Below are 56,352 nucleotides of genomic sequence, written 5' to 3' on the forward strand. Positions count from 1 at the left end.
GGGAACGGCGCGACGACATCCACGAAGCCTTCCTCGGTCTCGCGACCTGCCTCATCACCCACCGCCACGTCCAACGCCTTTGTTAGGACTTCTAAAGGCGCGCACCAGCCAGGCCGACAAGTGGGACACCTGGCGAGTGGGTACGGCCTCGGGCTGGGCCCCCGAATGCACCGCCAACCAGGTCTCGGTCACTGATTTCCCTGAACGGAGCGGGACTCTTTCCGAAACCTCCACGGCCTACTGCGCCGTGATCGACATGAGGCCCGGCCAGTCGTTCACGGTCTCTGGCAACACCTCCGACACGGGGGGCGCGAAGCCGGACCTGGACCTGCTGAGCAGCCCGGGATGGACTTCCACGACGAGCGGCTACGGGTGCAACAGTGGGGACCCCAGCCGGTTGTCCTTCGGCTGCCGTGCGAGCGCCGACGCAGCACCCGGCCAAGCGGTCCTGCTGTTGAGCCCCCGCGGGTCCCGCACTCCCGTCGATTTCCACCTGAGGGGGATCTGTGACTCCGGCTGCGTTGTGCCAACGCTGGACCCGGCCGGCATCAGCCCGTCGACCAGCGCGGCGGGCAGGCGTACCGAAGCCGTCGTGAGCGGTACCGGGCTCTCCTTCGGAACCAAGCTCAAGCTGATCCGCAACGGCTCGCAAGAGCGGACGCTGACGCCGATCAAGGTGAGCATCGACGGTAAGCAGTTGCACGTCACCGTCGATACGAACGGGCTGGAACCCGGGCAGTACGACCTGCTCCTTGACGGCGCCAGGTACACCAACGGGGTGCCCTCCCCGGGCTACCTGCCCAGGGCGTACACGGTCACCGCCCCCGCGCCCGTCCAGACGGGCAGCCGCTTCGTGCCGGCCGGGCCGTCCCGGTTCCTGGACACGCGTGACGGCACCGGTGCGATGAAGCAGCGCGTCGGACCGGGCGGGGTCGTCACACTCCAGGTCGCCGGGGGCAAGGGCATTCCGGCGACGGGGGTCACGGCCGTGGTCATGAACGTGACCGCCGTCCATCCCACCGAGGCCGGACACGTCATGGTCTACCCGAACGGGCAGGCCACGCTCAAGGTGTCGAACCTCAACTTCGCGCCCGGGCAGATCGTCCCCAACCTGGTGACCGTCCCGGCCGTCAACGGCAAGGTCGACCTGCGCAACAACGCCGGCTCCGTCGACCTCATCGCCGACGTCACCGGCTACTACACCGACCAGGCCGGGGCCGGCTCCGCGCTGAACCCGATCACCCCGGCCCGGTTCCTGGACACCCGTGACGGTACGGGTACGAAGATGCAGCGCGTGGGACCCGGCGGAGTCGTTACCCTCCAGGTCGCGGGCGTCAAGGGCGTCCCGGCCACCGGGGTGACCGCGGTCGTGATGAACGTGACGGCGGTGCAGCCAACCGAGGCCGGGCACGTCACCGTCTACCCGAACGGCCAGGCGGCGCCGGGCGTGTCGAACCTGAACTTCACGCCCGGACAGATCGTCCCCAACCTGGTGACCCTCCCGGCCGTCAACGGCAAGGTCGACCTGCGCAACAACTCCGGCTCCGTCGACCTCATCGTCGACGTCACCGGCTACTACGCAGCCACCGGCTCCGCCTTCTCCGCGGCCGGTGCGGTCCGCCTCCTGGACACCCGCGACGGCACCGGTGCCCGCGCCGGAGCCGTGGGTCCGGGCGATGTCGTCCACCTCCAGGTGACCGGCACCGCGGGAGTCCCCGCACAAGGAGTCACCGCCGTCGTCCTCAACGTCACGGTCACGAACCCGACCGAGGCCAGCCACCTGATCGTCCACCCGCACGGGATCGCACGGCCGGGCGTGTCGAACCTCAACTACACCCCCGGGCAGACCGTCGCCAACCTCGTCGTCGTCCCCGTCGTAGACGGCCGGGTCACGTTCTACAACAACTCCGGATCCGCCGACGTGATCGCCGACCTGAACGGCTACTTCACCTCCTGACACCAGGGAAGAACCAGCGAGGCCCCGCCCGATCATCAGATCGGGCGGGGCCTCCGTATCTGCCGGGCCCGAGCGTCTCGGCGTCGAACATGGGATCGGCGTACGGCGAGAGTCCACCTGCGTGCACACGGGAGAGTGCCGGATGGGCAGCCGGGCGCGAGCGTGTTCTGCCCGGGAGGCCGCCGAGGAGCTGCGCACGGTGCCCGGCGTCATCGCCTGCCCCCTGTGCCGGCTCCAGCTCGGGTCGGGTCGGCTCCTCGGCGAACCTCCCGTACACCTCGGCCGACACGGCAGCGGCCAGCGTATCGGTACGGTGCCGAGCCCAGGCGCCGTTGAGCTGTGCGGGGCCGTGGCCTCTCACTCGGATCGCGGACGGTGGGGCGGGGCCGTGGCCGGGCCCGGATGTCTGCCCTAGACCGGGAGCGGCCGCTAAAGGGTCAACCGCGACGGCGCTTGACGATCAGCGTGCTGGCGAGGCCGAGGCCCGCGGTGACGACGGCGCCGAGTGCCAGCCACTGCCAGGGCAGGCCCGCTTCCGCAGCCGCAGCTTCCGCTGGCGCAGCAGCAGCAGCTGTCTGGCTGGGGGCGGGGGCGGGGGTGTTCGTGGGGGCCGGGGCCAGGGGGTCGACGTCAGGTGCCCCCGGGTTGCCTGCCTTCTTCAGCAGCACCATGCTCGGGCGGGCCGTCCCGTAGCCGATCCAGTCGTTGCGCTTGGAGCCGTCGACGGGGCCGCCCGCGGTCTCGATGAGGACGCGGGCGACTTGATTTGCGGTCCAGTCGGGGTGGGCCGACCATACGAGCGCGGCGGAGGCGGAGGCCAGGGCAGTGGCGTACGAGGTGCCTCCGTCCTTCACACACCAGGCGGTGTTGTCCTTGCAGCGGATCGGGGCCTTGCTGCCGTATGCGGACAGGTCCGTGGTGTGCCCGTGGGAGGTCAGCTTCAGTGGCTCGCCGGTCAGGTCGATGGCTCCTATGCCGAGGACTCCCGGAACCTGTGTGATCAAGTTGATCGCGTTGTTGCCCTCCCCCTCATTTCCCATGCCAGCGACGACGAGTACCCCCTTGCTCTGGGCGTACTGGACAGCCTCCTTGAGCCTTGGGTAGGAGGAGTAGTCGCCCCAGCTCAAGTTGATGATCTTGGCCCCGTTGTCGGCCGCGTAACGGATTCCCTTGGCACCTTCGGCGCCTGCGGCAAAGGCCATGGGCGTGCCGAGGCTGGTGCGGACGGGCATGACTTTGGCGCCGGGAGCCAGGCCCTTCGGGCCGCCTCCTGTGCCGTCGCCGACGATCGCTGCGGTCATGGTGGTCCCGTGCCCGTCGACATCGTCGTGCGCCGGGTACGTCTTGTCCGGCTGCCCGGCCGGCGGTGACATGACCGAAACGCCTGGCAGGACGGACTCGCTTCGCACGCCCGGGACTTCCTTGAAGCCGCTGTCGACGACGGCCACCGTGATGCCGCTGCCGTCTGCGACTTTCCACATCTCCTGAGCCTTCATGGCCGTGAGGTAGTCCGGCCGGTCTGTGTCGGCGGCCGCAGGCATCACCGATCCTGCGCCAATCGCCAGCGCTGCGACGGTGACGCCCGCCGCCCTCCGCCACGACCCTCGTCGTACGGTGCCCTGCATCCCTGCCCCCTTGTGGTACGTGCGCTGCAATCTCGCGCGGACCTACCTCATCACACGGGACGCCGACCGCTGCAGGCGGCTGTGCTGTTCCGGGCCGGCCGTGGGCACCCCATCCGACCCCGAGGCCACACAAGCCCCGGCAGCTCCGGCGGCCGGGAAATCCCGACCCGGACGCGCCACGCGGCCGGACACAACCCCTCCGTCGCCAGTATCTACCGTGCGCTCGCACTTCAAGATCACCCCATGGCCCCTTTTGCGCTTACCTCGGCGATACCCGCGGCCGGCTCGATCCTCGCCTACGCCATGGGCATCAGCGACCTCGACCCGATCCCGCACGGCCTGATCTTCGAGCGCTTCGTCAACCCCGAGCGCGTCTCCATGCCCGATGTCGACATCGACTTCGACGAGCGTCGGCGCCTCGAGGTGATCCGGTACGTCACGGAGAAGTGTGGCCAGGACAAAGGTCGCCGTGATCGGCACTTAGCCGGCTGAGCTTGTACCCGGGCCGGACGGGGACGACATGGTCGAATCGCCGGGACCGCCAGAAGAGTACGAGGACATGAGGGAGCGCTTCGAAAGGTCCAGCGCAGCCAGTGATGCCCTCGAAGCTCTGGCGGCTGTCGAGCGTGCGCAGGATGCCGCAGCACGGGCGGGTCAGGCCCTTCTCACTGCTGGGTTCGGGGACATGCATGCCAGCTCGCTCGTGCTCACCGCACAGCTCGACCGGCTACGTGCTGCTGGCGTACTGCGGGTAGCCGCACTTCGGCGGTGGGGGCACGCCACTTCCCATGAAGGCATGTTCAGGGTGCGGATCCGGCTCGACCAACCTCACTCGCACCTTCACCACGCTCCTCCGCAATGCCGGCCTCCGCCGCATCCGCTTCCACGACCTCCGGCACTCCACCGCCACCCTGCTGCTGGAACAGGGCGTCGAACTCGTTGTCATCAAGGAACTCCTCGGCCACGCCCACATCGGCGTCACCGCCGGCGTCTACGCCCACGAAGGCTCCGCCTCCAGCGCGAGGAGGAACTGCGGGAGTCCCGCAACGGCATCACCCACATGGGGTGGGGCCAGCCCGTGACCGAGTGTCGCGCACTCCTGGCCGCGGGCATCGAGCACATCAACGCCCTGCTGAAGGCCCTGTCGGCAGAGCCCGATGGCTTCTGGGGCACGCACCTCGAAGCCTGCACCGCGCTGGTGGCCGAGGCCATGACCGAGATGGAGATCCGGTACCAGGCGAAAATCCGGCAGGCCCGCGAGCGGTACGCCGAGACCACCCGGCACCTGTCCGAAGCCGAGATCGCCGAACTCGTCAGCAGTCTCTCCGCGCTGCCGACCGCCGCTCCGTGGCCGATCGCAGTACCCGCAAAATGCCCCGCGTGCGGACACACCGGCTTCGCAAGCGGCCGGGACAAGCAGGACGGGGACTATCTGCAGGTCTGGTTCCTCCCCCGGCACTTCGGGTGCCGCCTGTGCGGTCTCACACTCACGACGTGGGAACTCGACCTCGCGGGAATCAAAGCCCAGATACTCAACGACGACGAAGAGCCCGACCCTGACTGGGAACCCGACTTTCGAGGCGTACTGAGCGCTCAGGCGGACGTTCCTCCGCTGACCGTGCCCCATCCGTCAAGGAACTCGGACATCCGCGGCGCTGCTGCTCCTCGCGGGCGATCTGCTGCGCGAGGACGTCGCGGTCGATGTAGGGGTCGACGGCGGCGAGGACCAGGCGCTGGAGTTCGTCCGGCTCCAGCGCCTCCACATCCCACTGGACCGGGAGGCGGGGGCGAAGCCGTAGCGCGGCGGCCGCCACGCTTGCCCTCGGTCGCCGGGAGCCCGGCGGGTACCTGCCTCTGTCCCGCTGTCAGTGATGCGTCGTACCGTGGAAACGCGGCCTTCTTCGCATTGCTACCGGGTGGGGGACATCTGTGGCGAATGGCGTTTGGCATTCCGGATTGGGCGAGATTCTCGAACTGGACAAGGACGACCTCGGCCTCGCGAGAGCGGGCGTCAGCCCGCCCGACGTGATCACGGAGCTCCTTCTGCCGGTTGCTGAGCGGGACCGGGAACTGCTCGTCTGTGTGGAGAGCAGCAAGGGGCAGCGCTGCAAGGCGGAGCTCAGCGGGGTGAAGAGCCCCTTCATGTACGTGCGCAAGCACCGCGGGCCCGATGGTGCTATTCGGCTGCGCGCGGCGCATCTTCCGACCGTTCATGAGATGACGGCGGAGGAGAGTGACCGGCACAAGGCCATGAAGGATTTCCTGGCCCGTACCGCGCAGGCGGCCGGGCTCGAATTCCGTGTGGAGAAGTCCACCAAGCTGCGGTCCTCGCGTCCCGACGTGACCATCGTTGGGGCCGGCGGTCTGGATTTGGGCTGTGAGGCGCAGTATTACAACGCCAGCGCCGGCAGTGTGCTGCGCCGGTCCAAGGCCCACGCCGCGGCCGGGCTAAGCCCGAACTGGATCACTCACGACGACACGTTCCACCTGGTCAACCGGTCCAACTGGATGCTGACCAACCAGGTGACCTGGCGGGAGATCAGCAACGCCGCCGACCTGGCCTTGGTCGGTGGATACCGCGTCCTTGCCGAATGGCACTGCGTCGCCGCCGCCCAGCGGCCCTGCCCGGACGGCAAGGTCAAGACCGGGTGCGGCAAGGTGCACCTGCAGTGGGACACCCCGCGCCGCATGGACGATGAAGCCTCAGGGTGGACCAGCTTCGACGGCGACGTCGCCAGCGTCACCGTCGGCCGCACGCTGATCGGCGCGGCCATCGGTCACATCGCACCGCTCTTCGTGCCCTCCCGCAAAGACGCCCGCGCGGGCAGCCACCTGTGGGTCCCCCTCAAGGACCGAAACAAGTGGGCCGACTACCGCAGCGTGGACAGCCCGGACCTCACCGAAGCAGACATGCTGGACGACGAGATCCACTACTCGGGCAGGGAAGCGGACACGACCTGCCGGTTCGGCGAGGACACCTGGAAACCCAGCGCCTCCCTGAAGCCGCGCGGCATCACCAGCGTGGAACTCGCCATCACGATCGACAAGCTGATCCCGGCACCCAGGACGGAGCCGACCCTTGACCCCCCGGAGCTGGACGAACCGACTGCGCCTGCGGCTCCTCAAGCACCGACGGCTTCTACCCTCCACCGAGGACGCTGCGAAACCGGCAACCCGACATGCGGCCAGCCCGCCCGCTTCTACGCAGCCGGATGGCGATGCGACCGGCACCGGCCCCGCAGCTTCTGGGGACCCCAGGCACTCCCGCACCCTCAAGCCGTCGATCCGAGTCAGTAGGCGCCGTTGGTGGGCATCTGCGACCGGCCCCAGCGTTGGGTGACTTCTATCCATGCCAGGGGCGGCAGGACCGGCGGCCCGCTCACTGATGAACGGGCAGCTCGGCCTGTTCGCCGCGCTGACCGTGGCCCGGGCTCACGAACAGACACGACGGACGAAATGTCGGAAAGATCCATGAGTGGCATTCTGATGAAGTCCTGCAGTCACCACCGTGAAGAGGTGAGTCTGATCGGCAAGCGCGACGACATTCAGAACCAGCCCGGCAACTCTCCGGGCAGCCAGCCAGTGGAGCGAGGAGGGACTGGCAAAGGCAACAAGCACGACCCTGCTGCATCACCCGGCCAGCCCATGGACCGAGGGACTGGCAAAGGCGGAAAGCGCGACCCGAAGGGGAGCTGAAGGGTCTCGGTCGCGGAGGAACAGCCTGCCCCGGAGCCTTGCGCCCCAACCCGGGTGGAACTCGGCCCGGATGGCGGCGGTCGGGCAGCTGGCGCAAGGGACGCCGCCCCCGGCTTCCTGACGAGGACAGGCAGAAGGGCCCGGCCGACCGGCCGGGCCCTCGTTGTCCCTACGCCCCGCGCTCGCGCGGACGCAGGGTCGGCGGCCGGTCGGTCGTGTTCGCGAGCATCCGCCGGACGGTCTCCGGATGCCCACGCTCCCCGCGAGGCGTCAAGCGCGGCCGCGACTGTCCGAAGCTGCCTGGCGCGGGCTCGCCCCGGCCTGCTCCATCTCCTCCTCGGTCAGCCTTCTTGTGCGCCTGCCACCCGTACGGCGGAGCGCGGTAGGCGTACTGGCCTTTCCCCCCTTGATGCGGCGGCCGCGGCGGAGTTCGGCCACGGTCACACCTGCGCCGTGATACAACGCTCCACACTGTCATGGGTCACCCGGAGCGCTTTTGGCCCGGTCGGCGGGAACAATTGCCCAGTCCACGCCGAGCGCGGTCAGGACCGCGAGGCGGGACGTCTGCCGACCACGACAAGTCCCGGCCTTGCGGTGACGAGGTGGACGCGCTCTGACGCCAGCGACATGGGCAAAGCGGTCGCAACCGGGGTGTCAGCGCTCTGCCGGAGCGCTGAGGCCGATGCGCTGCCCACCTTGCGGACAGAGGTCGACCGCGACCTTCGTCTCCGCCACCGCCACCGCCACCCTCACCCTCCGGGCCAAGGCCACCCAGGCCGGCCCCCTCACCAACACCGCCACCGCGGACGCCAACGAGACTGACCCCCGCCCCGGCAACAACACCGACACCGTCACCATCTGCGTCGAAAGCGCCTCCTCCTGCTGCGACCCCTGCTCCCGTCCGCCCTCCCCCGGTTCACCGTGCTGCGACCCGTGCGGAGGCGTGGACATCGACCCACCCCCTGCAACGCGCTGCGGTGCACCCCGTCCGGCCTGCTCGTGCCGCGCACCCGCGTCGCGGGAACATGCGGACCGGCGCCGACCCGCATCGCCGACAACCGGCAGTCGGTCGACATCGTCGTGGCGTCGCCCGCAGCGGGCGACTGCCCGCAGGACTACACGGTCCGCGCCTACCTGACGCCCGTGCGCGGCGAGGCCGCCACCCCGGTGCCCGACGTCGACCTGCGGCCCACCCGCGCCAACGACACCTGGGCCAACACCACCCTGCAGGCCACGCTCCCCCACCCCGGCGTCTACCTGGTGACCGGCGACATCGACACGAACATCTGCGCGACTATCGACGACGGCGGCGGCACGAATCTGTGGACCGAGGTCCGCCTGGTCCACGCGCAGTCCGGCGCCGTCGAGCTTGGCCCCGCCAGTCGGCGCAGCACCAGTTCCGCGCGGCGAGCGACACCCGCTTCCAGCACTGCACGCACGGCCCCACACCCCTGACCGGGCTGGTCACCGTGTCCGAGGCCGAAGGTTCCAAGACGGTCCGCGTGCAGGCCGTCCTCCACGGCGGCGGACCCGGCAACGGCCTGGACGACGCCACACTCGAAGCCTCCGCCTTCCAGGGCGACCGCTCCTACCTGACGTACGTGAAGATCGCAGACTGACACCTTCCACCAGCCCCGGAGCGGCACTCGCCGCTCCGAGGCCGCGGTGCCTTCCCTGCGCGACCGCTGCCGGACCTCTCCGGCCGCCCGACAGACGGCCTGCACACACGCCCCGCGACATGCGTGTGCTCGCCGGCGGTCAATCCGGCCGCCGGCGAGCACACGGACGATGCAGGTCACTGGAGCATGCGGATCGACCACCCCGCGCGCAGGGTGAGCGTCTGGCCGACCCGCAGGTAGTCGACCTGGTACACGTGGTCGCACCCGGGCTCGTAGTAGGTCCACGCCACCCCGTTGGTCCGGTTCGTGAAGGTGACGTCACCCTTCGCCGGGTCGCTGGAGACGCACAAGCCCTGCTTCGGGTTGGTGTACGTCGTGGTTTGCCCGGCCTGCGTCATGTACAGCGTGCCCATGGCCGCCTGCGCGGACGTGGTCAGCCCCACGGTGAGCATGCCGGCCGCGGATAGCGCGCCGAGCGACATGAGGATCTTGCGCATGCGTTTCCCCTTGGTGGTCACCGGCGTCTTGTGACGCCTGCCAGGACGGTAGAGGCGTCACCACTGCCTGGTGACGGATTGCCCCCTGCACGGCGGGCGGCGCCTTGAAGCATTGCCGGGGGCGCAGCCCGCGCCCCCGTTTGCACCTAAGCGCCCCGCCCTGTCGCCGGGCGGTAAATCGCCTACACCACCATGCGCCGCAGCTACGGCCGGGGCTGTGCGGCTCGGTGGCGTCCTCGTGGCCGGGAGACCTGGCCACGAGGACGGGCGGGCAATCGTTCCTGCGGTGAACTCGCCCCGCCAAACGGGTGACCCAGGTTGTGATGCCGCCGCGGGGTCGTGCGGGCGCCGGTACACCGAATCCACCAACCGAGCGGTCGCGAGGAGGCCCTCATGGCAACAACAAGGCGCCGGTTCCTCGGAATCGGCATCTCCGTCGCCGGTGCGGCGGTGACGGGCGGGACGCTGGGCGCCGAGCCCGCCGTGGCCCTCGCCACCGCGGCCGCCCCGGTCTCGCAGAACCCTGACAGCATCCGCGGGATCAAATGGCGCGGAGCGCACCGTACGCCGCAGCCTGGTGACACGAGCACGACGCTCACGACCCGCTTCGACACAGCCGGCCTGTCCTACGGCACGGCCGCCGGGTCGCTGAATAACAACAACTTCCGCACGGTCGTCCTGCGCGCCGCCAACCTGGGCGACCTGCCGCAGGGCACCACGCTCAAGCAGCGCGACGACGAGGTCATCAAGCTGCTGCGCGAGCTCAACCGCCGCGGCATGAAGGTCTACCTGTGGAAGCGCCAGTGGCTGCAGCGAAGCGACCGCTCCTGGGGTGCCTACAACAAGCACCCTGGCGCGGATGAGTTCATCACGGAGATCAGCGCGCTCATCCAGCGCGCCAGGCGCGAGGGTATCGCCGGTGCACTGCAGGGCGTGATGCCGGTGGAGACCAACCTCAACAACTGCGCCGAGGTCCGCAACCGTGCCCTGTACATCGCCAAGGGCATCAACGCCCGCACCGGGAACTGGCTCAAGACGCACACCCTGATGGTCCCCGGCGGCGGCATGGGTGCCTACTTCAAACGCATCCACAACGGCGGCGCCACCTGGCTGAACCAGATGAAGGCCCAGACCGGCCGCTTCGCGTTCCTGTACAAGCACATGCCCAGCCAGGCCGAAACGTTCTGCAAGCTCGGACGGCACAACCGGCGGTGGGACTTCTACGTCGGCTACGAGTCGAGAAGGAGCGTCCACCAGCAGATCCAGTACCTGCGCGAGGACATGGGCCTGGCCGACCTCGAGCGCTACATGCACGGCAACCGGTCCCGCTTCCCCAACCACACCCACGTCGTGTTCTGGGGCGACGTGAATGAGGGCATCTACGCCCTGTCCGCGCTCGACAACGAGCCCCGGTGGAACTACAACACCGCACGGGCTCTGCACACCCTGCTCGTCAAACGGAACCACTGGCACGGCTACTTCCTCGACCTGCCCTTCACGTATGAGGGGCGGGCCAAGCCCGAGGTGTACGGCTACGTGATCACCGTCGACAAGCAGAACGGCACGCGCGCCAGGAACCACACGTTCAACCGCTCCAAGACGCACACGGCCTGGTGGGAGTGGCACAACTGGGCCTACGAGAACGCCGCCTTCTGACGACCGCCCGACACCTCCCCCTGAAGCCAGGCAGTCTTCGGCCTGCGGCAGACGGGTGCCAGAGCCCGATTCCCACCCGTCGCGCATCGGCTCCAGCCATGCGCGGCGGGCGCTGCCGCTCAACTGGCAGCGCCACTACCGTGTCCTCGCGGACCTGGTCGACGCCGACGGCCACCTGCCCGACATCGCACCCGGCGTCCTCATGGACGGCGACGACATCGGATGGTGGCTACAGCAATAGAAACAGCCGACCACCTGGACGCGGCTCTTCCCCGAGCAGCAGGAACGGCTGACCGCGCTGGGCGTCCAGCCCGGCCAGGCCCCCTCCCCCGCCCCCGCCGCCGGTCACGCGGCGAAGGGGTCCGAGCAAGACGCAGTAGGCGTTCCAGCGCGGACTTGCGGCACTCGCGCAGTGGGTGGAGCGGGAAGGGCACCAGCCTGTACCGCGCGGCCACTCTGAGGAGATCGCGGTCGACGGCGAGACGGAGCCGGTCGTTGTGAAGCTGGGCGTATGGGTTTCCAACACCAAGAGCCGGCGCGACAAGCTCAGCGCCGACCAGCTCGCCGCCCTCGCTGAGCTCGGCATGGACTGGGCGTAATGCGGGGATGGGTCGGCGTCCAAGCCGATCCGAACCGACGCTGAGCCCTGGGCAAGGATCGCCAGGGCCGGCGTGGCCACGAGCGTCTCCGTGCTCCAGGGGAGCACCGCGCTCGGCATCGGCGCTTTTGCGCGCTGCCGGCAGCCCGGCGGTCGGGGTGTCCGTACACGCCACCGCGACCGCTGCATCGTGATCGGCGTGGTCGGCGCCTTGCCCGCCTGCGGCGGCTGGGGCGGCGGCCGTCCCCGGTGAGTTGGTGTTGTCAGTAGGTCAGGACCACACAGCCCGGGTTGCCGGGATTGCCGGCGTACCCGGTGAAGACGCCGCCGGCGGCGCCGTCCCCGCCTCGGCCGGTGTTGGCGGTGCAGGATGCCGGTACCGGCCCTCCTGCCGTTCCGCCGATGCCTCCGCTGTTGCTCTCGACGCCGCCGTTCCCGCCCTTCGTGCCGGGGTTGCCGGCACGGAGGGTGGCGGCGGTGCCGTTGCAGAGGACGGCGGCCCCGCCAGCACCCCCAACACCCCCGTACACCCCGGCAGGCCCTGCTCCTCCCGCGCCGCCACCGGCGGTGGCCCGCTGGGTACCGCCGATGGTGACGGAGGAGGTACCTCCGGCCCCGCCCCCGTAGTGGAGTGGACCTGGGGTGCCGGCTGCCCCGACGGTGATGGTCAGGCTGGAATTGGGGGTGACGGTCAGGGTGCAGCTGACCGTGGCGCCGCCGCCTGCACCGCCTCCGCCCTGGCCGGCAAAGGGAAAGGCACCGTACCTGCTCCCCCCGCCTCCGCCACCGGCCCCGGTTACCGAGGCGGTGATTTTGGTGACGCCGCCCGGCACGGTGAAGGTGTAGGTGCCGGAGGCGTTGTAGGTCGAGGCAGCGGCGTGAGCAGGCGCGGCCGCGACGAACGGCACCACGAGGCCTACTGCCGTCGCCGCGGCGGCCATGGCCCACTTTCGGCTGGTGCGCCGGCTGCCAGGGACAGTAACTGCGTGCATGAGCCCTCCTGAAGGGATGTGTTCGGCAGAGCGATCTTGTTGAAGTGGGCGATGGCCGCCGGAACTCTTTACGCCTTTCTCAGGGGGCAATGCGGTTGAAGCGCAGGGAGGTGTAGCCGCGGGTGTCGGAGTAGATCTGGGCGACGCCGGCGGTGCCGCGGGCGTCGAAGCGCTGGGCCTGCAGGCTGATGGTGGTTGGGCCGGTGACCTGGACGAGTTCGCTGATCGGCGTGGTCTGGTTGCCGCCGGCGTAGGCGTTGCCGGGGTTGCCGTCGATGATCTGGTAGATCAGCCGGGCGCTTTCGGGGACTTCGGTGCCTGTGGTGGCGTTCCACAGGCGGGCGGTGATGTAGGTGTTCACCGGGGGTGTGCCGGACAGGCGTCCGCGGACGTCGGCGTCGAGTTCGTAGGTGCCGGCCCGCGGCAGGCGGACCTGGACCGTGTCCCTCCAGGCCCCGGCCGGGAGGTCGACCTGGGTGTGGAGCTTCTCGATGCCCCGGGGAGCAGGAGGCGCAGAAGGTGCTGCGCTCACCGCGCTCGGCGCCGCCAGGATGGCGCTGGTGCCCACGACTAACGCGGCCGCGGCGGCGATCAGACCGGTACGGAACTTTGGCATGGTTCCTCCCTGAGCAGGCAACGGGATATGCCTTGTTCACGGTACGAACGCGCATGTGAGCGGCATATCACTCACTCGGGTGAGGACGGCTCACGCAGCGCACACCCGGACAGGGGCGTACGCCCCCACGGTGATGGCTGACGCGAGATCAAGAGCCAGGTTCAGCCGCTCGGTCCCGTCTTGCTGCAGGATGTCGAAGGCGATGAAGAACGCCGGCAGCGTCGCGGCGAGCGTCGGCGCGGCCCGGCTACGGGCGGCGGCCCGGCGCTGCAACGCCACGAACGACAACGGACCCGCCCCGGCATCCCACACCACCAGTTCGCCATCGACGATTAGGCCGTCAGGCAGCTGCTCCGCAGCGGCCGCGACGAGGTCGGGGAACCGGTCCTGGACCAGCGAACCGCGCCGGCTCTGCAACAACACCCGCCACACCAGGGCCCGGCACCGACTCCACAGCCTGCGCCAGTATCGGCTCAACCGGCGGTCTCAGCATCACCCTGCCCCTCGGGTACCCCTTCCAGGGTCCGCCGGACCGGACAGAACCCGCCCGTGCGCGCCCGGGGGCGTCATCCATCCGAGGGACGGGCGGGCGGCCGGGCGGGTCAACCCGTCTGGCCTGTTGTCAGTCTTGATCCATTAGGTGCCACGCGGTGATTTCAGTGACGGCGCGGTCGATGAGTTCGGGGTCGTCGTAGAACTGGATGTGGGCGTGAATTTGGCCCAGGTGGCGGATTTCGTGGGGGCCGGGCATGCCGTCGAGGAGGGCTTGCAGGTGGGCGGGCGGGGTGGCGGACTTGTCGCCGACTACGGCCAGCGTCGGTGTGCGGAGCTGGTTGACGGCCTGGTCCGCCCGGTGGCTCCACAGGGCTTCCTCGCTCATCTTGGTGACGCGGTTCTCCCACAGACCGTGGAATGCCCAGGCCGGACTGCGCTCTGCCCAGCGGATGTAGAACTGGTAGGTCGGCACGGCGGGCAGCAGCCGGTCTGCGTCCTGATCGGTTCCGACGATGGGGATGTACTCCACCGCGCCGGTGTTCTCGTATGCCTCCCGCGCCTTCCGTCCGCCAGTGATGCGCTCGTCGGCGCTGGTGCGGCCGGCCCACAGGACGGAGAAGAAGCCGTCGATCGCCGCCGGGTAGAGGTAATGCCCGGAGACCAGGGACAAGCGCTTGATGCGCGGGTCGGCGACGGTGGCGTCGATGGCCCAGTTGGCGCCCTGGCAGATGCCGAGAACGGAGAGTCGGCTGGTGTCGAGGTCCGGGTGCGCGCAAACGTAGTCGACGGCCGCGAGGAGGTCTTCGGCCTTGGCCGCGGGGTGCTCGAACTGCCGAGGCGCTCCGCCGCTCTCGCCGAAGTAGCGAGGGTCGAAGACGAGGGCCGCGATGCCGCGGGCGGCCAGGCGGGTCGCGTACTGCTTGGGCGACTGCTCCTTGACATAGCCGACGGGGCCGATCACCACCGCCACCGGCGGCTGCCCCTTGCCAGGGGGCAATGTGGCCGGGCGGTAGAGACGGCCCACGAGCGTGTCGCCCTGGCTGTCGAACTCCACGCGCTTGGTCGTGTACGCGCCGGGTACGGTGGCTGCTGAAGCGTTCATCGCGTGCTCCTCTCCCCCAGGGGTGGCGGCAACCGTCCGCACCCCGCCAGGGCAGGCCGGTCGCTGGTCTCACTGCTGCAGACAGGCAAAGGCCCGCTTTGGTGTCGGCGACGTCCCCGCGTCGAAGTGGGGCGCAGGACCCCACCACGCAAGAGTTTTTCAGACCAGCCTACGGATGGTTGTGGCCCAGGTGGCGGAGCGGTCCCTGTGTGCCGCATTGTGATCTCCACAGGCGGGTGCTGCTGAATCACAGATTGCCGCAGGGGAGCCGGCGGCTCGTTTGACCAGACCCCTCGCGGTGGCGCGGTGCCGCCTGGCAGCAGCGCAGGTACGCCTCAACGTGGCGGTCCGACGATCACCTGGCCGTAGAGGTCGGCGGCTTCGGCGAGCACGTCGTTCGAGATCTCAAAGCCCTCGGGCCGCTCAGTGGTGACGTCACGTCCCGCGTGGCGGAACATGCCCTCGATTCCCGACGGCGTAGTGATCATGAGGAGGTCCGCGGTGTCGGACGTGATGCGGTAGCCGTGGGGAACATTGCGGGGCAGGTAGACGATGCCTCCTTCAGAGAGCTCCATCTGCTCATCACCCACCCACAGCAGCGCGGAGCCCTGAATGAGCAGGAAGACCTCGTCCTCCCGGGTGTGCAGGTGGAACGGCGGGGCCTCCCCCTTCGTGACGCGGAAGCGGCCCACGGTGAGCTGACCGTCGGTTGCCTGGCCGTCGAGCAAAACCGAGAAAGTGCCGCCGTGAAGCCATTCAAGAGTCTCCTGCTGATCGGCTTGGGCGAGATAGGGCATGCTCATCGGTCGTCCTCTCGACAGAAGTTGGGTAGCCGTCGAACTTAGCCTCGAACGCCGGCTTGCCGGGCAGCACTCCCCGGGCGGGTACGTCTCGCGGGCCCGCGAGAACGGGCAGCCCCGGCGGATCCCGTGCTGTCTGACTCGACGCGGGCTGCCCTCTCTGTCTACGGCCCGGGTGTTCCGCGAGGCGGCGGCGAGCAGCATGCCTACGGCGATCACTCGGCCGGGTAGTCACTCGGCCGGGAGACCTCACCGCTCGTCCCCGCACGACCCGTCTCTCCTCCCCGGTGCTGGCATTGCGCTCGAGGCAGGACGGCCAACACTGTTCAGTGGCGGATGATGTTCTCCGCCTGCAGCCCCTTGTCCGACCGGGCGACGTCGAAAGTGACCGGCTCCCCCTCACGCAGCTCCCGGTAGCCGGCGCCGACAATGGCGGAGTAGTGGGCGAAGACATCCGGACCGCCATCGTCCTGGGCGATGAACCCGAACCCCTTCTCCGCGTTGAACCACTTCACCATGCCCCTCGCCATGCGCGTCACTCCACATCAGTCCGTGCCGCCCGGTGCCACCCCGTGCGGCACTCCTACCTCTACCGCAGGCTGGACCACCGAAACGGATCAGTGACGACGGCGCGCCGTACGGCCGAACGCGTTCACCGCAGGCAGCGCCCCCGCTTGCGGCCCCGACGTCGGGGTGGCGGAGTTACGGCGGCACGGTCCCTCATTCATCGCAGTACTGGCGATATGCCTCGCGCGTCCGTCTTCGAGGTGCTCCCGGGGCGGGGTGGAAGGGGCCAGCAGCCGTCAAGCTGGCCAAAGCAGGGCGCTGCGGCCAGGAGTAACGGGACAGCTCCTAGGTGGGGTCGAGGGGGTGGATACCAGTGCCCTCGTACGCCTCGGGGGTCAGGGATAGGACGGTGACGGGCTCACCGGTCTTTGCGGCCTGCCAGGCGATGGCCGCCGGGTGGGTGACCGCCCAGTCGCTGGCGGGCCAAGAGCTGGCGTCCAGCGCGTGGGCGGTCGTGAAGGGCACGGCTTCGGCGAATCGCAGCCGGGCGGCGTGAGAGCCGGCCCCGGGGATCGCGCGTTCGGCAGCGAGGACGGACAGCGCCGGGATCAGGACGCGGCCGGTGCCCCGGGAGGATTCGATGTAGAGGCCGGTGAAGAAGGGGTCGGCCCGATAGAGGGCGACCAGGGCGGTGTGGTCGAAGACGGCCGTCAGGCTCACGCGGCGGTGCCATCCTGATGGGTGCGGATCTTGTCCCAGGCTGACTGCCCGGCCTGCTGGAGGTCCTCGGTGTACTCCAGCCCGAGTTCCGCCGCGGCCAGGTGGGCTCGCTGCTCCTGCTCCGACCGGGTCAGCCTGCTCTGGGCGAGCTCCTCCAGGAGCTCGGTGATGGTCGTGCCGCGCTCTTGCGCGAGGAGGCGCAACCGGTCGCGGGTTGCCTCGGTCGCCTTGATGCTCGTTGGCTTGCTGCTGCTCATAGCCCAGATTCTACCGCCGGTAGAATCCGCTGTCAGGATGTCGCGGCGGTATCCAGGACTGGTATGAACTCGCTCCTCGGCGGCGGCGCATTCCCCGAAGACGGCTCGATCCGGGTACCGCAACGTGGGCATCACGCGAGCCCACGACACAAGCACCCCGGCGTACCTACCGTGCTCGCCATGGACATCCTGCTGAAGTACGGACCGGCCGCAGGTCGCGTCGTCACCACCGACCACCCCGCCGACACCGGCGACGAAGTCCACCGGCCCCGGTAACTATGCCTACCTGCTCACCGACGAGGAGGACCGGCAGGGCCGACGGATTGCCGTCATGTACTACGACTGACCCGGTCACCGATCAGCGCTCCGCAACCAGGCACGGCCCCACGACATCATGCGGCCCCCGGCTTCCAGCGGAATCCGGGGGCCGAGACGGTCCGGTCGTACTGCCCCAGAGCGCTCTGGGCACCGGCCCTGACCCACGCACCCATGTCGGCGCGGACTGGGACTGACCCTAGCCGCACGAGGCCCTCCCTCGCGTCAGCTTCCGGGCGCGCGGATGGAAGAGAGGCGCAAGTCAAGCAGCGGGGCTCGGCGGCGGGCGGCGGCCTGGGCGCGGCGGCTCCTGTGTGCGGCTATGCCGTGGTCGGCTGGAGCGCTGGCGAACAGGAGCGTGGCGAGGCGCTGGATCTTGCGGTCCAGGGTGAGGGCGAGGCGTGGGCGCTCGCGATTTCGAATCGCGGCCAGAGTTTGGGTGCTGGTCTGCAGTTGGCCGGCCAGGAAGCTCGTGGGCCATCCGCGTTCGGCAAGATCCTGTAGGCAGGTGGCGGCCCGGTCCGCTTCGGTGAGGCCGGGGATCAGCCGTTCGCGCCGGAAGACGGTGCTGAGTGGGATGCCGAGGATGGCCTCCGCGGTGGTGCGATGGATGCGGGCCGGCTGTGCTTCGGCCGGGCGGAGCAGGCGCCGGACGAGTGTGACGGCGACTCCGGATATCTCGGCGATGTCCGATGCCGACAGACCCGTCCCCTGTAGTTGGCGGGCCCTCGAGGCAGCCTCGGCTGAGGGGATGCGGGCGGGGCGGCCGGCCATGAGCTCGCTGGTGCGCCGGGCGCGGTCCCGGCGAGCTGCGGCTCTGCACTCCGGCCGCGGGCAGCCGTAGTCGGCGCAGGTGGGACTGCCGTGCTTGACCCGCGAGCGGAGCGGCTGCTTGCGGTCCCTGCTGACTATGTGGGTCTGCGCGGAGGTTGACGGTGTTGGTGAATTCATTCCAGGTTCGATTCTGCCTGCTCGCTCCTACCGTTCTTCGGCCGGCCAGAGTTATGCCACGGCCCGTCACCCGAGGAGCGGGCCAGGTTGTACGCGCGCCCGAGCATCGGGCCCAAGCTTGCCCGTCCGGTCGCCTTGTACGGCCGCGTCGCCGCTGTCAGCAACGACAGCCGTCGGGCGCCCGTCCTGCGCCTCGGGCTGGGCCGGGTGATTCTGCAGCGGCGTCCGCCGACCCGGCCGCAGGCCCGGAAGGAGGCGAACCCGTCGTTGGTGTCCCCACGAGCAGTTCGCCCTGGAGCGCGGCGAGCATGGACAGCACCTCGAACATCGGCCCGCCTTCCAAGGTGGAGGCGTTGATGCCATCCTCGATGACATGCAGCCCAACGCCGCGCTCGCGCAGGTCGGCGCCGAGGGTCACCAGGGGCAGCACCGAGCGGGAGACCCGGTCGAGCCATGTGACCTTCAGCTTGTTGCCTTCACGTCGCAACTGAAAGACGTGGTCCAGGTTCGGCGGGATTCCTGGGTCGGAGATGGTTGAGCCGCTTGTGGATGTCCTCCACCTGCTTGCGATGGCTGGCGTTGGTGGCCAGGCCCTCGGCGAGGGCGATCGCCTCTGCGAAGGGGTAGCAGGTATTGGGCGGATGTCTCGTAGACCTGAGGTTTCCAGCGACCTCGCAGACGGCGTCGTGGATCCCCCCGATGACAGCGACCCGGGTGCTTGCACGTCCATCAAGGCTGATCACCCGGTCGAATTGTTCGGTAACCGCGTACAGGGCGGCCAGCGTGCGCAGCGCGTTCTGAGTCGGCGTAGACGGATCGATCGCCGCCGCGACCCACTCGCGCAGGCTGTCGAAATCGTTGGTCCCGCGGCTGTAGGCGAGCAGCGCCCAGCGTGCACCGTCGGCCGGGGCGACCCGTTGGTAGCCGCGACCGCGCTCAGGGGAGGCCAGCTCGCTGATGATGGTGTCGAGGATCGGCGTGATGTCGGTGTGGCTGTGGATGTTGCGGGCCATGTGCATGGCGGCGTGACGAACGGCCAGTTCTTCCTGTCCGAGGCCGTCGAAGAGCGCGAGCAGGCATGGCACCGACAGTGAGAGGCGAAGATCGATGCGGTGGACCTCCGACGGCGCCACCTGCCGGAGGCGTCGAACAAGGTCCGGATCGCCGGTGCGGCACGCGTGGATCAGCAAGGCCTTGGTGATGTCGTGGCGGTTTCCCTCGCGCAGATGAGCGGGCTCGGTCGGTTCGTTGATGAATGCCTCTGCATCGCCGAGCAGGTCGACCAGTTTGTTGGTGTCATCCGGAGCGATCGTCGCTCCGGCGTGCACCGCCCTGACGACGCCGCGCGCTTGGTCTCGCACATAAAGCGCGCTCGGGCCGCCATATCCCTCGAGCAGCAACTCATCGGCAAACACGCGTTCGGAAGTAGGCAGGGAGCTGGTCACTGCATGACCCTATGGCATGTGAATCAAGCCGAACTTCGTGATCGCTACCGCACCCGAGTCCCGCTCCAGTGAGGCGAGCAGCGCGGTCCCTCCCGGACGGCCGGTTCTCCTCGGGGTGCTCGATGAGGATGCGCAGCCCGAGGAGATCCGCCATGCGGCCGGGGAGGTGCGCTTTCGTAGCGGCTCCCGGCTGGCCATGTCCCCGTAGTAGGGGCGTCTACTTGGCGTCGGCCGGGACGGTCTCATAGGTGACGGTGGCGTCGGGGCAGTCCTCGGCCAGTCCGAGAAGAGACTCGCGTTCGCGGTCGTCGGCGGCCAGGTCCCAGCGGAGCTTGGTCTCGACCCAACCGGTCACGTACGCGCAGTGGTAGGTGGCGGTCGGGGGCAGCCATTCGGCCGGGTCCTTGTCGGCCTTGGCCCGGTTGGACTTCGCCGTGACCGCGATCAGCGAGGTGGGCGTGGCCTGGTCGTTGGCGTAGGCCTCGCGGCGCTTCGCCGTCCACGCCGACGCCCCGGAGTCCCAGGATTCCGCGAGCGGGACCAGGTGGTCCACATCGAGGCCGGAGGCCGCGGTGACCCAGGTGTCGTCGTACGGGGAGAACCAGCGGCCGCCGGTGAGCTTGCAGCCGGGGGCTGAGATTTCGGGCTGCTCGACGGCTTCCTCGAGGAGGACCTCGGCGCGGGTCTTGCAGCCGTCGTCGGGCAGGCGGCCGGCGTTCCAGTGCCGGAACGCGGTGCGGGTGTATCCGTCGCGGGACTCCGCAGCTACGCCGCCCGGTTCAACAAGGCGGCCACGGCGGACCTCGTGCGCAGGCTGGCCGAGCCCGGCGCGGCCGCCGTCCCCGGACTGCTGGCCGTGCTGCACACGGTGGAGCGGCACGTGTTCTTCGGCATCCGGGACGCCCTGCGGCTGATCGGACCCCCCGCCTTCGACGCGGCGCTGGCCGCCCGGGAGCGGGCCGAGGACGTCCCCGACTGGTGGGAGCTGGGGCACGTCCTGCGGGCCTTCGACGAGCGGTGCCTCGACCGGTACACCGCCGCACTCCGGCATCCCATGCAGGACATCCGGGGGCAGGCGCTCGGGGGCCTGGAGAACCTCGGCCCCGCCGCCGCCCCGGCGGCCCTGGCGGTGATGCCGTTCCTCGCCGACCGGGACCGGTACGTCCGCTACACCGCCGCCAAGACCGTCCGGGCGATGGGCGCGGCAGCGGTGCCCGCGCTCAGAGCCGTCCGCCGCGACGGCCCGGGCCGGCTGCGCAGGCACGCGCTGACCGCCCTGGCCGTCATCGGCGGCGAGGCGGCGCTCGACGAGCGGGACGTACGGGCCTGGGAGCGGCTCGTCCGCGTCAAGGTCACCGAGCCGGACGGCGTCGTCCGCGGCGACCTGCCGAACCACTGCTGGCTGGCGGTCCCCGCCGAGACGTACGAGGAGGTGTTCCCGGCCATGGGACTCCACGACCGGCGGCCCTGCACCACCACGATGGGCCTGTCCGCCATGGACGACGACACGGCGACCGTGACGGGCGAGGACGGCGCGAAGCACACGGCCCACCGGGTGTTCGTGACCCCCGAACTGGACGGCTGGCGGCTGGTGTACGCCGACTCCCTCTTCCACGAGGAGGCGTGGGACCACCACGACCTGGTGTCCCGGATCAGCGCGCGGTGCGGGCAGGCCCAGTTCTTCTACCAGGACGACCACAGCGACTCGATGATCTGGACCCTCGCCCGGGGCGGCGAGGTGCACCGCGGGTACTGGCGCTACGGGGAGCCCGAGTGGACCGGTGAACCGATGGCCTGGGAGACACAGCTCACGGAGGGCTCCCCCGACGGTTCGGGCGAACCGGACGACGAGGAGCCCGGAGCCTCTCGGGAGTGCGACGTCGAAGGCGCGGCGCGGGCCCTCTCGCTCTTCCCAGGCGACGTGGGTGAAGAGACCCGGGTCCGCGGCCACGGCTGGCTCGCCGTTACGCGGCCCGGCATCGGCCACGGCCCGTTCACCGGCGCCCTGCGGGTCTGACACCGGGCACCGCATACCGGGCGGCGTGGCCGCCTCAGCCGGTGCCCCGCGCGGTCCGGCGGGCGACACGGTGACGCTTGAGGGCGCGCCGCTCCTCCTCGGTCGAAGCAGCTCCCGCGTCCGGCTGTGCGGATCCGCTGCGTCCGGAGTGGGCAGGGCCGTGTACTGGGCGGCGTACTCGGGCCAGAGCGTGCCCAGCACGAGGACGGGCCCGCGCTCCGGGCTGACCAACAGGCGGTGCACCGCCGCCGCGATCCGCTCTCCGACTGGCGGGTTACCGAGGTAGTGCTGGGCCTCGTTCAGCCAAACCACCGTACGGGGCCCGACATGATGCAGGTCCTCCAGCGCGGCCTCCGCACGGGTCGGATCGAAGGGATGCCACAACCGCCACCCCCGGGCCGCCAGAGGTTGGACAGCCTCCCAACACGCCCGGGTTTTCCCCGTCGACGAGGTGCCCACCAGGACCACCATCCGGCTCCTGCCTGCCGTCACATCCCGGACCGCTTCATCCAGCACCCGGTCATGATCGCGGGCCACGTACCCGGGCAATGACCAGCCTTCGAAGGCATCGCAGTGCGCTGCGGTTCTGCCGGGCCCGGCAGGGTGCACCTCTAGCTCGTGCGGCTCCCACTCTCCGATCGGGCGCCCGGGTCTGCCCGCGGGGTCAGCGTCCTCCTGTGCTGCGGTGCGCTGCAACGCCAGCAGTTCCTGCACCGGCAGTGGCAGCGCGCGGGCCAGCGCCGCCACCGTCTCCGGGGACGGGACCGGCTTGTTGGACGAGAGAGCCTCAGACACCGTGGTTCGCCCCAGACCTGCCCGGCGCGCGAGCTGCGTCTTGTCCAGCCGGGCAGTGGCCAGTCCGTCGGTCAGTCGCTGGCGTAGCTCGGCGAGCGCCTGCTCGCGGTCGTTCTGCCCGTCGCGCACGTAGTTCTCCCCCGGGGCCTCTGATGGCGTTCGCCGGTGTTCATCTTCGTCGCGGCGACCCCCGGCGAACACGGTTTCCACGACCTTCGACCACGTCAACACTCCACCGTCCGCAGGGAGCCTGCCGTGGCCATCGCCGTCGTTCTCTTGACCACCGCGCACGTCATCGTCGTCGCGCTGCTGGCCGCGGCCGGGGCAGGGAAACTCGCCCGCATGGCCGGCGCCACATACCCCGCCGCGCTCACCCGCGCCGCCACTGCCTTCGCTGCGGTCATCACCCTCGCCGCCACCGCTACCGCAGCCCTCGCCGCACTCCTCACCTGAACCAGCCTGCCCACCGGACTGCGTCGCTGACTGGAAGACCCGGAGCCGCGCGGCGGCGGCCCAACAGGTTCACCGTCACCAGGCCTATGTCGAGGGCCGCCACGGCACTCTTCGGACCGTCCGTTGAGGCAGCAGTGCGGGCCGGTCAGCGGTTGGTTGCCGCGATGCGTACGACTCTTCTTCGTGTGGCGACCGAGCTGGGTACCGCGGCAGGGCTGGCCGCCGTCGGCGCCGGCGCGGCCAGCGCCGACGGTGTGGGCAGCTCAGGCATCGGCAACTGAGACGCCCGCGGGACCTGCACGACCGAGACACGACGCGCCCGACCGCTTGCTGGGTGTGTCCACTTGAGCCGCGCCCTCATCAGTTGCGGACGCGGGCCCGGGAGCATGGCGTTGGGCAGCTAGCCCGCGAAGACGGCGAATCTCGCAAGCAGGTAGTGCGGCGGAGGGCACCGACAGGCCGAAAGTGCCCCTGCTGGAGTTCATCCCGAGGGCAGGGAGGCGGTGAGGGGGCAGGTATCGGCGCTGAATGCTGTCGGCCGGGGCGGTGACCGGCGACGTGTGACGGCAGCCGGGGTCCTGCCCACAGCCGACAGCGCCACGGGGCTGAGAGCAGCCCGTCCGAAGGCTGCTCCCCGCAGTTTCTATTGTTGACGCGCTGAAGCGAAGAGGTCCCCACCCGGACAGCGGGTTCGTGCCGTGCACGGGCCGGGTTCAGAAGGAGACGTCGAAGTAGTCGATGTCGGTGAACTCGACCCGGAGCTGGTCGGCTCGGGTTCCGCCGTCCTTGAAGTAGATCTCCTGCAGTCCCTCGGCGACGATCGCGCGCAGTTCGCGGTCGTCGGCTCCCTGGGCGCGGGCGTCGAAGAGGCGCTGCGCGTAGGCGGCGGGGAGGTGGACGGTGAGGCGGCGGACGCGTCCGTCGTCGGTGGTGCCGACGGGTGCGGTGTAGCCGAACCGGGCCCGGGTCTCGACGGTGATGCCGGTGCTGGTGGCGGCCTCCTTGCGGCGGCGGCCACGGACCATCGGCTGCCAGCGGGCGCGTACGGCTGTGTCGATGCGGTCCGCGACACGCTTGGGCGGGGTCTTGCGGTCGCCCTTGCGGTAGCGCTCCACCGACCGCTGGCTGACTCCGAGCTCGGCGGCGACGGCCTTGGTCGTCTTGAGCTGCTTCACCAGGAAGTTGATCCGGCCCTTCAGGGTCTTGGGCGGCTCTTTGGTGAAGGCCTCCTGGTCGGCGCGGACGATGGCGTCCTCGATCTCTCCCACAGCGGTTCAGCTCCTCAACAAGGGGGTCCAGGTCATGCGGCTTGAGCGGCCTGTCGGCCGTGGCCTCCGGCGCGTCTCGCCGGAGGCCGCAGCACGGTTCTATTCGCCGTCGTCGAGGACGGCGTCGCCGCCCTTGATGTGGCGGGCGGGGTTGAGGCCCTTCTCCATTAGGTCGACCGCCCACGCCATCTCCTGCACTCCTTCCAGCTTGGCCAGGCCGGGGGTGGGGCCGAGGCGGAAGCCGCCCATCAGCGGCTTGCCCGAGGCGGCGTACGGGAGGAAGTTCAGCGGCGACGGGCCGGGCGAGGGGTAGACGACGCAGTCGGAGAGCACCGCGAGGGGGTACAGACCGGTCAGCTTCACCATGTTGGTCAGCTTGCGGTGCATGTTGACCCGCGCCTTCGAGATGACGGCGGCCCGGATGTCCGGACGCCAGGTCGGACGCTGCATCGCGGGCCACGGATCGCCGTCCCGGTAGGTACGGCCCTGGGGGCGTTCGCGGAGCTTGCCAATACCGCCCTTGACCGTGGCCTTGATTGCCGAGAGAACGGCGGCCATCGCGGGGTCGGCCTGCTTGTGGGCCTCCATCGCCGTCAAGAATGCGGCGTCGGTGAGATCCGCCGTGACACCGAGGTCGGCGAGAGTGTCGACGTACGCCGTCTTCAACCGGTCGTGCCACGGGTCCAGGTAGGCGCCGGTCTCCCGGCGCAGGTAGGCCTCGACGGGGTGGACGTCGTGGCCGAGTTCCTGGGCGTAGGCCAGGGTGTGGGTCTGGTACCAGGCAGGTCCCGTCGGCCGGGTGCCGTCCGGGGTGAACGGTGAGGGCAGGCGGGGGTCGAGCTCCATGTGGGAGAGGTCGGCCAGCCAGGAGCCGGGGATCTTCTTGTTGAACACCGGCCGGTGAAAGTGGTCGGGGGCGGACAGGCCCACCGTCAGGCGGGCGGCAGCCGCGAGGAAGGCGGTGTTCAGGTCCAGGCCGACGGCGTACGGCAGCAGGCACTCCTCGTCGGAGACGAGAGCGGGGTCGCGGACCCACTGGTAGGCCTCCTCGTTCAGGAAGCCCCCGCTCCAGCCCGACCGGACGACGACGGGGTGTTCGACGATCGCCTCCGGCGGCGCCGGATCCACCGGCTCCGAACCGAGGCTGCCGGGGTTGTAGCCCGACACCCAGGACCCGGTCCCGTCCTCCTGCACGGCCCTGGTGGGCGGGCGCAGGGCGGTCATCAGTTCCAGCCCGGACACGGCGGTCGAGCCGCGCGGGGTGATGACCCGCTGTGCATAGACGCCCAGGACGCGCGCGATGTCGGCGGGGTCCATGGCAGCGACGCCGGGCCAGGAGCGGGTGTCGAGGGCGTCCCAGGACAGGACCGCGAGCTGCACGCACTGCCGCGCGCTCCCCTCGGCCTTGCGGTAGACGCGCGCCCAGGGGCCGAAACCGCGCTGGGTGAGCTGCCACTTCGCCTGCCCGATCTGCTTCACGACCGGGTGGTCCTCCGCAAGCCGCAGCGAACGGCGCTCCTCGCGGCCCTCAAGGTGCTCCGGGAGTCCGAGCTTCACGGCGGCGGAGGCGGTGAGCACGATCAGCGGGTCGGAGTCCTTGCCGTTGCGGTTCAGGCGCGCAGCGCCGAGCCCGGACTCCTTCAACGTCCACTCGACCAGTTCGACCACGGTGGTGGCGGGGCAGTCCAGCACGATCCCGTTCACGCCGTACGCGCTGCCGTCGCCGTCCAGGACAGCGAGCGGGCCGTGCGGGAACCGGGGGTCGGCGGGAGTAGTGGTGGCGGGCTTGGCGGCCTTCTTCGCGGGGCGTCGCGATGTCGCCGCCGGACGGACCACGGGCTCGGCAACGGGCGCGCTGCTGGACGCGACTGAGGGGGCAGCCGATGCAGGGGCGGCCGGTGTGGGCCTGCCGGACAGCGCTGCGGGCACGTCGGCCCCGTGCCGGAGGCCCCGGAATGGCGGGAGCGCTGGATCGAGCGCGCCGGTTCCGTCGCCGCGTACCGCGAGGCCCACCAGTACGAAAGCGAGCGCGACGCGATCGGCCAGCGGCCGGGCCGCGGCGCCGTCGACGTCCGCCAGGACTGGGACCGCGCATACCGCGCGCTGGGCGAGCCCGAGGACCGGATGGAGCTGGTCGGAGCGTCCGACGCCACCCTGCGCCGCATGGTCGAGCGGTACGAGCGCGAAACCGAGTGGGCACCGCCGCATGTCGCCGGCCAGCTGCGCGAGGCGAGCGAGTCCCTGGCCGACGCCGAGCGGGAGTCGCTGCAGAAGTACATCGAGGCGATGGAGGCCGAGACGGACGAGCAGCGGCAGGAGCTGGAAGAGACCGCTGAGGGCTACGAGGTGCTGACCGCCGCCCTGGCCGAGGACGTCGAGAAGCTGGAACAGGTCCACGCCGCCCGCAGCGCGTGGCACGAATACACCGACCCCGCGAGGGCGCAGGCGCAGGAGGCGCAGCGGCAGCTGGAACTCCGCGAGGCCGTCGAGGCACAGGTTCGGGAACAGCAGCAGGAACGGGAACTGCAGCAGGACGTGCAGCAGCCCACGCTGGAACAGCAGCAGGCCGACCCCGAGCAGCTGCGCCAGGCGCACGAGAGGGCCCACGAGTCCTGCCGGACGCTCACCGGCGAGGAACTGGCCGAGGCAGTCCGGACCGCCGGACGGGCGACGGAGATCCTGGCCGACCGCGAGGAGACCCGGCAGATGGAAGAGGCCGAGCGGACGCGCCGCGACGAACCCGAGGTGGTCCGGGCGCCGGAGATCCAGGCGCCGGCCGTGGAGGTCGGCGGCTACGAGGTCGAGATGTAGCCCACCGCGCACCCCGAAAGGGGCGGACTGCCAGCAGGCAGTCCGCCCCTTCCGCGTCCCAGTCGCCAATTGGCGACTGGGGGCTGAGGCCAGTGATTGCGGGGCTCTGCCCCACCCCCCGGCCACCCTGCGGAGGGTGGGGGAGGGCTTTTCGGGTGCGGGTTGAGTGTGGGGGGTGGGGTGGTGGGGGCGTGGTGCGGTTCCCTCGTCGGTCGGCTCCCGGAGGGCAGCACACCGCCCGCCGGCCATCCAGGACCTCCGGCGCCGCTACGCGGTCGGGCAAGCCCGATCCTGGACAGCCGACGAACGGCGCGCTGGACTGCGTCTGCCGCCCAACGAGGGAACCACCCCACTCCCGGAGACACCCACGGCGCAGGCCGAGGAACGGTCCTCTGGCTCCATGTCGGCCCCCGCGGCTACCGTCATTCCATGGCCAGCAACGCGTGGAACGAGCAGCCGCCCCGCCGCTCTGTGAGCGAGATCCTTGGAACTCCCGAGCAGCCGCAGATCCTCCCCGGCGCGACGCCGCAGTGGCCGGGCCACGAGTACGGGACCCCCCAGGCACCGCCGAAGCCGGAGGCGATTCCAGGCGTTCCAGGAGCCGTACGCCGCCAGCGCCAAGAGCTGGAATCCCTGCGCGATGACGCCGCCCGGCAATACCACGCCGGCGACGCCGCCCAGGTCGAGGTCTACGCGAACCACCGCAAGGAAGCCGCCGTGGCCCAAGGAGTATGGGCGGCCGCCGCCTGGCTGCTGGGCGAGCTGCAGTCGAGCCCCGTCAGCCGCGAGGCGTACACATACCCGTATACGGCCCGCGAGGTCGGACGGGAGAAGACCCGAGCCCTGGACTGCATCGAGCGGAACGCCTGGACGGACGTGGACGAGGACTACGGGGCCGGAGTCCTCCACGCGCTGGACTGGGCGACGAGCACCACGAAGAAGCGCCCAGTGCCGGCGGCCGCCTGACTCGGGGTACCGGTAAGAACCCTGTCGCCAGCCGCAAACGCCGGTGATCAGTCTTCTAACTCATCGGCACCTCCAGCGGCTGAGCCTGCCGCGCGAGGGAACGCCGTGCACGGTGGGGTCGGTACAGGTGCGTACCGACCCCACAAGCGCCCGCGGAACCGTGCGCCAACACGGAACCCGCTCATGCCCTCGAAACCCCTCTTGGATGCACCCAGTAGGTAAGGGCTACTCCCCACCTTCGTAGCACAGCCTCCGCCGGTAAAAATTCGATTGGTACAGGTACGAGCCAATCTCAAGCAGCGCTTTCCCGCGAGCAGGGACTTCCAGGTGCGGGGCAGGTCACAGACCTGGACCTGCTGGTACACCCCTGAGCCAATTCCAAGCGAGCGCGCGCCAGACTCGGCATTTCGCTTATATGCAGCATATCGGGCGAACGATGGGGGTTGCGCTGCCGCCCTGTTGTCCTGGAACACTGCGAATTACCCGCTGGTGGCGCAGCGCCAACTACGCCATTTCCGGAGCGGGCTGCACCCAGTAGAGGGCCGCTGGCACCTCGCCATTAGCGGTCCCTTGCCAGTGAGGGGCTCATCCGCATGTCAGAGAGCAACGGCTCGCGCGCCACGACCAAGAACGACACCACGAGTGCTGCAGTCGGCACCCCGTCAACCGACGGTCCCGGGCGACTGACCGTCGCTCAGATCCTGCCCGTCATCGTCTTCCCTCTGATCGGCTCTCTGCTCTACATCGTGGGCGGAATGCCCACGAGCGACATCATCTGGTTCCTCGCAGGCTGCGGGGGCACGGGAACCGCGGTCACCGTCACGGTGAGCGGAGGCCGCCGCGCCGCTGCTGCTCTCACGCGTGGCCTCGTGGCCGCCGCAGGGAAGTAAGGGGCGGTCATGGGGCGCCTGGAGAAGGCCCTCGACCTGTCCAGGCCATGCCGGGCAGCCATGGCCAACTCCTTGCGTGAGATGCGCAAGGACGCCGGTCTCACCTACTCCCAGATGGCAGAGAAGACAGGGGTCTCCGGGGCCACTCTCAAGCGTGCTGCCTCAGGCGCAAGTGTCCCCAGGTTTTCGACGCTGATCAGCTACATGCGAGGCTGCTTCGGTGGCGAATACAGTGCGGAGACGATCCGCCGTGTGCTCGCTGAGTGGGCGGAGGCGAGGAGAGAGGAACGGGGGACACTGCATCTGCGCAGGCCGAACCCCCTGCTTGTGGAAGACCACCATGAACTCAGTCAAGCCCTGCAGGCGTTGTACGAATATGCCGGAGCGCCACCGCTGCGCGAGATCCAGCGCCGCGCCGGCGGCCCGCTGTTTCTTCCGCTGAGCACCCTCGCCCGCATTGTGAACGGACAGGCCATCCCCGGCGATATGAAGCAGCTGACGGCCTTCGTCAAGGCTTGCTGGACCGAGGCGAACGACTGGGAACACGCCTGGGAACGGCTGATCTTCTCGGGGCCGCAATGGCCCCTGCTCCGCAGCGATTGGGCATGGCGGCCCCAATGGCCAGACCAGACAGGAGCCACCGCCTACCGTGCAGCCGTGTCCCTCGCACGCAACATCCCCATCCCGCACTCACCCGTTGTATAGACCGCACGGGAACAGGCGCGCCAGGGAAGACATGGGGTTCTGCCTCATACCCCGACCACCCTGCGGAGGGGGCCAGGGCAGGCTTTACGGCCCTGGCCTCCCCTCGCGGGTGGCACCCTCCCAAGATCACCGCCGTTTGCGGCTTGTGACACGGTTCTTAGCTTGCCGTTTAACGTCTGGCGGCCAGCACCAGCAGCCGAGACACCCGTGCAACCATCACTGTCAATCGGCAGCGAGCACCAGGTCATGGACCATGAAGTGGAGTTGCACGTCGTCCATGGATTCCGCCCACAGCCCCTCTGCGTCGAGCACGGAGGCCGCGACCATTCGTGCCTCAGCGACGAGTTCGGGGTGGGAGTTGAAGCCTGGCCAGGGAAGGACGGGGTAGTCATTCTCCTCGCCGAACTGTCGCACCTGCTCGATGTCGCCCAGGGCGGCGTGCGGGAGTGACTCGTTCGCCCAGGACCACAGCCAGGTCTGCTGGGCAACGCTGACGCTGCCGATCACTGTGAGTCGGCCGGTGAGGAACACCCTTCCGTCGCGCGACCACGTGATCTGCGCGTCGTCCATCGACCAGTCGTACTGCACGTCTCCCGACAGGCCGAAGCGCTCGACCATGAGTGCCTGCCGCGAGCGGGCACGCTCCCGAGCCGCGAGCACGACCGCATCCCAGTCGGTGTGGTCATGCTTCGAGCGGTCGTCCACGTTGCCTCCTCGTACGGAACTGTCGGCAAGATCCTGTCACCCCGGCCTGCGGCCAGGACGCCCGGGCCCGGACGTGCCGGCGCACGGATGGATCACTTGTCGCTCATCCTGTCCGTCGGGGCTTGGTTCCCTTCTGGTGATGCGCGGGCCGAGCGTAGGCCTCACCGGTGGCCAGGACTCTGCCGACGTCGTGGCGGAGTGCTGGGTGGCGATTCTTCGACCCGGGCGGCCTGCCGGGACCGGGGCGGGTTGGTTTCGGTGCACCGGCTGGCGTGCCGGTTTTCGCCCGCAGGTTCCTGAACCCGCGACGGACCCGGGCTGGGGTGAGTCTGTTCTGTTCCGCCGGCCGCTCCCACGGCCGACGCAGATCCCGCGCGAGCGGGCGGGCCAGGCGGAGCTGAGCGTGCGCGGCCAGGACGAGCCACGTCCAGCGGTCCGCGGCCTGCGAGTCCCGCAGTTTGGGCCGGGTCCAGCCGAGAGTCTGTTTGAGAAGCCTGAAGGTGTGCTCCACGTCGAACCGGCGAAGGAACGCCTGCCAGCAGCGGTCTACGTCCTGGGCATCGGCGCCGGTGCCTGACCACCACAGCCAGACGGGCTTGTTCACACCGCCGCTCGGCAGCTTCTCGACCGCGAGCCGGATCACGGTTCCCTCGATGATCGGCAACGGTCCCTCGTAATCGATCCACGCCGCCCGTCGGGTCAGCCGGGGGTGCAGCCGACCCCAGGCTTGGGCAGTCGCGGTCCCGTATCGGTCGGTGTTGGTGACGGTGACCGCGGTGGCCTCGCCCCACGTGGTCGGGTCACCGAGGACGAACTCGCCTCCGTGCTTGGGCGGTCGACCACCTTGCGGTGGACAGATCCACGGCACCGGAACGGGCTTGCGCATGACCCGGTCCGAACGGAGCCGGCCCAGCACCTCGACGGGAAGATCATTTAGGAGATGGGCGATGCGGGGCGCGTCGTAGCCAGCATCGAAGACGACCAAGATATTCGGAGCCCCTGCCTGCCACTGGCCGGCTTCCACCAGGCGTTTGACGACGTCGCGGACCTGGTCGGCGGTAACCGCCGCCAAGTCGGCCCCGGGCTCCAGCCTGATCGCATCCAGTAGGGCCGTCCACGAAGTGCGGCCGGTCTCCAGGGCGGCGACGATTGAGTAGGGCCAGCCGGGAACCATCTGGTGCTTGCCCAGGCCGCGGCCGAACGTGTGGCAGAAGGACCGGTCTGAGCATGTGTCGGCGTCCGGCCGCAGCCACGGGGAGACATCCACCGCCAACACCAGGCGATTGTCCCCGGCCCTGGGCAACGGCACACTGGCCAGGGCCCGCCGCAGCCGGGCAACGTCGATCCGGCCCCGGTTCAGCCCGGAGTAGAGGGCACCATGACCCCTCCGATGCTCGGGCGCGAGGGCCAGGCCCACGAGAGTGCGGACCGGCCCATCGGAGCACAACAGGGCGTCGCACAGCTCAAACAACGCGTCGCTTCTCGAAACCAGGCACGCGTACAGCTCCGACCGGAACTCCACCACGTTCGCGAACGCGTCTCGTTGAACCTCGTGCTCGACCAGTTCCACGATCCCGGCCTCCGTGCCGCAGCGACCCTGCCCCAGGATCAGACCCCGGCCCGTGGCACGTCCGGTGAACTTGGAAGACCCGAACAAGTTCGAGCCCGTTCGATGCCCGGACGTTAAACGGCAAGCTCAGGGTGTCGGCGGGTTCCATGGGCTGGGTACGTGCAGTCCGGCTGGTAGAGGCTGCCCGCGCAAAGCCACCAGGCCGGACGGAGTACCGCCACACGCAGTGGAGAAGTCAACGGTGCCGCCGGAGAACACCGAATGCTCGAAGCTCACCGTGCTGCCGGAGAACTCCGCACGGTCGAACCTCACCGTGCCTCCAGAGAACACCGCGCGGTCGAATTGCGCCGTGCCGCCGGAGAACTTCGCGTCGTCGAAGTGCACCGTGCCGCCGGAGAACACCGCGCCGCCGAAGCTCCCCCCGTCGAAGACGACGCCCGTGAAGTCCAGGTCATGGCCCTGCCAGGAGCGCGGGTGTTCGGGTGGCAGTCGAAGGTGGTCGCGGATGAGGCGTAGACGGTGTGCCGGACTTCTCTCAGGGAGAGGTACAGGTGTCGGGCATCCGCGTCGCCCGACGGTAAGTCAGGTTCGGCGGTGTAGGGCAGGCGGAGGTAGGCACACAGGACGTCGATGCACGTCTGGCGCAGGTCGCGGGTGGGGGCGTCGTCGGCGAGGCCTGCCAGGGCGTACACGCCGCCCAGGCGTACCGCAGCGGATTCCGCGCCGAGCTGGGAGACGGCACTGGTGAAGCGTTCGGTGTGCAGGCGTGTGGCGTCGCGCAGCGCGGCGTCCTCGTCGACTCGCTGGCGCCGGTATGCCACGACCAGGGCCACCAGGGCACCGGCACCGGCGACCACGCCAAACGACAGCTTCACCAGGTCGAAAAGCGTGCTCGAGGCGAGTCGGGGCTCGGATTTGAGGCCCTGGGCTCCAAGCAAGTCCCACCCCGCGAAGAACACCAGAGCAGCTACCGTGATCGCGATGGTGAAGGACAAAGCGAGTACTGAACCAACGGGCCACAGGCGTAACCCGCGCCGTTCGACCCGGCGCCGTGGCAGATTCGAGGTCACACACCGTAGGACCGTTGAGGCGCTGGACTGGTTCCAAAAGGCCGCTTACCGACATCCACCGATGCCCGGGCGGCCACCTCGCTGAAGGGCCAGCGCAGAGGCCTCAGATCGCAGACCTCGGACCGTGGCCTCCAGGCCTGCCAGCCGACGAGCCGGGAGTGCTCCAGGCCCACGCAGGCCTGGTCCTTCTGGCCGCGGCCGTCATCGGTGCCGTCGTGGGCTGCGTCGGATAGGTAGACGTTATCCGACGTGATACCCCCCAGAGGCAGTTCAAGGATTGTTCGTGATCAATGCGGAGAAATCGCCGAACGGGTTCTACAGCTGCTTGCCAGGCCGAATGGCTCCCGCCCACCGCCACCTACCACTGCGCGTACGTCATCGGCTGGGTCGAGACCAAGCTCCGCTGGGACCTGGCCGCCGACGACCGCGAACGCGAAGCGCTCCTCGGACTGGCCGAGGACTGCCCCGACGCCACCGTCACCTACGAGACCGTCCCGGCCGACGCCAAGTAGACGCCCCTACGGGGACATGGCCAGCCGGGAGCCGATACAAAAGCGCATCTCCCCGGCCGCATGGCGGATCTCCTCGGGCTGCGCATCGGCTCGAGCGTCCCGAGGACCCGTTACGTATTGCTGCTCGTGCAGCGGCCCGACTTGCTCGGCGAGGGGGTCGGGGACGGTGTTGCGGACGGGCTCGGCGTGGGGGACGGGTCCAGCGTCGGGGAGGCGTCCGGCGTCGGCGAGCTCGTGCCCGACGGGATGCTGAACGGGACCTTGTAACCGGGAGGAAGGCTGATCCAGCCAGCAGGTTCGACGGCAAACGCGGCCGGCCGGACGTCTTCATGGCCCTTGGACGCCGGGCCGGAGGCGAGCTGGTCGCCGGCCTGGGTCCGGCCGTCCCGGCAGTCACCGGGAGTACCGGTGAGGGAGTCGCCCACCAGGACCGTGGCCACCGCGAGCGCGGCCACCGCCAGCATCGCGGCCGCAGGACGTAACCCGGGACGCGGCGCGGCCCCCCTGCCCATGACCGAGGGCAGGCCCACACGGAAGACCCTCCTTCCCAGGCGTTGCGGCTTGGGCCTGTCCGGCGTCGTAGCGGCCGTCGCCTCGCGGGCTTGGTCGAGGACGTCGTCGGCGTCGCGGCGGGCCTGCGCGCGGATGCCGTCGGCGTCGGTGTACGCGTTCGTACGGATCCGTTCGGCTTCCGCGTGTGCGGCCGTGCGCAGGGACTCGGCTTCGCGGACGGCGTCGTCGTGGATCTGCCGGACCGTGGCCCGCAGGCGCTTGTTCGCCGGCTGGGCCCGGCGCTGGAGCAGCTTGACGTCCTGCCAGTACCCGCGCCACTCCGTCACGAGCGCGGCGTCGGCCCGGAACTTCTCGGCGGCCGGCTTGTCCAGGCCGCTGGGGGCGGTGACGACCCGGACGAACTCGAGGAGTGACTCGAGGGAGGGCAGGCGCTTGCCGGAGAGCATCTCGTTCAGGCCGGTCGTGGTCAGGCGCGGCCGCACGGAGGCGGAGGCGACGGTCGCGTAGGCGGGAGAGCCGCCGGATATGTGGAGGAGGTTCAGCTTCTCGGTGAAGGCGGCCAGCGCGGCCTCGTACGCCTCGATCGCCTCGCGGTCCTGCGGCTCGACCCCGGGTTCTTCGGCTGCCATCAAACCCCCCTGCCTGTACGGAAAAGCCACGCTAGAGGGCGGTGAGGCCGTACGTATACGGATTGCGCCGAACGGTTGCGAACGCCCCGCCCCGTCCGGAACCAGCCCGAACCCGGCCGGCCGAAACGGAGGGCCGTCCGGGACCGGGCGGGCCCGTACGGATCACTGGGAACCCGGCGGCACGGGCGCTCTCCTGGAGTCATGACCAACACCGGTACCACCCCGCAGACACCCGACCCCGCCCAGCCCCCGGCCACCCGCGAACCGGAACCGGCAGCACGGGCGCACCACGTCCCCGACGCCGTGGTCCTGGTCGCGCTCCTCGCCACCTGCGCCGGCATCTACCTCACCGTCGGCGAAGCCGGATTCGCCGGCGTCATCAGCGCCGTCGCCGCCCTGTACGGCACCTGGCGCGCACGCCGTTGAACCCGGCGACGTCCCCTCGCAGGGCCCCGGTCTTCGACCGCCGTCCCCCCCGGGGCCGTGCCTGCGTCAGGTTTCGAGCAGGCCCAGTTCGCTGTCGGGCCGGCACAGCGGGCACGCCACCACGTCGGGGACGGTCAGCAGGATCTCCCGGACGCTCTGCGCGGTCGCCGGACGGCCACGGCTGCCCATCCGGCAGTCGCCGGTGTGCACCCGCTCCGGGGTCCGGCGTACGCCGATGCCGTACTCGATCCACCACTGCGGCGGCTGGGGCGCCGGCCGGCGTCGCGCCTTCTCGGCGTCGGCCGCGCGGACGGCGGTGATCCGCTCGTCTACCCGGGCCAGGGTCAGCTCCGTCCTTCTCGGCGCTAACGGCTGTACGCCTGTCCCCCGACGCCGTATCGCCGGGCCGACCGGGTCCAGGGCGCGGGTCACTTTCCTGATCAGCACCTGTCGGCCGGTAGGCATCAGGCGTCAAGGGCAGACGGAACCTCAGCCACGCTGAAAGTGGAGCGTGACGGTCTCGTGATCCGCCGACTCGCGTACGATTTCCATGTGCCCGCGCGCTGAACTGTATTTTCCGGTTCCACCCGTAATCGCTGCGTCGTTCTCCTTGGGCGGGCCGCCAGTTGCGAAGTTGAGGCTCTGGAAAGCCACTCGGCCTTCGTCCAGGTTGAGGGTGCCGATGCATTGCGTTCCGATGCTGGGGCGGGACTCCACTGAAACCGCTGTGCACTGGACTCCGCTCACCCCGATTTTTTCTCCATCCTGGTAGATGGTGGCACTGCGGACGAAATAGTCTCCCGCGCTGGCCCCTGCCGAGCCCACATCCACTTGATGCTGTTCCGTCACCACAGCCTTCAGCTGCAGCGTTTCACTCGTGCCCGACGATCCGGGAATGACCGAGGTGGCTCCGGCAAGGCTTGCGCCAGTGCACAGCGCTACGAATGCCGCGGCACCCGAGTACAACAACATGGCTCCACGCACGTCTTGACCTCTCCCACGGAATCAATGGCGAAGCGCCGAAGGCGCCCCGGTCATTCTGTTCACCTGGCACGGTGCCCAGCGAGCCGGCTGTGGCAAGCGGATGCACCCGTCGAGGGTTCTCGGCAGTCCGATCGCGGCCCTCCCGAACGCATCGAGCGTTTTCAGCGGTGCTTCTCCATGGTGAGGATGGCTCTGGTGATTGACGTGAGTCTGTTCGGGCTGGTCCGGGCATTGCGGAGGATGCGCCAGGTCTTGATCCGGGCGATGGCTCTCTCGACATTGCTCTGGTCAGCAGGCCCGTCGAGAGCCTCACGCTCGGGTGGGTGCAGCCTCATGCGGGTGTACTCCTTCGACTTCTCCACCCGCGCGTAGTGAGGGCCACCCGGCGTTACACAGCGCTCGCCGGGCTCCCGACCGCAGTCGGGGCAGGCCAAGTCGTACACCCGCCAGGGACGGGGGCGCTGCTGTTGCTTGGCCTTGCGCTGGTCCACGATCGGCTGGAGCCGCTCGTTGTGAGGGATCCGGCGGACTTTACCGGTGCCGCTCTGATCGTCGTCGCGGCACTCCACGCCTTGGCCTGCGTGACAGAGCGGGCAGTCACTCTTGATCCAGAAACGTCGCGCCACCTGCTTGTGCAGGAGCCGTGGCTTCGGCGGCGCCTCTTCGGCGGCGGCCTCCTCCTTGTTCTTCTCTCGCTGCGCGGCCGCCGCCCGTGCCTCGGCCAACCGCGGCGACGGGACGGTAGCCGGTTTCTCGAAGCCCGCCGACGCCATCCAGAACGCCATCTGCCGTGTCTCCCAGCCGTGGAGCAGACTGTCGGCGCCGGCCGCCACCTCGACCAGCTCCTCCACCATGGGGAGCAGCAGTGTTCGTGGAGCATCCCAGGGTGCGCGGCGGAGATCGGCCAGGAGGGTGCGGGCCCGTTCCGCCGCGGCGGACGCGAGAGCGGCCAGGTAGGCGGCGGCCGCGTCCGCGATCTCGTGTTCTGCCGTGGTGCGGTCGTGGCTGGCTTGCGCGTTGACGCGGACCAGGAGCTCGCAGACCTTCGTCTTGGTGCGGGGGCCGGCCAGCTCCTCTTCCAGGCGGGAGAAGTTGCCGCTACTGCGACAGGATCTCAAAACCAGGTCACTAGGGCACTGGTCCAACCGGTGCAGGCCCTCCCGGACCACAGCCCGGCGCGGCTGTGGTCGATGACCGTCCGCCGGCGCATTCCCGGGGGAGAGGCGTCAGTACGAGATGACGACGTAGGAGTCGCCGCCCGGCTCTCCAGAGCCGCCGGGGGCGCCGGGGCCAATTCCGGCGTTGCCGCCGTCGCCGCCTGCGGCACGGCCGTCCGGTGCGGGCTGCGCGGGCAGGCCGCCCTGCCCGCCGGCCTCGAGGACGCCGGGGGCGCCGTCGCCGCCATTTTGGATCGTGCCGGCTCCTGAGCACGTTCCGGTGCCGCCCTCGCCGCCGGCCCCGGGGACGATTCCCCCAGGACCACCACCAGCGCCACCGCCGCCGCCTCCCTGCCCGCCCGTGGCGACAGCCAGGGCTGTGGCATCGGGTGCGAGCAGGGCAGCAGCTTCTCCCGGCTCGCCGTCACCGCCGGGAATGCCGACGGGACCGGCCGTACCGCCTTCGCCGCCGGCTCCGCCTTCGCCTGTGTCGACCGTGTAGACGGTGCCCGGCGTCACCGGCACGGTGCACGAGACGTAGCCGCCGGCTCCGCCTCCGCCGCCTCCACCGCCGACTCCGGGGCCGGATCCGCCGGCTCCACCGCCTCCGCCGCCCGCACCCCAGACCCGGGCGGTCACGGACGTGACACCCGCGGGCGGGATAAAGGTTCCGTCGGAGGTGAACACCACTTCACCGCTGGGCGGGGGGGTGGGCGTCGGGGTGGGGGTGGTTGCGACGACGGGGCCTGAGTGGGCGGCGGCGCCATTCACGCCGACGCTGTCCCTCCCGCTGCAAATCTGCTGGGCAGCGGTCGCACTCGCCGGCCCGCTACCGAGGAGCGGGCCATTGAGGAGGCCGTTCTGGAATGTGACGTGGGTGACCTCAGAGCGCTGATCGCACTCGACCACGTTCGCGCCCGGGCCCCCATCCCCGCCGGCGTAGGCGTGGACGAAGGCACCACCGGCCCCGAACACACTGACGCTCCCGACCACGGCAGCTACCAGAGCAGCCCGGTGAAACTTGCGCACAACATCTCCCTGTCATCCGATTTGTCGCCATGCCCGACGGAGGGAAGTAATGGACATTAGGCGAGGTTTGTGGCCGCTTGACCGCAACACGCATCAACTCGCGAAGAGGTGGCGAGAGCACGACTGGCGACCGGCCCCGCAAGGGCGCCCTGCCTCAGGGCACCGCTGGGCATCACCCCGCCGTGCACACCACAGGCCCCCGGGCGGCCAGCCTTCACCTCTCCCGGGCCCGGTTTTGGAGTCGCACCGTTCAACCGGGCCGCGACCCCGGGTTGGGCGTGCCGGGTCGGGCGTGCCGGGTCGTTACAGGACTCCGGGTAGAAGGCCTGAGGCGGTGGAGAGGAGGCCGCCGAGGAGGCCGCCGGTCGTGGCGGAGGCGCCATTCACGCCGCGGCTGTCCCTCCCGCTGCAGATCTGCTGGGGAGACGTTGCGGTCGCCGGGCCGCTACCGAGGAGCGGGCCATTGATGAGGCCGTTCTGGTACGTCACCTGCGTGACCTCGGACTGCTGATTGCAGACCGTCACGTTGGCGGGCTGGTCCGTCTCCGTATCGCCGTGGGCCGAGGCGACACCGGCGCCGAACACGCTGACACTTCCGACCAGGGCAGCTACCAGGGCAGCCTTGCGAAGCTTGCGCACAGCATTTCCTCTTCGTCCGAGCCGCTACCATCCTTTGGATGGAAATTACAGACCTGGACGTTATGTGAGATTCATGCCCTTTTAAGCGTGACACGCCTACGGCGGGGCCTGCGGGCCTCCTTCCACTCTGACGCCCACCTGGTTCTTGGCCCTGCCGCGTGCAGTCTGCGCGCGCACCGCCTACCCGGGCCGCCTGGGCGCATGTGGTGCCGCTGGATCCGGCCGGCTTCCCGTGCGGCGTGCTGTGCCGATCGTGCAACGTCGCCGGAGCGGCTGACTCACGGCTGACGCACCGCGTGCAGCAGCTCGGGGCCGGACCAGGAACGGCGGCCGCCCGGGCGTCCGGCCTTGTGAACCAGGGCTGTGAGCCGTGCATTCACCGGTGCTGTCAGGCCGTGCCGTTCCGCCATGGCGACGACCTCGCCCTGGAGGTCGCCGATCTCCGTCGCCCGCCCGTGCTCCAGGTCGTCCCACATCGAGGATCGCGCGTGCGCGTCCACCTGGAGGCTGGCCGCGGCGATGCGGCGGAACAGGGCGTCGGGCAGGCGCAGAAGCCGTGGCGTGAGCCGGGCGGGGACGGGGCCGAGCCGGGCCGGACGGACTCCTGCCGCGGCGAACGCCGCCAGCGCCTCCTCCTGGCACAGCGCGAGGCACGTCCGGTACGGGCGCGCTCCCAGCTGTTCCCGGCGGCAGGCCGGACAGCGCGTTCACCGCGTTGTTGAGGTTCATCAGCAGTTTGGCGTGCTGCACCTGCCGCATGTCGTCGCGCGGCTCGACCGGCAGCCCGGCGGCCGTCAGCGCCGCCACGAGCGGGGCCGAGGCGGTGCCGCCGTCGAGCATCAAAGTCCCGCCAGTGCCCTGGTGGAAGGTGTCGGGTGCGGTCCGCACGACGTTGTACGGCACCATCCCCGCGAGCACGGTGACGCCCGGGAGTTCGTCCCGCAGCAGGCGGGCGTTGTGCAGCCCGTTCTGGAAGCTGACGACGACGGCTTTCGGGCCGAGCCGTCCGGCCAGTGTCCGTCCGGCCGACACCGTGGCGGCGGACTTGACGGTGACCAGTACGCAGTCGGCGTCGGCGACCGCGTCCGGCTCCGTCGTGAGCGTCAGCCGATCCCGGGGGACACGGACCTCGGGGCGGCCTCCGCCGCTGAGCGTCACCCCTTCGTGTAGCCCGTCCAGCACCGAGGGCCGACCGATCAGTGTGACGCCCGCGTGCTGCGCGAGATGGCCGCCGAGATAGCAACCGATGCTGCCCGCGCCGAACACCGCGATCCGCGGCCGCTGGTCGCCGGTGGAGTAAGGCATGTGGGCATCGCTCCTGGTTCGCAGTGGTTACGCGAAGGTAGGTGGGAATCGTCCGCGGATCTCCACCAACCAGGTCCGCGCCTACGACCTGCTGCGGATGTTCGGCCGCGAGGGCCACCCCACCCCGCTGGGGCAGGCGTTCGCGGAGTACGGGCGGATCGCCAAGACCGAGCACCTGCTGCGGATGGTCGACCCGGTCGACGACACCTACCGCCGGCAGATGAACCGCCAGCTCACCGTGCAGGAGTCCCGCCACAAACTCGCCCGCGACGTGTGCCACGGCAAGCGCGGCACCATCCACCAGGCGTACCGCGACGGCATGGAGGACCAGCTCGGCGCGCTCGGCCTGGTCCTCAACGCCATCGTGCTCTGGACGACCCGCTACATCGACGCCGCCGTCGCCCAGCTGAAGGCCGAGGGCCACGAGATCCCAGGCGAGGACATCGCCCGGCTCTCCCCGCTCAAGCACCGCAACCTCAACGTACTCGGCCGCTACAGCTTCACCGCCTCCACCCCGGCCGCTGGCGCACTGCGCCCACTGCGCGATCCGGACGCGGCCGGGCTCGGGCTCGATGAGGACGACCAGGAGCAGAGGCCCGCTGGGCGTCTCCTGCCGGGAGCCGGATCGTTGTCCGGGTGGGATGCCGGGCGGGGCACGGCCTCGGTCGAGAAGCTCGTCCTCGACCGTGCCGCCGGCGCGTTCCCGCCCCCGAAGTCAACCTGTAGGAGGAATCCGATGCCGGTGGTGCTTGACGATGAGATCAAACGAACGTACGAAGCGATCAGGGCGGGCGATCTTACATGGGCCGTCTTCGGCTACGTGGGCTACCGTCAACTCGGCGTCGATCACGTGGGCGTGGACTCGGACTACGAGGTCTTCTGCGGCCGATTGGCGACCGATGACGCCGCTGCGCGTGTTGTTACCAACAGTTTCGAAGTGAAGGTGCGTTTCGCTTACCGCCGCTTCGAAGCTGAGGAGAACGGCTCTGAGCGCGCCAAGTACGCCTTGTTCCGCTGGTCCCCGGCGTACACGGAGCTTCGCGAGAAGGCCAAGCTCTCCTCCGACAAGATGAACCTCCAGATGGTCGTGCTGGACTGGGATGCCGAGGTCTTCGCCTCCTCGATGGATGACCTCGCCCACGCCAAGGTCGTGGCCCAGCTCGGAAACTGACAACGACCGGGCCAGGTCTGCACCCGGATTACCCCGGGGTACGGACCGGGCCCGGTTCGTGCGGTGGAACTCGTGGTCAGCCGGTGCCCGCGAAGAAGCGTCACCGCCGCCCACGCCCGGGCCGCCCCGAGCGCGCAGCCCATAATCCCTGCGCCGTGCGGCGCCCCACCACTTCGCCCTCAGCCCACGCAACGACATCCTCACGCACAGATGACCTGGCTCCACCCCGCCGACCACGGCGTTGGGGATCGATCGAGCCGTGGGTATCGCTGAGATTGATCATGGTCTCTGGGGTTGGTTCCGGCCTCGGGGACGGGTTGGGCCGACGGTGGACTGGGCGAATCCTCAGACCGCCTCGGACTGAGGCCGTCAGGCTCGGCGCCTGTGCGGGCCGATGGGTGGCGGGGGCCCGCAGGCACTCGACATCGGAGCCGGGGCTTGCGGGCCAACTGGAGGCCGCGCTTCGGCACTCCGTCCGTCACGTGAGCAGCCGCCATGAGCGACGAGAGGGCGACACATGGCGCCGTCCCGCGCACTGTCCGGATGCCCCAGGCTGCGGCTGCTCGTTTCGGCGACTCTCAGTGTGTCCTGTGGCTCTTCGCGGAGGGCGGCAGAGCCATTCCCAGGAGGGCGTCGATAGTGTCGCCGTCCATTGCACTGTCGAGGTGGAAAGATCGGCGGATCAGGCTGGCGAGCTTTTGAAGATCGAGGCGAGTGCGGGCGATCAGCAGGATCTCACCGAAGAGGCCGGCTGCATGGCCCGGCTTTCGCTCGATGTACCAGTCGAGCAGTTTCACCACGTCGGTCCTGATGTCCCCGAGAGAAGGCTCGCCCTTGCCCCACTTGCGGGCCCTTTCGACGTCGTCGGCGAGGCCGCCGAGCACTGCCTCGATCAGGGTCGTGCGCAGTGCTGAGACGGGGAAGAGGCTTCCGGGGCTGTCGGTCAGGGCGACGGCGGGCCACCAGGCCAGTGTTGCGGCCGCATCGTTGGGCTCGTCCTTCCGTGCGGACCGCCGCTTTGCGCTCTTGGCTTCTTGGTCTTCGAGGCTGTGCCGGATGATCTCGGTCAGTTGGTTGTGGTCGTTTACGAGCCCGCGCGGCTGGGTGGTGCCGAAGGACGTGGTGCCGGCAAGGAGGGTTGCTGGGCCGTGGGTGCTGCGGTACTGCTCGGCCCAGTCGCTTGCGACAGGCTCTGACCACAGCGGCCGGTCGGCCCCCGCGACCGGAGGGGCTGCGGGATCCTGCGAGGCGCCCAGGGAGGCGTACAGCGTGTCTCTGAAACCCCATCCGTAGGTACCTGTCCTCCCCTACTCTGCGGCTATGAACAACCCTGACACCCGTTCCCCCAAGCCTCCTGGACGTATACGTCGGTGGTGGACTAGGCGATCTGATCGCGCAGCGGAAATCCAAGAGTCGGGCAGGCTCACGGCGGCAGTTCGGTGGGCCCTAGGTGTTGCCGGGGCCGCGATGGCAGGAGCCGGAACGTGGGCCGTATTCACCGTCGAAACGGAAGCTGGTCCTGCTGCACTCGTCGTGATCGGTGCTCTCCTGTTCTTTGTTGCCATCATGGGGCGGCAGATCAAGGAAGTCGGATTGACTGACGGCGTCCTCGCCTACGCTGAGCTCAAGAACAGAATCCGCAACGCAGATAGCCCGCAAGCTCGTGTTGATATCGCTACCGCAGCAGCTACCGCGAACCCAGCAATCCAGCACGACCCAGAAATTCAAGAACTGTCTCACGCCGCATACGAAGAAATTGTGGCCGGAAATCTGGTAGAGATATTCGGCCAAGAAGCCGTGCACTCATCTGGCCCTTACGATCGCGGCGTCGACATCACAGTAACGGTGAACAACAAGAAAGCAGGTATTGAGACCCTGTTCGGACTCCCTGACAGGCACCTCAGCGCTCAGCGCCTGCTGAACAAGGTTGAAGGGATGCTCAACGGAAGCCCAGACATGGACGCGGTCATTATCGTGAGCACGATGCACGAACCTCCTCTTTCTGTCCTTGGCGCTGCAAGGGACAGGGCCGCAGCCAACGGAAAGACCTTCCAGTACGTGCGGTGGAACTCAAACAGCGACGGCCCGCAGCTGGAACGAGTCCTTCGGGACCACCTCCAGGCCTGACACGCAGGCCACGGCTTGGACCTTCTTCGGCGGGTACAGCACGCCGCTGCCAGCGGTCGGCATGGTCGCACGCCGCTTGGGCGGGGCGGACGGCGTCACGCCCTCCGACTTCTATCCACGACATCGGGAGCGACAGTGCCCAACAGGCCAGTCCAACACCGAATCGCTTCGCTAGCCGTCGCCGCAGTACGGCAGGTCTGGAATCGCGGGGGCCACGCTGTGGACGAAATCCAAGAAGACTATGGCGAAGACCTTCTAGTTCAGATATGCCTGAACGGCCGAATGGACCCGGCGAGAATATGGGTGCAGGTCAAGGGCACTGAAAGAGACACAAGCAAGAAACTACCGACTGTCTCAGTAAGTTCTGACCAGGTGCTTCGTTGGGCAAGAACCGCTGATCTGGTGGTGGTCGTGCTGTGGGATGTCAACGCGGAACAGGGTTGGTTCATCCTGCCGCAAGACCAATTCGATCAAGCAGACTTGGCTTCGGGTGTCGGCGGCCACAAGTTAAACCTGAAGTTTTCGCGGGAAGTAAAATTCGATATAGACGCGGCTGAGCGCCTCGCATGGGCGGCGCGCATTGAACATGCAAATCGAACTGTCGTCTACGCACGTGCGGGGCTTACCGAAGCAGTAGAAATGAATCTAGAGACCAACAAACATTTCTACAAGGGAATCATCGTTTCAACAGTCTTCAATTTCGCCGTATCGACCATGCTTGTTACACCTGTCGAAGGTGGCGGACGCCTATCCGAAGAATTCATGCTGCTGGTCTGGGAGCACTTCAAAAACGAAGACCCAACCCTCATGGACGAAGCCACGGGTCGAGCCATGATGCTCGCTGTTTTCCAAATGGTCGCTGATTATTCCGCAGGGAATGGCGCGCCTCTCGGAATCGTCAAGGAAACGTGCGAGGTCCTCTACCCTCTCCTCTTCAGCTCCGAACTGCTTGCGATCCTCGCCGGATACACCGAGAAATACTATCCAAAGGGTCAACAGGTCAGGGGCGGCTTCATTTTTCCTGCCGACAGAGCAGAGTCGGACCGTGCCTAACCCGGCTGGCGGCGGACTGCCGGTCGCCGCCAGCCGGGCCGACGTCACCCGGCGCCCGTTGCGGTGGCGCGACGCCTGCGGACCAGTTCTGCGCACAGACTGCCGCCGCCGGGGTGCCACTCCATCGGCGGCACGACGGCCGAACCATGCTCTGCGCACCAGTCGACCGGGACCAAGCCGCCGCAGTAGTGCCACGTGCACGCGCACTCCTCCGCCGAGCCGGCGTACGGCACTCCGTGGCGCAGCACCCAGGCAGCGCTTAAAATTGGGCGTAGGCGTAGAAGGAGGTGAAAGGACGTGAATGCCTGGCACTGGCGTGAGAGCGCAACGGAGCGGGCGGCGAGAAAGCAGCAGGAGGCTCTCGACAGAAATCGAGACTTGGCAGACAACGTCGAGCACATCGGAGGCGGGGTTGGTCGCATCGCTGACGGGTTCAAGGACATGCGGGCGGGTAGGTCCAGTTGGTGGCGGCGGGGTCGGTGAACCCTTGACGCGGCCTGAGACTGAGGTCATCGAGCCTGGCTGACTGGCCGGGCTCTTCGTTGTCCCTAGGGGGTGCGTTCGCGCCGGCGCAGTGTCGGCGCCTGGTCGCTGGGGTTGGCGAGCATCCGCCGGACGGTCTCCGGGTGCCAGCGTTCCCCGCGCTTGGGCCGGATGTCCTCGGCCCCGCCCGCCCGCCCTTCCGCAGCACCCCGCAGGCCGGCCAGGCCAGCGTCAGCCGCAGGCCCCCCGACCCCGGCCGGAACCGCTCGATCACCCGCACCTCCCCCGGGACCGCCAACGGCCCTGTGCCCGGGGCAGCCAGCCGGCGCACGGACGCCCCGAACCCTCCCGCCACCAGCCCATGGTCATGGAGCGGGAGTCCGATCTCTCGCCCCCCACCCTTCGACCGACCAGGAGCCCGCATGTCCATCGAGCTCGACTTCCCGGAATTTCCCTACGCGGAACCCCCCGGCGGCATCACCTGCTGGCAGAAGCCCTGGAATGGCGTCCTCGTCCTGGTGGACCAGATACCTTTCAAGACCGGCGACAAGGTCACCTTCCACATCACGGTCTGCAGCGACGCCACCGGGCAGACCGCTGGTGCGGAGATCCAGGGTGTCGCGAGCATCACCGCTGACACCACCTCTGCCAGCTACACAATCCCCTGGGACGGCGTCCTGGACGCCGTCACCGAGGGTTCCATCATCGCCTTCTACACGCTCACCCCCGTCGACGGCAGCGCGTCATCGACGTCGCAAGAAGCCATCGTCCGGTACTCCCGTCAGCGGCCCGGCGGCGCCGTTTGCGGTCCGGACAACTGAGCCCTGTGGGCCAGGTCCTTGCACCAGCTGCTGTGCTGCGAGGCGGATCCCAATATCGTTCGTGCCCGCACCACCTGGCAGCCGGGGATCAGCTGTGGGGTTGCGACGTGCAGGCTTCCAGGTAGGCGATCCAGTCTGTTGCTGCGCGGCGGCGCCATTGTGTGGCGGTCACGACGTGAAGGCCGAGGAGTGGGGCCAGGACGGCTGGAGGGAGGTCTTGGGCGAGTTGGGTGAGCGCGGTGTTGCGGGCCGGGCGGATTGGAAAGCTGAAGGTCGCCTTGCTGGCCCCGCACCGTGGAGTGCGCGAGCGGAGAGGCGCCGGACGGAGAAGTAGACCTCAACGTCCTTCGGGGTCCACTCCCATGGGTACGTTCCGTTGAACAGCGCGAACCGGCGCACCAGACTCAACTGGTCCTCGATCGTCTTCCACCGCATGTCAGCGCGCGGCGGGGAGCGGCCGCGCTACTCCGAGCCAGGTCTGAGAATCCCTGGCCCTCGCCAACAGCCCGGCTCTGCTGCTGCCGCGTCCATCCCGTCAGCATCGCCTCGAAACATCGCCGAAGCCGGTTCCAGCGCCCGGACGTTACCCGGCACGCCCAGGCTGATCGCGCCCGGCACATCGACAGGAACCACACCAGCTCCCACGGCTGCGTCAGATGCAACATCGTGGCGTTGAATCGGTATCTCCCGAGGCAGAAGGCCCCACCATCACCTGAACGAGCGACCGGCGCACCCGGCCGGCGGGGTCGTGGCGGGTGAGGATGAGGAGTTGGGGGCGTGCGAGGGTGCCGGTGATGGCGCCGATGATCGCTTCGGTGGTGTTCCCGCGTCTGATCTTGGTCCCGGCGCGGTCGCGGGCTCCGGGCCGGTAGCGCTGGTTGAGGGCTTTTACGACCAGGCCCTCGACGCCGGTGACGTCCGTCCAGTCCTCCAGCCACTCCCTGGCCTTGTCCGGGTCGGTGGTCATGGGGCACAGGGTCCACGGGGCGGTCAGTGCGCGGGCGGCGAAGAGGACCTCAAGGCGTCGGCGGCGCTCGGTGTAGGCCAGCGCCAGCAGCTCGATGCCGTCGATCTACAGGGCGTCGAAGGCGATGAAGAACGCGGGGGTCTTCGCGGCGAGCGCGGTGGCGGTGCGGCCGCGGGCGGCGGCCCGGCGCTGGAGGGCTTCGAAGGACAACCGGCCGGCTGCGGTGTCCCAGACGACGAGCTCGCCATCAGGACCAGGCCGTCCGGCAGCTGCTCGGCGGCCGAGACCAAATCGGGGAACCGGTCCTGGACCAGGGATCCGCGCCGGGTCTGCAGGAGCAGGCGGCCGTCGGGGCCGGTGGGGGTGTCGCGCGGTGGCCGTCGAACTTCTGTTATGCGCTGCTGGGCAGTCCGCCGCTTCGGCATCGGGTCGCTCGGACCATGCGTGCGGAATCGGCTCGCCTCTGATCAAGGACCCTGGCACTCTGCCCCTCATGCAGCATGTAGACCCCATCGACCAGGCGCGACGTCTCGTCCGCAGCCGTTTCCCCGACGCGCTCTCCGTGGTCCTCTCCGGCTCCACGGCTACCGGAAGAGCCACTGCCAGCAGCGACCTGGACATCGCGGTGCTCATCGAGGACGGCGGCGTGACCTGCCGGGAGACGATCCGGTTCGAGGAACGTGTCGTAGAACTCTTCGTCCACACCCGTACCGGTCTCCTGGAGCTCTTCGCCGCAGACATCGCCGCACGGCGGGCGGTACTTCAGAACATGTATGCCTCAGGTCTCGTTCTAGTCGACTCCAACGGCGAGGCCGGGCGCGCTCGCGCGCTGGCCGAAGCGGACCTCCGTAAAGGTCCGCCCGCATTGGAACCAGAGACAGTCGACACGAAACGCTACGGTCTGACGGATGCGCTGGACGACCTCGCTGACGCGAGCGACCCCATCGAGCGTCTGGCCGTGGCCGGGTACGTGGTCAGCGCCGCCGCCGATCTGCTCTGCGACCACCACCACGCGTGGATCGGCGGCGGGAAGTGGTTGCCCCGCCGCCTATTGGAAGCCGACCCACAGCGTGGAGCCGCCCTTCTCGAAGGACACCGCCACTTGTGCGGCTCAGGCGAGCCCACAGCACTGATCAGCGCAGCGTCGACAGTGCTCGACCTCGTCGGCGGCCCCCTCCGCGAGGGCTACCGCAGGACCTGGCACGGCACCATCGACTCGGTTGCCGCGGCACACTGACACAGACTTGCCACCGCAGCGGACACCGGACAGCTGGCCACCCTGTCCAAAACTTCTGCTCTGCCGCGAAGCCGCTCGCCAGGACGCCGGAGCCGGGGACGGGCTCGGCGGCCTGGGCGAGCATCGGCTCGAAGGGCGGGGTGAGAGCCACTCGAGGATGGCCTCCTTGACCCCCGCTCCGGGCCTGGCACCCGACAGCCTCCCCCGGGACAGTCATGGAGGGGGCGGGGTCACGGCCAGAGGGTCCTGCCTCGTCAGGCTCCAGGGTGAGCCGGCTGCTTCCAGCAGACGCGCTCGCTGCCATCATTGGGGTAGAGCCTCTTCCCCTGGCTATCGCAGGGTAAGAGGTGTCGTTGGCGCGGACAGGCTTGCCCAGTAGGGCTGACCTGGGACAACGGGCGATGTCCGATTTGCCGGGCTCCCAGTCCCGGTCACACCTTCGGTCCCCCGCTGAAAGCAACCGTCCAGGCAACCGTTCATACCCCTTCCGGTGCAACCCTCTCCGCGGCTGCCGTAGGCCGGGGAAGGCACGGCGTGGGCCAGGCCGAGTCCCACCTCCAGGCCGCCCACCGCTCCGCCTGCGCGAAGCCCCCGGAGCGTTCGGCGAGCAGCGCCAGGACCTCACCGCGGGCGGCGTGCGCCCGCGAGCTCCCACCGGCCAGCCGCCATCGCCTCGAACGCTACGGGACAGCCCTTAGGAACGCCCCAGCGCGGAGCGGAGGGTGATTCCATATAGATTCCGCAGGCGCCGCACCTCCCATACGGACAGGGCCGTCACCGACAGGGGTCCGCCGAGGAGGAAGGCGGTGAGTACGGCCGCCGGGGCGGCAACATCGGCGTCGTCGAAGAACTGGAGCACGGCGAGCGACCACACCAGCAGCGGCGAGATCAGCGGGGGCAGCAGCTCGTGTACATCGGCGGTGCGGAAGCAGGAGTTGAGGCCGGTGACGGTGGCGAACAAGGTGAAGCACACCGCAGCGACGAGGCCGACGGCGCACGCGACGCCGCCCACGATGAGGATCAGGGCGAAGACGAGGCCGCTGATGATCGTGCCGAAGGTCTTCCCGAAGAAGCCGAACGTGATGTCGTTTCCGCCCAACCACTGCCCCACCGGGATGTCACCGCGCAGGAAGGCGAGCATCAGCCAGATCATGACCGCCCCCAGGAAGATCGCGCCCACCGCGCGTAGGGGCCAGATGAGCCGGGACACGTACAGCTGGCCCAGCGGGGACCGGGCGCCGAGGATGAAGACGGCGATGCCGACAAACCCGGCTACCAGCACGATCGCGCACCCGAGCACGAGGTCTTCCAGTTTACCGAGGACGAAGTCCTGGCGCCCCGTACTCAGGGGGTAGGCGAACACCAGCCACAACGTGGCACCCATGCCGAGTGCTGTGCGCAGGAACTGCATCCGGCTGATGGCCGAGTCCTCGACACGACCCGGCCGGGTCGGGCTGGTGAGTGCGACGGCGAAGTTGACGGGGCTGAAGACGGCCGAGCGCACCGCGCCCAAGCCTTGCTGAGTGGTCAAGTTCGTCCCCCCGAAGACACTTTCGATTTCGCGCCGACCACTCTAACCGATTGTGATCACTTCATCGTGCCGTGCCCGGATCCGCTCCACCTGACCAAGAGGCCGTGCGAATGGGTGTGGTTCGCGGCCAGATCCTTCAGTTCTCGTCCCGCTCCCGGCCTCTCCAGTCGGGAGCGTCCCTTCACCGAGGAGCCGCCCAGTTCTGGGAAGACGGGACTCCCGACGCGGTCGCAATCGACGAAGCCGTGCAGCTGGCGAAGGAATTCAGCACGGACGACTCCCCGGCCTTCGTGAGCGGCCTCCTGGGTCGTCTCAAAGAACTCCAGCCGAGCCTGCGGCGCGACGAGCGAGTGCACCCCTGCAACCACCTGCCCAGCCCCCTTCCGGTGCAACCCTCACAGTGGCTCAGCGGGAGGCCTCCCAGCCTTAGGGGCCGACGCCTCGCCACTCCACGAAGTCGGGGTCAGTGAGGTCCACGTCCTCGGCGTTCTCCAGGCCGGCCGCCGCGAGGAAACCCGGATGTCGGCCGGGCGGTGCGCGACGCCGATGGCGACGCCGTCGTAGCGCACCCGGCGCCAGCCCTGCTCGTCGGGCGGGTAGACGATCAGCTTGGCAGCCATGCGCCCAGCCTCTTGCTGTCCCTGCCCACCGGCACCCGGCCGCGCGCGAACGGGTGACGCCCGCCCCCGCCGCAGCTCGCGGACTACCGCACCGGCGCCTGCGGCCGCGGAGTACGTTCGGGAGTACGGGGTGCGGCCCTGGCCACCAGGGCCGCGACGGGGGCCGCACCCCGACAGAGCTTGCCGACCGTGCGACGCCCGCGGCTTGAGCCAGTTCCCTCGTGCGGGTGGACCCGGGGCCAGCGACGAACCGGTCCGGTTCCACCGCCGTCGCAGGGCTCATGAAGCCGATCGACGAGCAGCACATCGCGGAGCCCGGCCTGGTGGTCCTGGACATCACCGGCAGGGACGAGGACACCGTCCGGGCCGTCATGGCCGCGCCGGAAGAGCGCTGGGCCACATCAGGCGTCGGCCCAGAGCGCAGGGATCCCGGCGAGCCCGGCGTCCGGGCTCGGATCTACGCCGACGTCCTGCGCCCAGGACGGGGCGGCCCGTGAGTGGAGCCTGGGCAAGCCCTTCGTGAAGGGCTTGCCCAGGGTCGCCTAAGGCTTGCCCTGACGCTCAGGCTTCTTCGTCCTTCACCCCCCACACGGGATACGCCCGCCCGGTGCCATGGCAGTGGCGGCACGATCCGTCGCCTCCGGAGGAGCCGTGCGCGTTGATGTTGTCGACGGCATCGCGCAGGAGCCGGGCGAGGCCGTCGACGTGACCGGCGTGGAGGTCGATCTGGTGGCGCTTGCTCCAGCGCGGTCCCGGGCGTGGCTGTGCCCAGTTCGTGGGTGATGCCGTGGGTGACTGTCGTGATCAGTTGGTGGAGCTGGCTCATCGTCTCCCCGCCTGATAGGTCCACTCGCGCGGTGAAGCCGATGTCGTCGGGCTGGGTGAGGGAGAGGAACGCGTCGGGGCGGTCGGAGGGTTCAAGTCGGCCGACGGGCTCGCCGTGGGCGCCGTGGAGGGCGGCCAGGGCATGCCACATGTCTCCCGGGAGGCTCGGCACGAGCCCGGCGTAGGACTGCTCGTTTCGTCTCATGGCCCTGGTGTACGGCCGGCGAGGCGGCCTCGGCCGGCTCCGGGCCGCCGCGTTCCAGACGGTGCGGTCACGACCTTGGAAGGCGTCCCGTCCTGCGGCCTGGACGCCGGGCAAGCCCTCCATGGCGGGGGCTTGCCCAGCCGGGACGTGACCGGTCAGCGGCCGGGCATGACCGATCCGGATCCCGCGATCGGTCAAACAGCACGTCAGCGCCGTGACCGGTCCATGCAACTCCCGAACGGCCGGTGACCGGTCATCGGTCACCGGCCAGCCACGGCCGCGCCCTGTGGCAGGGGCTGACGGTGACCGATGACGCCGCCCGGCCCGCCCAGTGAGGGTGGGCAAGCCGGTGTTCGGGGGTGGCTTGCCCAGGCTCCCCTTGGGCTTGCCCGGCGGGCGTCGCGGTCAGCCGCGGCGGCGGAAGAGGCCGCGGCCCGGCCCGGCCGGCTCCCGGTCGTCCTCGAGGGGCCGCGGCACTGCGGCCTGGAGGCGGGCGGCCTGTTCGCGGGCGACGTCGTCGGCGTGGCAGGTGCCGCACACGCTCAGGTCCCCGGCCGTCCAGGCACCGCCGCGCGCCGTGGTCTCCTCCCAGCGGTCGTCAGTGAACCTCCGCCCGCACCGCTTGCACACCGGCCGCTGGGCCTCCCGTTCGGCGGCCTGGCGCTGGGCGGCACGCTCGTCGGCGCGGGCCATCTGGTGGCGGTAGAGGGCGTCGCCGTCGGGGTTGTTGAGCGCGGCCGTCAGCGTCTGCTCGCCCTTCCGGCCGAGCCGCCGCCACACCGCCCCGTCGGCGCCGTGCTCGTGGAGCTGCTTCAGGGTGGTCACGACAACGGGCACCGCCTGGCCGTAGTCGAGCGCGGTGATCCCCCGCTCGAAGGTGTCGTACCGGCGCGGCGCCCAGTAGCGACGGCCGGCCTCTTCCAGCACGGCGACCGTGTTGGCGACCTTGGCCTCGGTGGTGTCCGCGAACACGAACGCCACCGGGGGCAGACCCTCCCTGCCGGTCGGCGGGTAGAACCGGCGCCACAGCCGCCTCTCGTGGTCGACCGTCTCGATCGCGTCCGGCCGGGACCGGACCAGGTCCACGGTGCGCTTGTCTGCGCCCGACGGCAGCAGCCGGCCCCACTCCCAGTACCGGCACAGCTTCTGCACCAACTCGTGGGCATCCTCGGTACGGCGGTCGACCTCCACCAGGAGCACCGGCACCCCCGACATCGGCGCCCGCACCATCAGGTCCGCCCGCTGCACGAAGCTGTTGCCCAGCCGGTGCCCGATCTCCGTCTGGAAGCCGAGCCGGTGGCCGATCCCGGCCCGGTGGAGCTCGGCGGCCGTCGAGGTGACCGCCGCGGCGTGGTCGTCGTATCCGGTGCCGAGCAGCTCCCCGGTGTCCGGGTCGTACTTCGCCTCGCGCAGCACCGAGACCCGTATCCCCTTCGGCTCCAGCAGCCTCTTCGCTTCGCTGTGTCCGCGTTTGGTGAGCACCCACACCTGCCGTTGGTCCTCCTGAACCGACTCGATCCTCACCAGGTGGTGGTCCTCCAGATCCAGGAGGTTGTCCCGCGTCAGCTTGTCGTGCTTGTTGCCCGGACGGGTCAGCTTCCACAACTGGTCGGGCGTAGCCCTCTGGAAGATCCCCAGCGCTTCAAGCAGTTCCCGGCGCCTGGGCCCGGTCGAAGTCCTCCTGTGCTGGGGACGCCTAGGTACATGAGGGTTGTCGGACCTGCGGCGACCCCTTGCCCGCCCGGTCTGACCTGCGGATACGCCCCGCTTGGCGGGACGGGGCGTGGAGGGGGTGATGGAGGGGTCCACGGAGGGGGTCTTCCGGGCCTGTTCGGGGGTCTGCTCGGGTTCGTCGGCGGTGCTCGCCACAGGTGCTCCTGGAGGGTGAGGGCGGGCCTGTCCCGCCATTCACCTGCTACAGGTAGGTTTTTCGGCCTCGGTGTGACGCCGCCCCTCGGAAAACCTCTCCGCCGTGACCTCATCGTGATCAACCCGGTGTGACGACGCAGCTTTGTTGGCAAAGAGTGGTGCGGGTGGTCGCGGGTCCCAGCGCTGTGTCGCTGCGTAGTCGGCAAGGAAGCCGCAGGCTAGTTGGCAAGATGCCGTCACGTTGTGTGACCTGGTTGCGCAAGGACCTTTCGCGCCTGACAGGACAGCCTGTGCCCCGGGCAAAAGGGAGGGGCCTGGCTCCGAACGCCGGCGGAATCTTCAGGCGGCTGCCGCGAGGGTGGTGGCCGCCTGGCCCCGGCGTTGCTTGCGGGCGGGTTGTGCGTACGGGGGGCTGTCCCGGCCTGGTAGCACGTCGTTCTGGCCGGTGCGGGAGGGTGTCATCGCGAAGGGGGGCGCACTCCAGTCCTCCGTACTCTCCGGACCCATCCAGTCAACCAGAACCTGTACCTCTACCAGTAACCAACAACCCCAGTCCCGCCTCCCGGACCACTGCCCCCGCCCCAGCACACGCCAGAACCCCAGCCCCGGATCTCGCCGGACCGGGGGTTCTGTCAACTCAAGCCGTGACAGTTCAGTGAACTACGGGCCGTCGAGGTGGAGCCGGAAGTCGAAAAACGGACAGCACTGCTGCTCGGCCGCCACCAGTTCCGCCACGCGCGCTGCCTGGGCGACGGGCATGGTCAGCCGCAGCCCGTCGGACACCGTAGTCCGCACGGCGCCGTCGACCGCCCCGCGCCACTGAGCGGTCCGCTCTCGTGCAGCCCGTCGCCGGTCAGGGAGCAGGCCACCGGCGCCGTCCGCAACCCTTACGCCTCGGCGGCCTGGCGGATGGGCGCCAGCATCACGCCCACCCGCCTCGCCCCGGCAGCCGACGGGGTGAGGGGAAGCCGCACCCGGGAGCATGGGACTCGCGCGATCAGGCAGGGCGTCCACGTGCTGCAGAGCCGTGTATAGGGATGCGGTGAACGCGGCCAGCTCGGCTGCTCGAGACTCGGCCCCGGCCAGGCGGGCAGCGATCCGCGGCCGCAGGTCCGCCTTCATGTCCCGGCAGGCACCGGCCTCCCACACCCCGAGCGGCTCGCCAATCTCCTGCAGCTGCAGCCCGAGGTGCTTTGCCGCGATTGCGGCCGCAGGGGAATCGGCGCACCAGGTGCGGGCGGAGGTGCGGATGGTGCGCACCCGGTGCGGTGCGGGACATCGTGGTGCGCCCGAGAGTGGAGCCCACCGTCCATCAGTGCGCACCGCGGTGGACTCCACCCGGTGGAGTCCACTGAGTGGAGCCCACCGGGTGGATCCCACTCGATGGGCTCCACCCGGTGGTCGGCTCCGGGCGGTCCACTCGGTGGACGATGCCTGTCGTCGTCACCACAGCCAGGCGTTCGAGTGCCGCATCCGGGACAGGGCGCGGGCGTCGCGGCGGGCGGCGGCGCTACCGATGCGGTTCTGTCGGGGCCGGGGCCGGCGCGCCTGGGCGCCGTAGAAGCGTCGGACGTCGGCCGCCTTGAGCCTCTTGCGCTGCTTGGCCAGCTCCTCCTTCCTCGCCTTGATGGACTTCGGCTTCCGGGGCCGCTGCCAGATCGGCTGCCAGTCCGTCGGCGGCGCGTACGCCTCGGCGCGCTTCTGGGCGGCCTCCTTCAGTCGGGCGGCAATGGCTTCGATCCTCGGGTCCGCGGGCGGCGTGGTGGTCACGCGATTCCTCCGGTGGGTGGTGTCTGCCCCTGTGCGGGCTGGACGGGCTGCTGGGCGCTCGGCGGCGGGGCCGCCGCCGTGGCGTGCTGGGGTGAGGGGCGGCGGGCGGCGGCGCGTTCCCGGATCCCGGCCTGGAGCCGGGCGGCCATCTCGGCGGCGGCGGCCTCCAGCGTCCGGCTGGTCAGCTCCACAGCGGCGACGTCCGTCATCGGCTTCAGTTCCCGGCCAGCCCTCCGCCCCGGGCGCAAGCTCGGGCGCGGGCTCGGAGCGGTCGGCACGGTGACGGTGCGCGGCCGGGGCCGGGAGTTCAGGCGTTCCGCGCGACGCATGGCGTGGACGCGGGCGGTCAGCGCCCCGGCGGCGAGACGGGCCCGCTCGTACGGTGCGGCGGACCGCTTGCGGGTCAGCGCGCGGAGCACGGCCTGGTCGTCGGTGTCGTGCGGGTACAGGGCGCGCAGGTCGGCGGTCATCATCCGTCGGCTTGCCGGGCGGGTGTAGCCGTCGATGGCTGCCTGGACTATCTCCTCGTCCAGGCCGGGCTGGTGGAAGTGTTCTCCACCGTTTGGAACTCTCACGAGAGTCTCTGAAGCCGGGCACTCAGGCGCGGTAGCAGCGGACTACGACCCGGTGTGCCGGCCACCATCAGCCTGAGCCCGGCCCAAGGCCGCACATACCTGTCTCCCTCAGGAACCAGTATCGGGGCAGACGACGAACCGGACCCGCGATACTTTGCCGAAGCCCTGCCCAGCCCGCCCCCCGTGCTAGGTCCCGGGAAGCTCCGTTCAAGATCGGGGTAGACGTCGGCGCACGGTCTTGCCGCTCGCAGCCAGGAACTGCTTTAGCGCAAGATTGTGCCGTTCCCAGAGGGCGGCATAGTTCGCATCGTCCGTCTCCCCTCGACGCCAGCAGCTTCCCAGTTGCCGACCTGCCCTGTTCAGTTGCTCCAGAGATGACAGAAGAGCTTGGTCTTTCGCGAGAATATTGACGCGAGCAGTGGCCATCCGCAATGCAGAAAGGTCCCAGTCAGCAATTCGCCCTTCTATGCCTAGATTTCGCTCTTCCCAAAGGCGATCTCGGAATTCTGTAGATGATGCGGCAACTACGGCACATTGTTCCAATAGGAGTTCCGCCATACGCGTTCGTCCTTCCGAACGCTTTGCCCAATGCTGGCCCAGGAGCGCAATTGCGGCCCCGGCAACGGTTGCTAGCAGTGTCGCCCATGCACTCATAGAGCCGTTCTTCCCTTGCCGAGTACTACGTACGCGTTGGAGGCCCCCCTGCCGCGCAAGCCTCGCCCCCCCTTGCTCTGTCCTGGGCGAGGCCTTTCCTACCGGGTGCTGGACGGCCCCTTCGGGGCCGCCCAGCAATGAGAGTGTTCACA

The 56,352-nt window shown here is 69.4% G+C and carries 54 protein-coding genes and 8 pseudogenes; 27 read left to right on the forward strand and 35 right to left on the reverse strand.

Annotated elements, in window-relative coordinates:
- The first annotated feature begins 592 nt into the window (after positions 1-592).
- Complete coding sequence (locus tag AB0F82_RS32960; RefSeq protein WP_362634212.1) at positions 593-1,957, forward strand: hypothetical protein; 1,365 nt, start codon at positions 593-595, stop codon at positions 1,955-1,957.
- Positions 1,958-2,051: 94 nt separating this feature from the next.
- Positions 2,052-2,372, forward strand: a complete 321-nt coding sequence (locus tag AB0F82_RS32965) for a hypothetical protein (protein ID WP_362634340.1) — start codon at positions 2,052-2,054, stop codon at positions 2,370-2,372.
- Positions 2,373-2,394: 22 nt separating this feature from the next.
- On the opposite strand, the gene AB0F82_RS32970 is transcribed toward AB0F82_RS32965, so the two are convergent.
- Positions 2,395-3,498 (reverse strand): S8 family serine peptidase, encoded by a 1,104-nt coding sequence (locus AB0F82_RS32970; RefSeq protein WP_362634215.1) that lies wholly within the window; start codon positions 3,496-3,498, stop codon positions 2,395-2,397.
- A gap of 360 nt (positions 3,499-3,858) precedes the next feature.
- Between AB0F82_RS32970 and AB0F82_RS32975 the strand changes: the two are divergent.
- From AB0F82_RS32975 to AB0F82_RS33000, 6 genes and pseudogenes are all read left to right on the forward strand, one after another.
- Positions 3,859-4,063: pseudogene (locus AB0F82_RS32975) on the forward strand (hypothetical protein); the annotation flags it as partial.
- 340 nt (positions 4,064-4,403) lie between these two features.
- Positions 4,404-4,606: pseudogene (locus AB0F82_RS32980) on the forward strand (tyrosine-type recombinase/integrase); the annotation flags it as partial.
- Positions 4,607-5,538: 932 nt separating this feature from the next.
- Complete coding sequence (locus AB0F82_RS32985; protein WP_362634218.1) at positions 5,539-6,879, forward strand: competence protein CoiA family protein; 1,341 nt, start codon at positions 5,539-5,541, stop codon at positions 6,877-6,879.
- 1,081 nt (positions 6,880-7,960) lie between these two features.
- A pseudogene (locus tag AB0F82_RS32990) lies at positions 7,961-8,125 on the forward strand (hypothetical protein); the annotation flags it as partial.
- Positions 8,126-8,277: 152 nt separating this feature from the next.
- Positions 8,278-8,733, forward strand: coding sequence for a hypothetical protein (locus AB0F82_RS32995; protein WP_362634357.1), 456 nt, complete (start codon positions 8,278-8,280; stop codon positions 8,731-8,733).
- 14 nt (positions 8,734-8,747) lie between these two features.
- Positions 8,748-8,897 carry a hypothetical protein gene (locus AB0F82_RS33000; protein ID WP_362634220.1) on the forward strand — a complete coding sequence of 50 codons (150 nt, stop codon included), beginning with the start codon at positions 8,748-8,750 and terminating at the stop codon, positions 8,895-8,897.
- Positions 8,898-9,073: 176 nt separating this feature from the next.
- Here AB0F82_RS33000 and AB0F82_RS33005 read toward each other — a convergent pair whose 3' ends face one another.
- Positions 9,074-9,394, reverse strand: a complete 321-nt coding sequence (locus AB0F82_RS33005; RefSeq protein ID WP_362634222.1) for a hypothetical protein — start codon at positions 9,392-9,394, stop codon at positions 9,074-9,076.
- Positions 9,395-9,787: 393 nt separating this feature from the next.
- Here AB0F82_RS33005 and AB0F82_RS33010 point away from each other — a divergent pair, with 393 nt between their 5' ends.
- The 3 genes from AB0F82_RS33010 (at position 9,788) to AB0F82_RS38825 (ending at position 11,649) form a co-directional block, all read left to right on the forward strand.
- On the forward strand, positions 9,788-11,050 hold the full coding sequence (locus AB0F82_RS33010; protein ID WP_362634225.1) for a hypothetical protein: 1,263 nt from the start codon (positions 9,788-9,790) through the stop codon (positions 11,048-11,050).
- Positions 11,051-11,105: 55 nt separating this feature from the next.
- Entirely contained in the window at positions 11,106-11,291 is a 186-nt protein-coding gene (locus tag AB0F82_RS38820; RefSeq protein ID WP_436842232.1) for a hypothetical protein, read from the forward strand.
- A 175-nt stretch (positions 11,292-11,466) separates the two neighbouring features.
- Positions 11,467-11,649 carry a helicase associated domain-containing protein gene (locus AB0F82_RS38825; protein ID WP_436842233.1) on the forward strand — a complete coding sequence of 61 codons (183 nt, stop codon included), beginning with the start codon at positions 11,467-11,469 and terminating at the stop codon, positions 11,647-11,649.
- A 262-nt stretch (positions 11,650-11,911) separates the two neighbouring features.
- On the opposite strand, the gene AB0F82_RS33020 is transcribed toward AB0F82_RS38825, so the two are convergent.
- The 12 genes from AB0F82_RS33020 to AB0F82_RS33075 all read right to left on the reverse strand — a co-directional run bounded on the left by AB0F82_RS33020 (position 11,912) and on the right by AB0F82_RS33075 (position 20,713).
- Positions 11,912-12,640 (reverse strand): glycine-rich domain-containing protein, encoded by a 729-nt coding sequence (locus AB0F82_RS33020; RefSeq protein WP_362634228.1) that lies wholly within the window; start codon positions 12,638-12,640, stop codon positions 11,912-11,914.
- A 79-nt stretch (positions 12,641-12,719) separates the two neighbouring features.
- Complete coding sequence (locus AB0F82_RS33025) at positions 12,720-13,256, reverse strand: hypothetical protein (RefSeq protein ID WP_362634231.1); 537 nt, start codon at positions 13,254-13,256, stop codon at positions 12,720-12,722.
- A 90-nt stretch (positions 13,257-13,346) separates the two neighbouring features.
- Positions 13,347-13,679, reverse strand: coding sequence for an ATP-dependent DNA ligase (locus tag AB0F82_RS33030; protein ID WP_362634234.1), 333 nt, complete (start codon positions 13,677-13,679; stop codon positions 13,347-13,349).
- A gap of 199 nt (positions 13,680-13,878) precedes the next feature.
- Positions 13,879-14,853, reverse strand: a complete 975-nt coding sequence (locus tag AB0F82_RS33035; protein WP_362634237.1) for an alpha/beta hydrolase — start codon at positions 14,851-14,853, stop codon at positions 13,879-13,881.
- A 335-nt stretch (positions 14,854-15,188) separates the two neighbouring features.
- Entirely contained in the window at positions 15,189-15,656 is a 468-nt protein-coding gene (locus AB0F82_RS33040) for a cupin domain-containing protein (RefSeq protein ID WP_362634240.1), read from the reverse strand.
- 323 nt (positions 15,657-15,979) lie between these two features.
- Positions 15,980-16,183 carry a cold-shock protein gene (locus AB0F82_RS33045; RefSeq protein ID WP_362634244.1) on the reverse strand — a complete coding sequence of 68 codons (204 nt, stop codon included), beginning with the start codon at positions 16,181-16,183 and terminating at the stop codon, positions 15,980-15,982.
- 322 nt (positions 16,184-16,505) lie between these two features.
- Positions 16,506-16,880: a PIN domain-containing protein gene (locus tag AB0F82_RS33050; RefSeq protein ID WP_362634247.1), complete on the reverse strand. Its 375-nt coding sequence runs from the start codon at positions 16,878-16,880 to the stop codon at positions 16,506-16,508.
- Positions 16,877-17,137 (reverse strand): hypothetical protein, encoded by a 261-nt coding sequence (locus AB0F82_RS33055; RefSeq protein ID WP_362634250.1) that lies wholly within the window; start codon positions 17,135-17,137, stop codon positions 16,877-16,879. Before AB0F82_RS33055 ends, AB0F82_RS33050 begins: the two co-directional genes overlap by 4 nt.
- 540 nt (positions 17,138-17,677) lie before the next feature.
- Positions 17,678-18,226: a hypothetical protein gene (locus AB0F82_RS33060; protein WP_362634253.1), complete on the reverse strand. Its 549-nt coding sequence runs from the start codon at positions 18,224-18,226 to the stop codon at positions 17,678-17,680.
- 334 nt (positions 18,227-18,560) lie between these two features.
- Positions 18,561-18,890 (reverse strand): recombinase family protein, encoded by a 330-nt coding sequence (locus AB0F82_RS33065; protein WP_362634256.1) that lies wholly within the window; start codon positions 18,888-18,890, stop codon positions 18,561-18,563.
- Positions 18,880-19,848 carry a hypothetical protein gene (locus tag AB0F82_RS33070; RefSeq protein ID WP_362634259.1) on the reverse strand — a complete coding sequence of 323 codons (969 nt, stop codon included), beginning with the start codon at positions 19,846-19,848 and terminating at the stop codon, positions 18,880-18,882. Before AB0F82_RS33070 ends, AB0F82_RS33065 begins: the two co-directional genes overlap by 11 nt.
- A 217-nt stretch (positions 19,849-20,065) precedes the next feature.
- Positions 20,066-20,713, reverse strand: coding sequence for an HNH endonuclease family protein (locus tag AB0F82_RS33075; protein ID WP_362634343.1), 648 nt, complete (start codon positions 20,711-20,713; stop codon positions 20,066-20,068).
- Between AB0F82_RS33075 and AB0F82_RS33080 the strand changes: the two genes are divergently transcribed.
- Positions 20,654-21,865 (forward strand): HEAT repeat domain-containing protein, encoded by a 1,212-nt coding sequence (locus AB0F82_RS33080; protein WP_362634346.1) that lies wholly within the window; start codon positions 20,654-20,656, stop codon positions 21,863-21,865. The genes AB0F82_RS33075 and AB0F82_RS33080 overlap by 60 nt on opposite strands.
- A gap of 711 nt (positions 21,866-22,576) precedes the next feature.
- Here AB0F82_RS33080 and AB0F82_RS33085 read toward each other — a convergent pair.
- A pseudogene (locus AB0F82_RS33085) lies at positions 22,577-22,951 on the reverse strand (helix-turn-helix domain-containing protein); the annotation flags it as partial.
- Here AB0F82_RS33085 and AB0F82_RS33090 point away from each other — a divergent pair.
- The gene (locus tag AB0F82_RS33090) at positions 22,916-23,113 is read left to right on the forward strand and encodes a hypothetical protein (RefSeq protein ID WP_362634262.1); all 198 of its coding nucleotides are present in this window, start codon (positions 22,916-22,918) and stop codon (positions 23,111-23,113) included. The pseudogene AB0F82_RS33085 and the gene AB0F82_RS33090 sit on opposite strands and share 36 nt — an antisense overlap.
- Positions 23,114-23,826: 713 nt before the next feature.
- Here the strand turns inward: AB0F82_RS33090 and tpg are convergent.
- Both tpg and tap read right to left on the reverse strand, forming a co-directional pair.
- Entirely contained in the window at positions 23,827-24,381 is a 555-nt protein-coding gene (gene tpg, locus AB0F82_RS33095; protein WP_362634265.1) for a telomere-protecting terminal protein Tpg, read from the reverse strand.
- A gap of 99 nt (positions 24,382-24,480) precedes the next feature.
- A pseudogene (tap, locus tag AB0F82_RS33100) lies at positions 24,481-26,352 on the reverse strand (telomere-associated protein Tap); the annotation flags it as partial.
- On the opposite strand from tap, the gene AB0F82_RS33105 reads away from it, so the two are divergent.
- The 4 genes from AB0F82_RS33105 to AB0F82_RS33120 all read left to right on the forward strand — a co-directional run bounded on the left by AB0F82_RS33105 (position 26,320) and on the right by AB0F82_RS33120 (position 29,753).
- On the forward strand, positions 26,320-27,192 hold the full coding sequence (locus AB0F82_RS33105; protein WP_362634271.1) for a hypothetical protein: 873 nt from the start codon (positions 26,320-26,322) through the stop codon (positions 27,190-27,192). The pseudogene tap and the gene AB0F82_RS33105 sit on opposite strands and share 33 nt — an antisense overlap.
- 429 nt (positions 27,193-27,621) lie before the next feature.
- Complete coding sequence (locus tag AB0F82_RS33110) at positions 27,622-28,158, forward strand: hypothetical protein (protein WP_362634274.1); 537 nt, start codon at positions 27,622-27,624, stop codon at positions 28,156-28,158.
- A 593-nt stretch (positions 28,159-28,751) separates the two neighbouring features.
- On the forward strand, positions 28,752-29,048 hold the full coding sequence (locus AB0F82_RS33115) for a hypothetical protein (RefSeq protein WP_362634277.1): 297 nt from the start codon (positions 28,752-28,754) through the stop codon (positions 29,046-29,048).
- A gap of 9 nt (positions 29,049-29,057) precedes the next feature.
- Positions 29,058-29,753, forward strand: coding sequence for a helix-turn-helix transcriptional regulator (locus AB0F82_RS33120; RefSeq protein ID WP_362634280.1), 696 nt, complete (start codon positions 29,058-29,060; stop codon positions 29,751-29,753).
- Between the two features lie 222 nt (positions 29,754-29,975).
- Here the strand turns inward: AB0F82_RS33120 and AB0F82_RS33125 are convergent, their stop codons facing one another.
- The 3 genes from AB0F82_RS33125 to AB0F82_RS33135 form a co-directional block, all read right to left on the reverse strand.
- Positions 29,976-30,458 carry a DUF6882 domain-containing protein gene (locus AB0F82_RS33125; RefSeq protein WP_362634283.1) on the reverse strand — a complete coding sequence of 161 codons (483 nt, stop codon included), beginning with the start codon at positions 30,456-30,458 and terminating at the stop codon, positions 29,976-29,978.
- A 103-nt stretch (positions 30,459-30,561) separates the two neighbouring features.
- Entirely contained in the window at positions 30,562-32,028 is a 1,467-nt protein-coding gene (locus AB0F82_RS33130; RefSeq protein ID WP_362634285.1) for an NF041680 family putative transposase, read from the reverse strand.
- Between the two features lie 308 nt (positions 32,029-32,336).
- Entirely contained in the window at positions 32,337-33,023 is a 687-nt protein-coding gene (locus AB0F82_RS33135; RefSeq protein ID WP_362634287.1) for a hypothetical protein, read from the reverse strand.
- A gap of 365 nt (positions 33,024-33,388) precedes the next feature.
- Between AB0F82_RS33135 and AB0F82_RS33140 the strand changes: the two genes are divergently transcribed.
- Complete coding sequence (locus AB0F82_RS33140; protein ID WP_362634290.1) at positions 33,389-33,610, forward strand: hypothetical protein; 222 nt, start codon at positions 33,389-33,391, stop codon at positions 33,608-33,610.
- Between the two features lie 110 nt (positions 33,611-33,720).
- Here the strand turns inward: AB0F82_RS33140 and AB0F82_RS33145 are convergent, their stop codons facing one another.
- The gene (locus AB0F82_RS33145; protein ID WP_362634292.1) at positions 33,721-34,752 is read right to left on the reverse strand and encodes a hypothetical protein; all 1,032 of its coding nucleotides are present in this window, start codon (positions 34,750-34,752) and stop codon (positions 33,721-33,723) included.
- Positions 34,753-34,953: 201 nt separating this feature from the next.
- Here AB0F82_RS33145 and AB0F82_RS33150 point away from each other — a divergent pair, with 201 nt between their 5' ends.
- Entirely contained in the window at positions 34,954-35,178 is a 225-nt protein-coding gene (locus AB0F82_RS33150) for a hypothetical protein (RefSeq protein WP_362634295.1), read from the forward strand.
- A gap of 66 nt (positions 35,179-35,244) precedes the next feature.
- Here the strand turns inward: AB0F82_RS33150 and AB0F82_RS33155 are convergent, their stop codons facing one another.
- From AB0F82_RS33155 to AB0F82_RS33185, 7 genes and pseudogenes are all read right to left on the reverse strand, one after another.
- Complete coding sequence (locus tag AB0F82_RS33155) at positions 35,245-35,625, reverse strand: DUF6233 domain-containing protein (RefSeq protein WP_362634298.1); 381 nt, start codon at positions 35,623-35,625, stop codon at positions 35,245-35,247.
- A 42-nt stretch (positions 35,626-35,667) separates the two neighbouring features.
- Positions 35,668-36,150: an allene oxide cyclase barrel-like domain-containing protein gene (locus tag AB0F82_RS33160; protein ID WP_362634301.1), complete on the reverse strand. Its 483-nt coding sequence runs from the start codon at positions 36,148-36,150 to the stop codon at positions 35,668-35,670.
- Positions 36,151-36,323: 173 nt separating this feature from the next.
- Positions 36,324-37,307: a hypothetical protein gene (locus AB0F82_RS33165; protein WP_362634304.1), complete on the reverse strand. Its 984-nt coding sequence runs from the start codon at positions 37,305-37,307 to the stop codon at positions 36,324-36,326.
- Between the two features lie 81 nt (positions 37,308-37,388).
- Complete coding sequence (locus AB0F82_RS33170) at positions 37,389-37,958, reverse strand: hypothetical protein (protein ID WP_362634307.1); 570 nt, start codon at positions 37,956-37,958, stop codon at positions 37,389-37,391.
- A 693-nt stretch (positions 37,959-38,651) separates the two neighbouring features.
- The gene (locus AB0F82_RS33175) at positions 38,652-38,987 is read right to left on the reverse strand and encodes a hypothetical protein (RefSeq protein ID WP_362634308.1); all 336 of its coding nucleotides are present in this window, start codon (positions 38,985-38,987) and stop codon (positions 38,652-38,654) included.
- 278 nt (positions 38,988-39,265) lie between these two features.
- The gene (locus AB0F82_RS33180; RefSeq protein ID WP_362634349.1) at positions 39,266-39,664 is read right to left on the reverse strand and encodes a ketopantoate reductase C-terminal domain-containing protein; all 399 of its coding nucleotides are present in this window, start codon (positions 39,662-39,664) and stop codon (positions 39,266-39,268) included.
- Positions 39,665-39,887: 223 nt separating this feature from the next.
- Positions 39,888-40,292, reverse strand: a pseudogene (locus tag AB0F82_RS33185) (2-dehydropantoate 2-reductase N-terminal domain-containing protein); the annotation flags it as partial.
- A gap of 64 nt (positions 40,293-40,356) precedes the next feature.
- On the opposite strand from AB0F82_RS33185, the pseudogene AB0F82_RS33190 reads away from it, so the two are divergent.
- Both AB0F82_RS33190 and AB0F82_RS33195 read left to right on the forward strand, forming a co-directional pair.
- Positions 40,357-40,848, forward strand: a pseudogene (locus AB0F82_RS33190) (Tn3 family transposase); the annotation flags it as partial.
- 180 nt (positions 40,849-41,028) lie between these two features.
- Positions 41,029-41,463, forward strand: coding sequence for a hypothetical protein (locus tag AB0F82_RS33195; protein WP_362634352.1), 435 nt, complete (start codon positions 41,029-41,031; stop codon positions 41,461-41,463).
- A gap of 578 nt (positions 41,464-42,041) precedes the next feature.
- Here AB0F82_RS33195 and AB0F82_RS33200 read toward each other — a convergent pair.
- Positions 42,042-42,347 carry a hypothetical protein gene (locus AB0F82_RS33200; RefSeq protein ID WP_362634311.1) on the reverse strand — a complete coding sequence of 102 codons (306 nt, stop codon included), beginning with the start codon at positions 42,345-42,347 and terminating at the stop codon, positions 42,042-42,044.
- 583 nt (positions 42,348-42,930) lie between these two features.
- On the opposite strand from AB0F82_RS33200, the gene AB0F82_RS33205 reads away from it, so the two are divergent.
- From AB0F82_RS33205 to AB0F82_RS33215, 3 genes are all read left to right on the forward strand, one after another.
- Positions 42,931-43,590, forward strand: coding sequence for a hypothetical protein (locus AB0F82_RS33205; protein WP_362634314.1), 660 nt, complete (start codon positions 42,931-42,933; stop codon positions 43,588-43,590).
- A gap of 135 nt (positions 43,591-43,725) precedes the next feature.
- Positions 43,726-44,643 (forward strand): DUF4365 domain-containing protein, encoded by a 918-nt coding sequence (locus tag AB0F82_RS33210; RefSeq protein WP_362634316.1) that lies wholly within the window; start codon positions 43,726-43,728, stop codon positions 44,641-44,643.
- Between the two features lie 905 nt (positions 44,644-45,548).
- Positions 45,549-45,947, forward strand: a complete 399-nt coding sequence (locus AB0F82_RS33215; protein WP_362634318.1) for a hypothetical protein — start codon at positions 45,549-45,551, stop codon at positions 45,945-45,947.
- Between the two features lie 652 nt (positions 45,948-46,599).
- Here AB0F82_RS33215 and AB0F82_RS33220 read toward each other — a convergent pair.
- Entirely contained in the window at positions 46,600-47,019 is a 420-nt protein-coding gene (locus tag AB0F82_RS33220) for an ATP-dependent DNA ligase (RefSeq protein ID WP_362634355.1), read from the reverse strand.
- 388 nt (positions 47,020-47,407) lie between these two features.
- Here AB0F82_RS33220 and AB0F82_RS33225 point away from each other — a divergent pair, with 388 nt between their 5' ends.
- Entirely contained in the window at positions 47,408-48,151 is a 744-nt protein-coding gene (locus tag AB0F82_RS33225; RefSeq protein WP_362634321.1) for a nucleotidyltransferase domain-containing protein, read from the forward strand.
- Between the two features lie 694 nt (positions 48,152-48,845).
- On the opposite strand, the gene AB0F82_RS33230 is transcribed toward AB0F82_RS33225, so the two are convergent.
- On the reverse strand, positions 48,846-49,682 hold the full coding sequence (locus AB0F82_RS33230; RefSeq protein WP_362634323.1) for a hypothetical protein: 837 nt from the start codon (positions 49,680-49,682) through the stop codon (positions 48,846-48,848).
- Between the two features lie 110 nt (positions 49,683-49,792).
- Between AB0F82_RS33230 and AB0F82_RS33235 the strand changes: the two are divergent.
- Both AB0F82_RS33235 and AB0F82_RS33240 read left to right on the forward strand, forming a co-directional pair.
- Positions 49,793-50,029 (forward strand): annotated as a pseudogene (locus tag AB0F82_RS33235) (transcription antitermination factor NusB); the annotation flags it as partial.
- A gap of 554 nt (positions 50,030-50,583) precedes the next feature.
- On the forward strand, positions 50,584-50,799 hold the full coding sequence (locus tag AB0F82_RS33240) for a DUF6207 family protein (RefSeq protein WP_362634325.1): 216 nt from the start codon (positions 50,584-50,586) through the stop codon (positions 50,797-50,799).
- Between the two features lie 938 nt (positions 50,800-51,737).
- On the opposite strand, the gene AB0F82_RS33245 is transcribed toward AB0F82_RS33240, so the two are convergent.
- From AB0F82_RS33245 to AB0F82_RS33260, 4 genes are all read right to left on the reverse strand, one after another.
- Entirely contained in the window at positions 51,738-52,937 is a 1,200-nt protein-coding gene (locus AB0F82_RS33245; protein WP_362634326.1) for a hypothetical protein, read from the reverse strand.
- Between the two features lie 924 nt (positions 52,938-53,861).
- Positions 53,862-53,996 carry a hypothetical protein gene (locus AB0F82_RS33250; RefSeq protein WP_362634328.1) on the reverse strand — a complete coding sequence of 45 codons (135 nt, stop codon included), beginning with the start codon at positions 53,994-53,996 and terminating at the stop codon, positions 53,862-53,864.
- Between the two features lie 648 nt (positions 53,997-54,644).
- On the reverse strand, positions 54,645-54,971 hold the full coding sequence (locus tag AB0F82_RS33255) for a hypothetical protein (RefSeq protein ID WP_362634331.1): 327 nt from the start codon (positions 54,969-54,971) through the stop codon (positions 54,645-54,647).
- Positions 54,968-55,546 (reverse strand): hypothetical protein, encoded by a 579-nt coding sequence (locus AB0F82_RS33260; RefSeq protein ID WP_362634333.1) that lies wholly within the window; start codon positions 55,544-55,546, stop codon positions 54,968-54,970. The genes AB0F82_RS33255 and AB0F82_RS33260 overlap by 4 nt, the downstream gene beginning before the upstream one ends.
- Positions 55,547-56,352: the final 806 nt, after the last annotated feature.

Source organism: Streptomyces virginiae (genome assembly GCF_040638905.1).
Classification (GTDB): domain Bacteria; phylum Actinomycetota; class Actinomycetes; order Streptomycetales; family Streptomycetaceae; genus Streptomyces; species Streptomyces virginiae_B.

What these genes read in the sequence shown, in the direction of transcription:
- AB0F82_RS33205 (WP_362634314.1), top strand. Translation starts at nt 42,931, where the DNA reads ATGGCAGGAGCCGGAACGTGGGCCGTATTCACCGTCGAAACGGAAGCT.
- AB0F82_RS33240 (WP_362634325.1), top strand. Translation starts at nt 50,584, where the DNA reads ATGAAGCCGATCGACGAGCAGCACATCGCGGAGCCCGGCCTGGTGGTC.
- AB0F82_RS33115 (WP_362634277.1), top strand. Translation starts at nt 28,752, where the DNA reads ATGTCAGAGAGCAACGGCTCGCGCGCCACGACCAAGAACGACACCACG.
- AB0F82_RS33020 (WP_362634228.1), bottom strand. Translation starts at nt 12,640, where the DNA reads ATGCACGCAGTTACTGTCCCTGGCAGCCGGCGCACCAGCCGAAAGTGG.
- AB0F82_RS33195 (WP_362634352.1), top strand. Translation starts at nt 41,029, where the DNA reads ATGCCGGTGGTGCTTGACGATGAGATCAAACGAACGTACGAAGCGATC.
- AB0F82_RS33035 (WP_362634237.1), bottom strand. Translation starts at nt 14,853, where the DNA reads ATGAACGCTTCAGCAGCCACCGTACCCGGCGCGTACACGACCAAGCGC.
- AB0F82_RS33150 (WP_362634295.1), top strand. Translation starts at nt 34,954, where the DNA reads ATGACCAACACCGGTACCACCCCGCAGACACCCGACCCCGCCCAGCCC.
- AB0F82_RS33045 (WP_362634244.1), bottom strand. Translation starts at nt 16,183, where the DNA reads ATGGCGAGGGGCATGGTGAAGTGGTTCAACGCGGAGAAGGGGTTCGGG.
- AB0F82_RS33120 (WP_362634280.1), top strand. Translation starts at nt 29,058, where the DNA reads ATGGGGCGCCTGGAGAAGGCCCTCGACCTGTCCAGGCCATGCCGGGCA.
- AB0F82_RS33040 (WP_362634240.1), bottom strand. Translation starts at nt 15,656, where the DNA reads ATGAGCATGCCCTATCTCGCCCAAGCCGATCAGCAGGAGACTCTTGAA.
- AB0F82_RS33055 (WP_362634250.1), bottom strand. Translation starts at nt 17,137, where the DNA reads ATGAGCAGCAGCAAGCCAACGAGCATCAAGGCGACCGAGGCAACCCGC.
- AB0F82_RS33225 (WP_362634321.1), top strand. Translation starts at nt 47,408, where the DNA reads ATGCAGCATGTAGACCCCATCGACCAGGCGCGACGTCTCGTCCGCAGC.
- AB0F82_RS32970 (WP_362634215.1), bottom strand. Translation starts at nt 3,498, where the DNA reads ATGCCTGCGGCCGCCGACACAGACCGGCCGGACTACCTCACGGCCATG.
- AB0F82_RS33215 (WP_362634318.1), top strand. Translation starts at nt 45,549, where the DNA reads ATGTCCATCGAGCTCGACTTCCCGGAATTTCCCTACGCGGAACCCCCC.
- AB0F82_RS33140 (WP_362634290.1), top strand. Translation starts at nt 33,389, where the DNA reads ATGCGGAGAAATCGCCGAACGGGTTCTACAGCTGCTTGCCAGGCCGAA.
- AB0F82_RS33145 (WP_362634292.1), bottom strand. Translation starts at nt 34,752, where the DNA reads ATGGCAGCCGAAGAACCCGGGGTCGAGCCGCAGGACCGCGAGGCGATC.
- AB0F82_RS33010 (WP_362634225.1), top strand. Translation starts at nt 9,788, where the DNA reads ATGGCAACAACAAGGCGCCGGTTCCTCGGAATCGGCATCTCCGTCGCC.
- AB0F82_RS33025 (WP_362634231.1), bottom strand. Translation starts at nt 13,256, where the DNA reads ATGCCAAAGTTCCGTACCGGTCTGATCGCCGCCGCGGCCGCGTTAGTC.
- AB0F82_RS33160 (WP_362634301.1), bottom strand. Translation starts at nt 36,150, where the DNA reads ATGTTGTTGTACTCGGGTGCCGCGGCATTCGTAGCGCTGTGCACTGGC.
- AB0F82_RS33060 (WP_362634253.1), bottom strand. Translation starts at nt 18,226, where the DNA reads ATGGCCGGCCGCCCCGCCCGCATCCCCTCAGCCGAGGCTGCCTCGAGG.
- AB0F82_RS33005 (WP_362634222.1), bottom strand. Translation starts at nt 9,394, where the DNA reads ATGCGCAAGATCCTCATGTCGCTCGGCGCGCTATCCGCGGCCGGCATG.
- AB0F82_RS33110 (WP_362634274.1), top strand. Translation starts at nt 27,622, where the DNA reads ATGGCCAGCAACGCGTGGAACGAGCAGCCGCCCCGCCGCTCTGTGAGC.